Raw genomic sequence first — 55,965 nt, 5'->3', positions numbered from 1 at the left:
GCGCCGGCAGCGTGAAGCCGTTGCGCACGTCGCGCAGGCGCCGGCCGAGCACCGGCACGTCCACGGTGAGCATCACCGCCGCGCAGCCCGCGCCCAGCGCCCGGTCCAGCAGCTCCGCCACCAGTCCCCGGTCGCGCAGCCAGTAGAGCTGGAACCACACCGTTCCGCCGGCCGCGGCGATCTCCTCGATCGGTGTGCTGGACAGGGTGCTGGCCACGTAGGGCACGCCCGCCGCGCCGGCCGCCGCCGCGAGCGCCGGCTCACCGTCGGCGTGCAGCAACCGCTGGTACGCCATCGGCGCGACCGCCACCGGCAGCGCGGCCCGTCCCCCGGGCAGCGTCGCCTCGGTGCTCGGGGTGTCCACACCGGCCAGCATCCGGGGCAGCACGGCCATCCGGTCCAGCGCGGCCCGGTTGGCGGCCAGCGCGGTCTCCGTGCCGCTGCCGCCGTCGACGAAGTCCCACACGTCGGCCGGGAGCACCGCCCGGGCCAGCCCGGCGAAGTCGGCCAGGCTGGCCGGCGGCACGAAGCCCGGGGCGGGGTCAGCCACGGTCGGTCCCGACCGAGGCCCCGGCCGACGCCGGATCGAGGCCGAGGTGTGCCCGCAGGAACGCGGCCACCCGGTCCTGGGCGTCGCGGCCGGCGTCGAACACGCCGGGCATGGCGAAGAAGCCGTGGATCATGCCCGGATAGTCGGCCGTCTCGGTCGGCACGCCGGCCCCGCCCAGCCGCTCGGCGTACCGCTCGCCCTCGGCGCGCAGCGGATCGTGCCCGGCGGTCACCACGAGCGCCGGCGGCAGGCCGGACAGGTCCTCGGCGAGCAGCGGCGAGGCCAGCGGATGGGACGCGTCCGCCGGGTCGGCGAGGTAGTGGCCGCGGTACCAGTCCACCGAGTGCCGGTTGAACAGCAACGGATCCTCGTCGCCGGCCGGGCGACGGCCGGGGCGCTGGTCGGTGTTCGGGTAGACCAGCACCTGGGCGGCGAGCCGGGGCCCGCCGTCGGCACGGGCCAGCAGCGTCACCGCGGCGGCCAGGTTGCCGCCGGCGCTGTCCCCGCCGACCGCCAGCCGGCCCGCGTCGATCCGGAACTCGTCGGGGTGCGTGGCCAGGTGGCGCAGCGCGGCGTGGCAGTCCTGGACCGCGGCCGGGAACGGGTGCTCGGGGGCGAGCCGGTAGCCGACCGTCACGGTCTGACAGCCGGCGAGGTTGACCAGCCGGCGGCAGATCCCGTCGGCGGTGTCCACGCTGCCGAGCGTCCAGCCACCGCCGAAGAACCAGACCAGCGTGGGCAGCGGACCGTCGCCGGCCGGCCGGTGCACCCGCACCGGCAGCGGCCCGGCCGGGCCGGGCACCTGGCTGTCGCGTACCTCGGCGACCGGCTCGACCGCGCCGCCGCCGGCGCGGATCGCGGCGAGGTCGGCGGCGCGGGCCTCGGCGAGGGTCTGGGTGTAGAGCGGCACGGCGCCCGCCGTCGCCCGGGCGGCCCGCCACGCGACCACCTGCGGATCGAGCGTCATCCGGCCTCCCCGGTGGTGACGAAGAGCTTGTCGATGCCGCGCAGGAAGAGGCTGCCGCTGTAGGTGAACGGCTGGGTGACCGCGAGTCGGGGGAAGCGGGCGAACAACCGGGGCAGCGCGATCCGGCCCTCCAGTTTCGACACCGCCGAGCCCAGGCAGAAGTGCAGTCCGACGCCGAAGGCCAACGACGGTGGGCCGTCCCGGTGCGGGTCGAAGCGGTCCGGGTCGGGGAAGCGGGCCGGGTCCCGGTTCGCGGCGGCGATCAGCAGCAGCACGTTGTCGTCGCGGGCCACCGGCACGCCGTCCAGGTCGGCGTCGGCCGGCGCGGAACGGGCCAGGAAGTGCACCGGGCTCTCCATCCGCAGCACCTCGTCCACGCAGCCGCGGGCGAGCGCGTCGTTCCCGGGCAGCGCGGCGGTCACCTCCGGATGGTCGAGCAGCAGCGGCAGGCCGTTGCTGAACATGTAGACGGTGGTGACGAAGCTGGCGTTGAACAGCACGATCAGGTTGCTGATCAGCTCGTCCTCGGTGAGGTCGACACCGCCCGCGTCGAGCACCTCGACCAGCCCGCTGATCAGGTCCTCGCCGGGGGCCCGGCGGCGGTGGGCGATCAGGTCCCGGTAGTAGGCCCGCAGCTCCTCGGCGGCCTGGTTGGCCCGGGTCAGCCGCTCCGGCGTCTTGCCGGCCACGTCCATGTACTCGTCGATCCAGTCGACCCGCTGCCGGTACCAGGCCAGATCGGCGGCGGGCAGGCCGATGAACTCGGCCATCACCAGCGCCGGGACCGGGTACGCGAAGTCGGCGACGAAGTCCACCTCGGTGCCGTCCGCGCCGGCCTCGGCCATCGCGTCCAGGCGTTCGGTGACAATCCGCACCACCACCGGCTCCAGCGCGCCCAGCCGGCGCGGGGTGAACGTCTTGGCGAACACCGCGCGCATCCGGGTGTGGTCCGGCGGGTTGACGAACATCATCGAGGTGAGGAACGTCCGCAGGATCTCCTGCTCCTCCCAGCCGGGCGGGAAGCCCTTGTACCACTCCGGATCGCGCAGGATCCGGTCCACCACGTCGTACCCGCCGGCGACGGCGGTGACGGTGCTGTGCTCGGCGCGGGTGGGAATGGCGTTGATCGGCCCGTGCGCGTGCAGGGCCGCGTAGTAGGGATAGGGGTTCTGCCGGCCCTGCTCGCTGTACAGGCCGGTCAGGATCTCACTGACGTCCACGGCGTTCTTCCTCCCCAGGAAAAGGCGGCGGGGGCGGCCGCCGTGTCGACGCCGCCCCCGCCCGGTGTCACAGCCCGAGCAGCCGCAGCGGGACGGCGTTCGCCATCGCCTGCGCGCCCGCGTCGTTCGGGTGGATGTGGTCCCCGGCGTCGTACGCCGGCAGCAGCCGGCTGGGCTGCGCCGGGTCGCGCAGCACGGCGTCGAAGTCGAGCACGCCGTCGAACTCGGCCCGGCCGGCCCCGCGCAGCCAGGCGTTGACGGCGTTGCGGGTGGCGTCCTTCTCCTCGGTCCACACGCCCGGCCCGCCGTTGCCCTCGTACGGCGTGATGGTGCCGACCAGGCTGGTCAGCCCGCGCGCCTTGACCTGCTGGTTGAGCTGGCGCAGCGAGGCGATGATCGCCTCGGCGCTGTCGCCGTTCATCCAGATGTCGTTGATGCCCAGGTGGGTGATGACGGTCCGGACGCCGGTCTGCGGGAACACGTCCTCGTTCAGTCGGGCCAGCGCGTTCGGGCCCAGCTCGTAGTAGCCGGGGAAGCCGCCCGCGCCGGGCTCCGGGCCCTCGTGGTTGAGGCGGTTGCCGGCCAGGCTGAGGTTGAGCACGCCCGGCGTACGGACCTCCGGGCGGGCCTCGATCAGCCGCGCGGCGAGCAGGTCCGGCCAGCGCTTGTCGGCGTTGACCGTGCTGCCGTTGCCGTCGCCGATGGAGTCGCCGAGCACCACCACCGAGCCCGGCGCGACCTTGCGCTCCACGTCGATGCCGGAGAGGAACATCCAGCAGCAGTTCGGCTTGATGGTGAAGCCGGCGCCGCCGGCCGCGGTGGTCAGGTCCGTGGCGCCGATGAAGTTGGTGACCCGGGACTGGCCGTGGAACGTGACCGGTCCGGTGAGCACCGGGAAGTACAGGGTGACCACCAGGTCCTCCTGCTCGGCCACCGGGTAGGCCAGCGCGTCGCTGAGTAGTTCGGCGCCCTTGTTGATGGTGGCCGACGTGCCGCCGGAGAACGTCAGCTCCCGGACGCTGGCCGGGTCGACGTCGGACAGGTCGTCGGCGGTGGCGGTGTTCGGCCGGGCGACCGTGGCGTGCCCGACCTTGACGGCCTGCTCGCCGTAGAGGTTGGTGAGTCGGACCCGCAGGCGCGGCCCACCCACCGTGGTCTGCACCGTCATCCGGATGCTCTGGTCGTTGAGGCCGGTGTTGGTCAGCCCCACGGTGTTCCCGCGGGTCACCGCGGCGGCCCAACTCCCCGCCCACTCGGCGCGCCCGTGCCCGGCGCGGTCGGTGTCGGTGGGGCCGGCGCTCGCGGTGACCGCCGGGGTGCCGGCGAGCAGCAGCGTTGCGGCGGAAGCTATGACGTGCCATCTCTTCGGGGTCGGCATCGATCCTCCATGTTCGGCAACCCCGGGCGCGGCGCGGTCGGCGCCATCTGCCCGGGCGATGGACCGGAAACTAGCCGCCGCTGGTGACGAGCGTCAATCAACCTGATCGACATGATCAAATGCCCGCGGGATGCCGCGCCCCGACGTTCGGCTCTGTCCGCCGTGGACCGCCGCTGCCTAGGCTCGGAAGCGGCGGCGGTGCGGTCGCCGACCCGGCACCCGCCGTCCGAGTACCGGCCCTGACCTGGGCCGGGCGCCGCTCGCGGACAACGATGGGGGCTGCCCGATGACCGACCGGCCGAACTACGTGCACGAGGCGCTGGAGCTGTTCGCCGGTTTCGGCGACCGGGAGGCGCTGGTCGGCGGTGACCGCCGGCTCACCTACCGGCAGGTCGCCGCCGGGGTGCGCGGCCTGGCCACCGCGCTGCGCCGGCACGGCGTACGCCCCGGCGCGGCGGTGCTGGTGATGCTCGGCAACACGGTCGAGGGCCCGCTGCTGCACCTCGCGTTGCACCTGCTCGGCTGCCGCGCCATGTGGGTCGCCCCGGTCACCTCCCGCCGCGAGATCGACGAGTTCGTCGCGCTGGCCGCGCCGGAGGTGTTCGTGCACGATCCCCGCGATCCGGAGTCCGGGCAGGTCGCGGCCGGCCTGGTCGGCGTACCGGTGCTGTGTCTCGGCCCCGGCGGCGCCGGCCCGGACCTCACCGCGGGCGGCGACGGCGACGACCCGACCGACCTGCCGGCCTCCGGGCCGGCGCCGGAGTCGTTCCTCCAGACCAGCGGCACCACCGGCACGCCGAAGCTGGTGCACCACCGGGAGAGCTTCTACCGGCAGGTGCTGGTGCTCGCCGCCGGCATCCGGTCCGCCGGGATCCCGCTGCTGCGGCACCTGTCGCACTCCCCGATGTGGCTGGCCAGCGGCCAGGTCACCACGCTTGTCAACCTGTTCACCGGCGGGGTGCTGTTCCTGCGCGAGCGGTGGGACCCGGCGGCGTTCGTCGCGACCGTGGACGCCGAGCGGCTGACCTCCACGTTCGTCACCCCGCCGATGCTCTACGAGGTGCTCGACCATCCCGACCTGCCGGGCGCCGACTTCTCCGCGATGGTCATGTTCAACGTGGGCGCCGGGCCCGCCGCGCCGGCCCGGCTACGCCAGGCGATCGCCCGGTTCGGCCCGTGCCTGCGCATCGTCTACGGGCTCAGCGAGGCGGTGGTGATCTGCGCGCTGCCCGGGCTCACCGACGATCCGGAGCACCCGGAGCGGCTGCGCTCCTGCGGCCGGCCGTACGGGGACGTGACCGTCGAGATCCGCGACGCCGACGGGCGGGTGCTGCCGGCCGGCGTCGACGGCGAGGTGTGGGCCCGGACGAAGCTGAGCTTCGCCGGCTACCACGGCCAGCCGGAGCTGACCGCCGAGACGCTCGTCGACGGCTGGGTGCGCACCCGCGACATCGGGCACCTCGACGACGACGGTTTCCTCTACCTGGTCGACCGGTTGCAGGACCGGATCCTCACCCGGCAGCGGAGCTGGCCGATCTACTCCCGCCCGATCGAGGACGTGCTCGCCGGCCACCCCGAGGTCCGGGCCGCCGCGGTGATCGGGGTGCCGGACCCGGTGGCCGGGGAACTGCCGCACGCGTACGTGGTGCCGGCGGCGGGCGCGTCGGTGACCGGCGACGACCTGATCGCGCTGGTCGTCCGGGAACTCAGCGAGACCTGGGCGCCCGGCGCGGTGGAGTTCGTCGACGCGCTGCCGCTGAACCGGTCCGCGAAGGTCGACAAACGGGCGCTGCGGGCCCGGTACGCACAGGAGCACCCGGCCGGCGCGGACCCGATCGGCAGTCCGGCGTGAACCCGCGCCGGGAGTTGTACACCCTGGTCGGCGCCGACCTGCTGTCCAACCTCGGCACCCGGATCTCGGTGGTGGCCATTCCCTGGCTGGTGCTGGAGACCACCGGCAGCCCGACCCGGATGGGCCTGGTGGCCGCCGCGGAGACGCTGCCGTACATGCTCTCCAGCGCGCTGGCCACGCCGTGGGCGGACCGGTTCGGCGTCCGCCGTACCTCGATCGTCGTGGATTCGGCCAGCGCGGTCGCGATGGCGGTGGTGGCGCTCGCGCCCTGGCTCGGCTTCGGCACGCTGCTGGTGCTGGTGGCGATCGCCGGCGGGCTGCGTGGCATCGGCGACCGGGTGAAGCACGTGCTGTTCAAGCCGGCCGCCGAGCGGGCCGGGGTGCCGCTGATCCGGCTCACCTCCGCCTACGACGGGCTGGCGCGGGGCATGACGCTGTTCGGCGCGGTGCTGGGTGGGCTGCTCATCGACTGGGTGGGGCTGACGCCGGCGATCTGGATCGACGCGGCCACGTTCGCGGTCTGCGCGCTGCTGATCGGGGTGCTGGTCCGGCCGCCCGCGCCGACGCAGCCGGCGCCCCGGGAGCCGTACCTGCGGGCGCTGCGCGGCGGCTTCGCCTACCTGCGTACCGACCGGACGCTGCTGGTCATGCTGATCGTGGTCTCCGCGTCCAACATGTTCGCCAACGCCAGCGTCGCGGTCTGGATCCCGCTCTGGGTCAGCCAGGTGCTCGGCGACCCGGCCGGGTTCGGGCTGCTGCTGGGCGTCTTCTCGGCCGGCGCGTTGCTGGGCAACCTGCTGTTCACGCTGGTCGGCACGCGGCTGCCCGGCCAGGCGGTGTTCGCGCTCGGGTTGGCGCTCAGCGGTGCGCCCCGGCTGCTGGCGCTGGCGCTCAGCGAGGACCTGGTGGTGGTGCTGGTGGTGACGTTCCTGTCCGGGATCGGGATCGCGGCGGTGAACCCACTGCTCGGCGCCGCGCTCTACCAACGGGTGCCGGCGGCGTTGCAGACCCGGGTGCTGGGTATCTCCGGCTCGGTGGCGTTCCTCGGCCTGCCGGTGGGCGCGCTGCTCGGCGGCTGGTCGGTGGCGCTGTTCGACCTGGGTCCGGCGTTGCTGGTGATGTCGGTGGCCTGCCTGGTGTTCACCGTGGTGCCGCTGCTGTTCCTCCGCTCCGGCGCCGGCCGGCCGGCGCCGGAGCCGGTCGCCCCGACGCCGGCCTGACTGCCGTGTCGGAGCGACCGCCACGCGGCGGCGAGCACCGCCGCTCCTCGGGACCGCGCAGGCATGCGTGAACCGCTACTCTCTGGCTGCCGCGGGCATCGCCGGCGGACAGTGACACGGGGGAAGTCGAGGTAAAGGAAAGTATGGGCGTCATCCGAAAGCGTCGCACCCGGAAGGTGGCGGCGTTTGTCGCCGTGGCACTGTCGGCAAGCCTGATCGGCGGCGGGGCCGCGCGCGCGGTCAGCGGCGTCAGCCCGGTGCCGGCCGGCAGCTACTCGTTCACCGCGAAGATTCAGAGCGACCTGCGGGCCTGCTCCGCGGTGCTGGTCGCGCCGAGCTGGGTGATGACCACCGCGAGTTGCCTGGCGGAACCGGGCCAGCAGCTCGTCGCCGGCCCGCCCAGCCGACGCACCACCGTCACGGTCGGCCGAACGGATCTGAGCACCACTGCCGGGCACGTCCTCGCCGTCACGGCCGTGCTCCCCCACCCGACCCGCAACGTCGCGCTCGCCCAGGTGGAGAAGCCGGCGGACGGGGTGCCGCCGGTCGCCGTCGGCGCGTCCGCCGCGCCGGGCGAGGAACTGCTGGCCGCGGGCTTCGGCCGGACCGCGACCGAGTGGGCGCCGGACAAGCTGCACGCCGGCACGTTCGCGGTCACCGGCGTCAGCACCGACACGCTCACCGTCGACGGCAGCGCCTCGGCCGCCAGCCTGTGCCGGGGCGACGCCGGTGGGCCGCTGCTGCGCACCGGCGCCGGCCAGCCGCAACTGGTCGCCCTGCACGACACCTCCTGGCAGGGTGGCTGCCTCGGCGAGACCGACACCCGGCGCGCCGCGACCGAGGTGCGGGTGGACGGTCTGGCCCCGTGGATCGCGGCGAGCACCAGCACCAACAACTACGTGGCGCTCTCCCCCGGCGGGCTCCTGCTGGACACCCGCACCGGCACCGGCGCCCCCGCCGGGCTCCGCGGCGCGAACAGCACCACCGACTTCCCGGTCCTCGGCGTCGGCGGGGTCCCCGCGGCGGGCGTCTCCGCGGTCCTGGTCGACGTGACCGCGGTCAGCCCGACCGCCAACACGTTCCTGACGGTGTTCCCGACGGGCTCCACCCGGCCGGCCACGTCGTCGCTCAACGCGTCGGCTGGTGAGATCATCTCGACGACCCAGGTGGTGCGTCCGGGCCCGGACGGCCGCGTCTCGGTCCACAACCCCGCCGGCAACGTCCACGTCGTCGTGGAGGTGCACGGCTACTTCACCGCCGGGGCGGGCGGTGGGTTGGTCGCCGTGCCGCACACCCGCGTGGTCGACACCCGCGACGGCACCGGCACCACCGTCGGCAAGATCCCGACCAACGGATCCCGGACGTTCACGTTCACCGGCGGCGTCGTCCCGAGCGGCGCGACAAGCGTGTTCCTGGACGTGGCCGTGGTCGGTTCGACGAGCGCCAGCTTCCTGCGGGCCCACCCGGAGGGCGGGGCCGACGCGACCAGCGTGCTCGACTACGTCAGCGGGGTCACCTCGCAGGGCGTCGCGGTCAGGCTCTCCTCCGCCGGTCGGGCCACCTTCGTCAACAAGGGCCCGGCGGTCGACCTGGTGATCTCCGTGCAGGGCTACGTGACCGCCGCCGCGTCGGGTGGCGCCGAACTGCGGCCGGTCCCGGCCCTGCAGGTGGTCGACACCCGGGCCAACGGCGGCACGCCGATGACGGCGCGGGGGGACCTGTTCGTCAACCTGACCGACCCGGTGGGCATCTCGCCGGACGCGATGGGCGGCGCCCTGCTCTCGGTGACCACGGTGGGCCCGACCGGCTCGGGTTACCTGACCGTCGAGTCGGGCGCGGGCCCGTTCGCGACCACTCCCGACGGGCCGGTGGTGACCAGCCAGTCGGTGGCGAACTTCGCCGCCGGCCAGATCGCACGCACCACGATGGTGATGGTCAGGGTGAACGACGCCGGCCCGCGCTACGCGACCAGGAACATCCGGATCCTGAACGTCAGCGGTGGCACGACGCATGTCATCGTCACGCTGCACGGCTGGTTCAACCGGCCGTCGACCGCCTGAGCGGCCGCACGACCGGCGTCCGCCGCCCCGACCGTCCGATCGGCTAGCCTCCCGGTCATGTCATCGACGTTGACCGAGGCCACGGATCCCTGGTGTCTGCGCCCCGGCGAGGCCGCCGACCTGCTGCGCGACCATCCGTGGCACCGGTTCGTGGTGCTCGGCGACAGTGTCGCGGAGGGCCTGTGCGAGCCGCTCGACGGCTACCCCGACGTGCAGTGGGCCGACCGGGTCGCGGCCGAACTGCGGGCGGTGCGCCCGGAGCTGGCGTACCTCAACCTGGGGCGGCGCGGGCTGCGGGCGCACGAGGTGCGAGCCACGCAACTGGCCGACGCGCTGGCGTTCGGGCCGGACCTGGCGCTCGTGGTGTGCGGTGGCAACGACGCGTTCCGGCCCGGCTACGACCCCGACGCGGTCGACGGGGAGCTGGTCGCGATCATCACCGCGCTCCGCGACGCCGGGGCGGACGTGATCACGGTGGGCATGTTCGACGTCTCGCACAGCCCGGCGGTGCGGGACACGCTGCGCGCCGGGCTGGGCGCGCGGATGCGCCGGCTGGCCCGGCACACCCGCGCGGTGGCCGAGCGCCTCGGCACGCTGCACGTACACCTCACCGACCATCCGCTGGTCGCCGACCCGTCGCTCTACAGCGGCGACGGCCGGCACGGCAGCGCCCGCAGCGACGCCGTCGCCACCGCGGAAACGCTCCGGGTCCTCGCCACCCACCACACCCGTCGTCGGTAGGCGACGCCCGCCACCGGTGGCGGGCCGGTTCCGCGAACACCGTCGGCCGATCGGCCCGGCCCGGCCCCCGGTGACACCGGCGGGTGCCGTGCGCCGGCCGACCCCGACGCCGGACGGCCCTCGCCGCGGGCGACGGTCGGGCGTACGAGCGCCTTTCGAGCTGATGGCGTAGACGACTCAGCACCCTCGCCAGCCGCCCGCGCCACGCCGGGCCGGCTTCGGTGAGTCGTTTCTGCCATCAGCTCGAAAGGCACCCCGAACGACTTCCTTCCCGCCGCCGCCACCCGTTGACCAAGGAGTCGGCGTCGGGTCCACCGCGCTACGGGACGGGAACCCCTTGAGCACGTCACCGCCCGGCGGGAGCGTCCGGGGGCGGTCCGGGACGGTCGGGGGTCAGGAGGCCGGTGAGCAGGGCACGCAGGGTACGGGCGAACAGGTCGCCGTCGGGCGGGGTGGCGGCGTCGGCGAACGCGGCGGCCAGATGGGGGTACGCCGCCAGGTCGACGTGGTCGAACGTGACCGTGCCGGTGGCCGCCGCGCTGCGGGCGAAGAGCGTGACCACGCCGGTGACCATGGCGACCGCCTCGAACTTGGCGGCGACGCCGGCCGGCACCGGTTGCAGGATGCGCAGGCAGGCGTCGAAGTAGGCGAGCGTGTTCGGCCCGGGCGTCGCGCGCCGGCCGAGCGCGTCGGCCAGCCACGGGTGCCGCCGGTGCAGCGCGAGCTGGCGGCGGGCCAGCCGCAGGAACTGCTCGACCCAGTCGCCGTCGTCGCTCGGGTAGGGCCGCAGCTCCCCCACGCACCTGTCGACCATCAGGTCGAGCAGGTCGTCGCGGGACGACAGATGCCGGTAGAGCGAGCCGGCGGCCATGTCCAGCGCGCCGGCCACCGCCCGCATCGACACGGCGTCCAGCCCGCCGGCGTCGGCGAGCGTGACCGCGGCGGCGGCGATGTCGTCCCGGCCGTGTGTCGGGGTCGGCCCACGGCTGCCGCGTGGCGGCCGGCTCCAGATCGACGGGCCGGGAGATCCGCCGCCGGCCGGACTCGTGGATGCGCCGCTCACCATCCCACTGTAAACTGCAAACGACGTTCGCAGTTTCATGGGGTCGGAGGGAGCGGTCATGCAACGGATCACGGCCACGGACGGCGCGGGCATCGTCCTGCACTCCACGGGCACCGGGCCGGGGCTCGTGGTGGTGCACGGCGGCGGGGTGACGATCGCGGAGTACCGCCGGCTGGCCGCACGGCTCGCCGAGCGGTTCACCGTGCACCTCTACAACCGGCGGGGCCGGGCGGACGCCCCACCCCGCCGCGAGCCGTACACCGTGGAGCAGGAGATCGACGACCTCGGCGCGGTGCTCGCGCACACCGGCGCCCGGTGGGCGGTCGGGCACAGCTACGGCGCGTTCGTGGTGCTGCGGGCCGCGCTGCGGCTGCCGCTGGAGCGGATCGCGGTCTACGACGCCCCGCTGCGGCTGGCCGGGCACGGCATGCCGATGGCGTTCCTCGAACCGGCCGAGGCGGCCGTCCGGGCCGGGCGGACCGCCCGAGCGCTGGCCATCGTGGCCGCCGCCGTCGACCCGCAGAACCCGGCGTCGCGGCTGCCGCTGCCGGTCCGGGCCGCGATCACCCGGCTCTTCCTGCGCACCGAGATCGGGCGCACCATGGGCGCGCTGGTCGGGATGACGCTCGCCGAGTCACGGCAGATCCTGCTGCACGACGGGCCGGCCGAGCAGTACGCCGGCATCACCGCCGACACGCTCCTGATCAGCGGCGCCCGGGCCGCGCCGTTCTTCACCGAGACCAACGAGCTGCTGGCCGGCGTCCTCCCGCACGCCCGCACGCTGCGCGTGCCCGGCAGCCCGCACAACGGCATCGCCGTGGCGCCGCCCGCCCTGATCACCCCCCTGACCGCCTTCTTCACCACCCCGGCCCAGGGCGGGATCAGGCGGTGAGCAGGATGCCGGACATCAGCACGCCCCGGGCCAGGTTGAGGACGCCCTCGCAGCCCGGGTAGCCGACGCGCGCCAACGCGCCGGAGGCGGTGCGGTCGAACAGGTACGGCGCGAGGCTGTACGGGACGTCGGCGGTGACCGTCTCGCCGGTCTCGATCCGCACGAAGTCCATCGCCACCCGGTCCGCCTCGTGGTAGCGCTGGAGGATGTGGCCGCCCGCGTCGATCGCGGCGCGTACGCCGTCCTCCCAGGCCACCGCGCTCAGCTCCGGCCCGATCAGCACGCCGTGCCCGGCCGACCCGCCGGCCGGCTTGGCGACCAGCTCGGCCTGCTCGGCCAGCGCCCGGTCGAGCTGGTCGGCGGTGAGCGCGACGGTGTGCGGCACGTACCGGCGGACCAGCACCCGGTCGGGCTCCGGCAGCAGGTCCAGGTCGGCCCAGAGCCAGGCGTAGTTCAGCTTGTTGCTGAGCAGCCAGGCGGCGCTGCTGACGAACATCGGCAACGTGCCGGCCGCCAGCGCGCCGGCCACCGCGTCCAGGCCGGCGCCGGGCGTGACCCGGTTCGGCACGAACAGCCGGAACAGCGCGTCCACCGGGGCGCCGCCGACCACCAGCCGACGTTCGGCGTCCAGGGTGGCGGTGGCCACCGGCGCGATCACCAGGTCGATGCCGAACGGCCGGGCCTGGTCGACGAGCGGAGAGAGAATCCGGATGAACGTCTCCGGGTCGTCCAGCCCCGGATACTCCGCCTCGAAGTCCATCAGCAGCGCCACCCGTGCGCCGTCGGGCAGGCCGAGCGTGTCCCGGATGGCGACGAACCGCTGGTCCAGCAGGGACGGCGCGGGCCGTACCCGGTCGAGCAGGCCGGCGTCGCGGTACAGCTCCGCGTACCGCTGGATCACGGTGTCGGCGTCGAAGCCTCCGCCGAGGCTGCTGTCGATGTTGTACTCCACGATGCACGGCACGCCGCCGGAGAACAGCACGTCCGGCCGGTACGCGGCCAGCAGCCCGTCGTGCAGCTCCTCGTCCGGGTCGAGCAGCCGGGTCTCCCCGTCCGGCACGTCGAGCAGCAGGCGCAGCTCACCGGCGGTGCGGGCGCGCCGCTGGCACGCCTCCAGGATGAGCTGGGCGATCCGGTCGCAGACCTCGTTCAGCTCACGGAACGCGTCCGCGGTGAGCACCGGCGGGCGGGCCAGCCGCCACCGCGTGTTGTAGGTGGCCCGGCCGTGGAAGATCTTCTCCCAGGCGCCGGCGCCGGCCGTCACCATGGCCGACCGGGTGGACTCGGGCAGGTCGGTCCACGCCGCGCCGAGCGGCGGCCACGGGTAGTTCGGGTCCATCGTTCATCCGTCCTTGAGGGTCAGTTGGATGGCGGCGGTGAGCTGGTCCCGGCCGGGCTGTACGGCCCGGTCCAGGGCCGGCGCGAACGGCAGCACCGCGCCGTCGGGCCGGGTGACCCGCCGCGGCGGGGCGGCCAGCCGGACCCGCTCCACCACTGTCGCGATGATCTCCCCGGCGATGCCGCAGGACCGGTTGCCGTCGTCGACCACGACGAGGCGTCCGGTGCGGCTCACCGAGTCGACGAGTCCGTCCCAGTCGAACGGGTACAGCGTGCGGGGGTCGAAGACCTCCACCGACGCCTGACCGGCCAGCTCCTCGGCGACCGCGAGCGCCTCGTGCACCAGGTGCCCGACCGCGACCACGGTGACGTCGTCGCCGGCCCGGCGGACCACGCCCCGACCCAGCGGCACCGGCGCCGGGTCGGCCACGTCCTCCCGTAGGTCCAGCGCGCCGGCCGGGGCGAAGACCACCACCGGGTCGTCGCAGCGGATCGCGGAGACCAGCAGCCCGTACGCGTCGGCCGGGGTGGCCGGCACCACGGTGGTCACCCCGACGTGGGCGAACAACGCGTACGGGTGGTCGGAGTGCTGCCCGGCCCAGCCGGTACGGGAGCCGGAGCCGGGCACCAGGTAGGTGACCGGCACCGCGCACTGGCCGCCGGTCATCAGCGGGAACTTGTGCGCGTGGTTGACGATCTGCTCGAAGACCAGGAACAGCAGCGACGGGATCTGGAACTCCACCACCGGCCGGGCCCCGGCCAGCGCCGCGCCGGTGGCGAAGCTGGTGAACGCCTGCTCCGACAGCGGCGTGTCGCGCACCCGCTCCGGGCCGAACTTCTTCACCAGCCCGGTGGTGACGTTGGCGGCGGCCACCCGGATGTCCTCGCCGAGCACCACCACGGACTCGTCGCGGGTCATCTCGTCGGCGAGCGCCCGGGTGAGCGCCCTACGGTAGGAGAGCCGGGGCATCAGCCACCTCCGGTCCGGGCGGTCAGCCCGCTGGCGTACAGGTGGTCCAGGGCGGTCGCCGGGTCCGGGTGCGGGCCGGCCAGCGCGAAGTCGACGGCGGCGGCCAGCACCGCCTCGACGGAGCCGTCGATCTCGGCCCGCGTCGCCGGGTCCAGCCGCGCGCCGGCGATCTCGACCGGGTCGCGGGAGCGGCCGTCGGCCACCTCCTGCGGTGGCCGGTAGTCGAGGCGTACCCGGTGTTCGAAGGTGTGGTGGGCGTCGAACCGGTAGGTGTGCGCCTCGATCAGCTCGGGTCCGCCGCCGGCGCGCATCCGCGCGACGGCGGCGGCTGCCGCCGCGCGTACCGTCTCCGGGTCCTGGCCGTCGACGGCGGTCGCCGGCATGCCGAACGCCTCGGCCCGCCCGGCGATCGTGCCGGCCACCGCGCCGGCGACCGGCATGGTGGTGGCGTAGCCGTTGTTCTCGCAGACGAACAACACCGGCACCCGCCAGAGCGCGGCCAGGTTGAACGCCTCCAGCAGCATCCCCTCGTTGACCGCGCCGTCACCGAAGAACGTGGCGCCGACCAGGTCGGCGCCACGCCGCCGGCGCTCCCACACCGCGCCGGTGAGGATCGCGCCGGCGGCCCCGACGATGGCGTTGGCGCCGAGCACGCCGACGCCGAAGTCGGCGGCGTGCATCGACCCGCCGCGGCCCCGGTTGAGCCCGGTGACCCGGCCGCACAGCTCGGCCAGCATCCGGGCCGGGTCGGCGCCCTTGGCCAGCACGTGTCCGTGCCCGCGGTGGGTGCCGGTCACCAGGTCACCGGCGGTCAGCGCCGCGCAGACCCCGGCGGCGATCCCCTCCTGACCCAGGTACGGGTGGATGCCGCCGACGATCTCCCCGGCGTCGACCAGCTCGATCGCGCGCTCCTCGAAGCGGCGGATCAGCCGGACCGTCCGGTAGAGCGCGGCCGGGTCGGGGCCGGTCACGCCGGACGGCCCTCCTTGATCGCCGCGAGGATGTCGTCCCAGAGCCGGGCCCGGGCGGCCAGCGCGTCGTTCACCGTGTCCGCGCACTCCTGCCACTTGGTGTCGTCGTCGCCGCACAGGTCGGCGAGCATCTGCATGGCCATCGGGGTGTGCTGCTCGCCGTCGACCTCGATGTGCCGCTCCAGGTAGTCGACGAACGTGTTCAGCCGGTTGCTGCGCTCGTTGACGGCGACGACCTGGGTGAACATCTCCGGGATGAGGTCCTCCCGGCCGAACGCGAACGCCGCCGCCTGGCAGTGCACCGGGGTGGTCTCGATGATCCGCCAGGTGGTGCCCGCGAAGGCCGCCGACGGCGCCGGCACCCCGGCCTCGCCGAACGACTCGGTCACCGGCCGACCGGCGCGCAGCAGGTCCACCAGCTTGTCGACGGGGGTGGTGTCCGCGCCGGCCTCGGTCATGCCGCGCACGTAGAGCTCGAAGTGGCTGATGTAGCCCTCGCCCAGCTCGTCGCTCTCCTCGACCATGACGATGTCGTTGATCAGGCGGCGGCTGCCGGTCGGGCCGGTCGGGATCCACGGGACCGTGACGCAGGTGAGCTGGCGCTGCAACGACTTCAGCAGGGACATGAAGTCCCAGACCGCGAAGACGTGGTGCTCCATGAACGTCACCAGCGCCTCGTGGGTGTCCAGGTTGGCGTAGAGCGGGTGGTTGACCACCACGTCGCGGCGTTCGGTCACCGCCCGCTCCAGCCGCTCGATGCCCGGGTGCGTCTTCCCCCAGTCGTACCGTGACATTTGTCAGCCTCCCTGCTGGGCGCGATCGCGCCAGATGACCGGGCAGTAATCGGGGTCCGCGTAGTCCGGCCGGCCCTCGTGGGTGCGGCGGACCAGCACGTCGTGGTTGTACGCGGCAAGCGAGCCGTCGGAGAGCGGATACTCCCGCCAGGCGTTCTCGCCGTCCTGCAGGTGCAGCGAGATCGCCCGCCGGGGGCGACCGCTGACGTTCGCGCCGCTGCCGTGGTAGGTACGGCAGTGGTGGAAGCTCATGTGTCCCTTGGGGATCACCATGGGGATCTTGCGGATCTCGGCGTGGTTGTACGCCGCGTTCTCGGCCAGCATCACCTCGAGCTGGTCGCGGTCCCGGTCGGCGAAGTGCCGCACCACCGTGTCGTCCGCGCCGATCTCCCGCCACCGGTGCGAGCCGTCGACCATGGTGATGGTGCCCATCTCCACGCCGCAGTCGTGGAACGGGATGAACGCGGTGAGCATCTCCTCCGACGACGAGGACGCCCAGTAGTGCTTGTCGAAGTGCCAGGGCACGATGTTGGACGGCTCACCGGCGATCGGCGGCTTCCAGATCAGCGTGGACTGGAAGATCCGGATCTCGACGGCCCGGGCCAGCCGGGCCGCGACCGCCCCGATCAGCGGCTTGCGCAGGATGCGGGCGATCCCGTCGTGCTCGTGGTGGACGTAGTCGTTGTGCCGCTGCACGTCGCCGCGCGACGGCTCCCAGTAGGCCAGCTTCGGCGGGCGTACCGGCAGCAGCCGGTCACGTTCCCCGGCGTAGTAGCCGTCGGTCGCCGCCACGAGTTCGTCCACCTCGTCGTCGGTGAACAGCTTCTTCGACAGGTACCAGCCGTGCTCGACGTAGTGCCGGACGTCGTCGTCGGAGGGCAGCAGCGCCTCCTCCTCGGCGGTCAGCCCGGGATCGATGGTGGTCATGCCGAGCCGGCCGGGCATGGCCTCCCGGCCCTCGCTTCGCTCGGTGCGTTCACTCATGCCGTCACCCCTCCGGCCGCGACGACGGGGGTCGCCCCCGCCGCGGCCAGTTCACGTTCCTTCGCCTCGTAGAGCGCCTTGATGTTGCCGCTGCCGAAGGTGCGCGCCCCGCGCCGCTCGATGACCTCCAGGAAGAGCGTGCGACGCACGTGCATCGACTCGGTGAAGATCTGCAGGAGCTGGCCGTCGTGGTCGGAGTCGACCAGGATGCTCAGCTCACGCAGCCGGTCCACCGGCGCGTCCAGCCGGCCGACCCGCTGTTCCAGGTCGTCGTAGTAGGCGCCGGGCGTGCGGGCGAAGCGCACTCCCCGGCCGGCGAGCGCGCCGACGGTGGCGACGATGTCGTCGGTGCGCAGCCCCAGGTGCTGCACGCCGGCGCCGGCGTGCCAGCGCAGGAAGTCCTCGATCTGCCCGGGTCGGGCGCCCGTGTCCGGCTCCAGCAGCACCAGGGTGACCTGCCCGGACGGGCTCTGCACCACCTTGGAGTTCATCGCCTGCCCGCCGACCTCGACGTGCTCGGTGAAGATGTGCGCGAAGCCGAACACCTTCTCGTAGTGGGCCACCGTCTCGTCGAGCTGCCCGGGCGGCACGCAGACCGCCAGGTGGTCCACCTCGGCCAGCAGCGCGTCGCCCTCCGGTGCGGCGACCGGCTCGATCGCGCCGGGCAGGAACACGCTCCGGTCCCCGCGCCGTTCCACGAGCCGGTGCAGCACGTCGCCGAAGCCGCCGACCTCGGCGATCACCACCTCGGCGTCCGCGCCGGTGTAGGCGCGCGGCGGCGTCACCCCGGTCGCGCCGCGGGCCACCAGCTCCGCGTACGCCCCGGCGGCGTCGTCGACCGCGAGCGCGACCACGGCGATGCCGTCGCCGTGCCGGTGCACGTAGGTGGCGGCCGGGTGTTCCGCGGACAGGCCGGTGGTCAGCAGCAGCCGGATGCCGGCCTGGGCCAGCAGCAGGGACCGCTGCCCGGCCAGCCCGGTCTCCGGTCCGCCCTGGCCGTGCAGCCGGAACCCGACCGCGGTGTCGAAGTAGAAGGCCGCCTGCCGGGCGTCCCCCACGTAAAGCTCCAGATGGTCTATGCCGTTGATGTGCATGGGCTTCCCCCTGTTCCCCCCGTGGTGGCGACCCGGGCTCGTCGCCCGGGAATGGAGTCTCCGGTCAGGCCGCGGCCGGGGTGGCGACCCGGCGCAGCAGCAGGCTGACGTTCTGGCCGCCGAACCCGAACGAGTTCGACAGCGCGTGGTCGGTCCGGGTGGGCCGGGGCACGGCGCGGACGTGGTCCGCCTCGCACTCCGGGTCCGGGTCGTCCAGGTGGTAGGTGGGCGGGAGCAGGCCGCGCCGCAGCGCCAGCGCGGTGGCCGCGGCCTCCAGCACGCCGGACGCGCCGAGCAGGTGCCCGGTGAGCGCCTTGGTGGAGCTGACCGGCACGCCGCCGACGCCGAACACGTCGGCCAACGCGGTCGTCTCGGCGATGTCGCCGAGTTTGGTGCCGGTGCCGTGCGCGTTGACGTAGCCGACGTCCGCCGGCCCGATCCCGCCGGCGGCGAGCGCCCGGCGCATGCACGCGGCCGCCCCGGCGCCGTCCGGCCGCGGCGCGGTCGGGTGGTACGCGTCGGTGTTGGTGCCGTAGCCGGCGACCTCGGCGTACCCGGTGACGCCCCGGGCGGCGGCGTGCCCGGCCCGCTCCAGCACCAGCAGCGCCGCGCCCTCGGCGAGCACGAAGCCGTTGCGCCGCTTGTCGAACGGGCGGCTCGCCTCGGTGGGCTCGTCCCAGCCGCGCGCCAGTGCCCGGGCGTTGCCGAACGTGTCGGCGAACGTGCCGAACAGCGGCGCCTCGCTCGCCCCGCAGACCACCACGTCGGCCTCGTCGGCGCGGATCAGGCGTACCCCGTCGGCGACGGCCTGGGCCCCGGAGGCGCAGGCCGTGCCCACCGACGAGCTGTAGCCGCGGATGCCGTGCGCGATGGCGATCCGGGCCGACGGCATGTTCGGCAGGATGCCGGTGAGCAGGTACGGGCTGACCGCCGCGCGGCCGCGTTCGGCCCGGGCCACGACCTGACGTTCCAACGTGGCCATCCCGCCGACGCCGCCGACGATCACCGCGATCCGCTCCGGGTCGACGTCGCGCCCCACCTCGATGCCGGCGTCGGCGAGCGCCTCCGCGGCGGTGAGCAGGGCGAGCAGCACGACCCGGTCGAGCACCTTCGTCTCCGGCCCGGAGGCGACGCTGCGCGGGTCGATGTCGGGCAGCACCCCGGCCACCTCGAGGCTGTCCCGCGCGGGGTGCCCCTCGGGGGGCCGGCGCAGGCCGGAGCGGCCGGTGAGCAGCGCGTCGAACGTCTCCGCGACGCCGCGACCGGCCGGCGTGAACAGCCCCATGCCGGTGATCACGGCGGTCATGACGGCGCCTCGGTCAGGTAGCGCTCGCGCAGCGCCACCTTGCGCACCTTGCCGGTCACGGTGACCGGGATGTCCTCGGCGCGTACCGGCACCACCCGGCGCAGCGTGGCGGCCACGTCGGGGCCGAGCGCCGCGCGGATCGCGGCGGTGCGGTCCTGGGCCGGGTCGGCGCCGGCCGCCAGCTCCAGCAGCACGTCGGTGGTGACCGTCCCGTCGGCCTCCTTGACGATCACCACGGTGCAGTCGGTGACGTCGGCGCAGGAGGCGAGGATCCGCTCCTCGGACAGCGCGGTGAAGAACCGCTTCCCGCCCGCCACCTCGACCGAGTCGACCGCACGGTCCAGGTGGTAGTAGCGGCCGTCGTCGTCGGCGTACACCAGGTCGCCGGTGAGGTACCAGCCGCGCAGCCGGAACCGGTAGGTGGTGACCGAGTCGTTCCAGTAGCCCCGGAACAGCGACGGCGAGTCGATGCCCAGCCAGCCGACCTGCCCGGCCGGCAGCTCGTTGCCGTCGGCGTCGAGCACGGCCACCCGCGCGAACCGGTACGGGCGGCCGACGCAGCGGCCGTAGCGGTCGGTGTCCACGGTGTGCGTGATGTGGAACATCGAGTGGCCCATCTCGCTGGAGCCCAACCCGTCGATGAACACCGAGCCGGGCACCCGGGTCACCCCGGCGCGGGTCACCACGTCCCGCGAGCCGACCGCGACCAGCCGGCGCACGTGCGGCTCGTGCGAGCAGTCACCGGTGTTGAACCACAGCCGCACCGAGTCCAGGTCGTAGCCGGACAGGTCGAAACGGGCCAGCTCGGCCCAGGTCATCGAGAAGCCGAAGACGCCGTCCGGCCGCCACCGCTGGATCGCGTCGAGCACCCGTTCGCCGCCCTGCTCGGAGAGCAGGTACATCTGGGCGCGGTTGCCCAACGCCTGGTTGACCATGAGCACGGTGGCGGTGTGCGGGGCGGGCAGCGCATTGAGGATCCGGGTGGTGCCCTGCGCCTGCGGCATGGACAGCAGGTGCCGGGTGGCGGCGAAGAGGCTGGCGTGCGAGTGCAGCACCGCCTTCGGCACGCCGGTGGTGCCGGACGTGTGCGTGATGACGATCGGGTCGTCGGGGTGGTGCCGGTAGTGCGCGGGCGCGGCGGCCGGATCGCCGGCACCGGCGTGCGCCGGCTCACCGAGCAGCGGGGCGCCCAGGTCGTGCCCGGCCAGCGCGGCGGCGTGGTCGGCGTCGGCGAGCACGCCGGCGGCACGCAGCCGGCGGATGTACTCGGCGGCGATCTCCGGGCGCAGCCGGCCGTTCATCAGCGCCGGGATGGCGCCGAGGCGGGTCAGCGCCAGGAACGACAGCACCATGTCGGCGGCGGTGCCGGCCCAGACCGCGACCGGGTCGCGCGGCTGCACGCCGCGTTCGTGCAGCCAGGCCGCCCGGGCGGTGACCATCCGGTCGAGTTCGCCCAGGGTCAGCGGGGTCTCGGCCGGGTGGCCGTCGACAGCGGTGTCGAAGGTGAGCCCCGGCCCGTCCGGGTCGGCGCCGTGGGCCAGCACCCGGGCGAGCACGTTGCCCGCGCCCAGTTCGGTGTCGGCGGCAAGCGCGCCGCGTAGACCTTTCGTCGTCATTGACGTGTCTCCTCCCCCAGCAGCACCGCGGTCGCCTCGCCCGGCGCTCCGTCCGGTGCCGGTTCGATCAGGATCAGCAACGCCTGTGCGGCGTCGCCGTCGTGGCACAGCAGGTCCACCTCGGCCTCACCCTCGGCCCGCGGGTCCCCGGTCGGGCTCAGGCACACCACCGGCCCGTCCAGTCCCCAGCGCGCCGCCACGTGCCCGGCCACGCTGTTCGGCACCGACTGGAAGAAGAACAAGGGGCCGACCCGCCCCCCGCCGGCCACCGTCTCCCGCACGTGCGCCGCCCCGGCCGCGTCGCCGCCGGCGCTGGTTAGCACCACCGCCGTCCGGTTGTCGGCCGGCAACGGCCCGGCGCCGTACCGTCGGGTGAGGCACCGCTCGGCGACGGCCACCACCAGCGGATGGAACGCCGAGAACACGAACCCCGGCACCCCCGGCGGCACCCCGTCGTCCCCGTCCTCCGGCCAGCGCGCCTCGGCCAGCACCCCCCACCTCGTTGATCTTGCAGTTGGTGCCCCCTGGCCGGGCGTTGTGCCCGTCTTGTCGGGGCGGGAAGTGCAAGATCGCGGGGTGGGGTGGGTCGGGGCGGTCACGGGGCACCCACCAGGAGGGCGGTGTTGGCGCCGCCGAAGGCGGCGTTGAGGGTCAGCGCGTACGGGGTCGGGGCGGGTCGGGGGGCGTCGCGGATGACGTCGAGCGGGCAGTCCGGGTCCGGGGCCAGCCAGCCGGCGGTGGGCGGCAGCTTGCCGCGCCCCAACGCCAGCACGGTGACCACCAGTTCGAGCAGCCCGGACGCCTCCAACGCGTGCCCGTGCACCGACTTGGTGGCGCTGACCGGCAGCCGCCCGGCCAGGTCGCCGAAGACCCGGACCAGCGCCGCCGCCTCCGAGGCGTCGCTGAACGGGGTGCCGGTGGCGTTGGCGTTGACGTAGCCGACCTCGCCCGGGGGCAGCCCGGCACGGCGCAGCGCCGACTCGACCGCCCGGGCCAGCCCGAGCCCGCCCGGGTGCGGCTGGCAGGCGTGGTAAGCGTCCCCGGCGCGGCCCCAACCGGCCACCGTGGCCAGCGTCGACGCGCCCCGTCGGGCGGCGACGTCGGCCGACTCCAGCACCACGGCGGCCACCCCGTCACCGAGCAGCAGTCCTTTCCGGCCGGCGCTGAACGGGCGTACCGCCCCGTCGGCGGCGAGCGCCCGGCCGGCGTCGAAGAGCGCGTACTGGTCGGGTTCGACCAGGTAGCCGGCCGCGACCACGACCCGTTCCAGATCGCCGCGCCGGATCAGCGCGGCGGCGTCGGCGACCGCGGTGCTCGCCGAGACGCAGGCGCTGGTGTAGACCCGGGTGGGTCCGCCGAGGCCGCAGCGGTCGGCCAGGTGACCGGCGAGCGCCGGCACCGGCGGCCCGAGCCGCCCGCCGTCCGCCGCGCCCGGCACGTCCGACGGTTCCGCCGGCCACTCGGGTACGGGCAGCGAGTGCGGCCCGCCGTGGGTGGCCAGGAACAGCGCCGTGCCCGCCCGGTCGGCCCGGTCCAGCCCGGCGGCCCGGCCGGCGCGGTCGATCGCGTCGGCCAGCTCGTCGGCGAGCGTGCCGACCTCCGGCAGCGTGGCCGCCACGGTGACGCGTCGGCCGGTGGTGTCGAAGCGGCGCACCGGGCGGAACGCCGGGGCGCCGGTGAGCACCCCGGACAGCAGCGCGTCGGCGCCCCTGCCGAGGGCGCTGACCGCGTGCATGCCGATGATCCGTACGGGGCCCCGCTCAGCCATCTGCGGGAGCGGTCAGCGAGGCGCGGAACACGGTCAACGCGTCGTCGACGGTGCGGACGCCGGCGACCTGGTCGTCGGTCAGGTCCAGCCGGCGGTCGAACCGCTGCTCGACGAGGTGCACCAGCCAGGCCAGTTCCATCGAGCCGAGCCGGTCCGGGACCTGGTCGGTGGGCTTCGCGGTCAGTTCGGCGAGCATCTGCACCAGGTCAGCTCGCCCCAGGTCGGGCTGACCGGACATCAGGAGTTGTCGCTGTTCGCAGCCGCCCGGTCGGCGACCATGGTGGTGAACTCGCCGACCGTCATCAGGGCCAGCTTCTCCGACTCGTCGTCGGCGAACTTCAACCCGTACCGGTCCTCGACCCGGACGGCGAGGTCGGCCAGCGCCAGCGACTCCAGGTCGACGCCGGAGGGGCCGAGGGTGGTGCCGTCGTCGAGGTCCTCGACGTCGTAGTTCATGTCGGCGAGCTGGTCGATGACGAAGGTGCGGACCTCGTCGCGCATGGGTGGGACCTCATTTCGGGGTAACCAGTTTCCGGTGCCCGGTCGGGACACCGTGTCCGGATGGGCCGGCCGGTCCGCCGGCGTCCAGCGGGAGCTGACGCGGCGGCTGCTCCGGCGCACGGGTGGCGCGCCGGCCGGTCCGGGGCGGGGATCGGGGTGGGCCGGGCGGCCGGCGGACGCCCGGTGGTGCTCGCGCGGCGGGCCGGTCACGGGACCGCGTCCCGCAGCGCCGGGGCGGAGCGGACCAGCTTGCCGGTGGTGGTGCGGGGCAACTGGTCGAGCAGGTGCAGCGTGCGGGGCCGTTTGAAGCCGGCCAGCCGCTCGGCGATCAGGTGGTCCAACGTCTCCTCGGTCGTCGCGCCGTCGGTCTGCACGTAGGCGCTGATCCCGTCGTCCCAGACCACCACCGCGGCGGTCACCCCGGGCAGGCCGGCGACGGTGGCCTCCACCTCGGTCAGGTCGACCTTCAGGCCACCCACCGACACCTGCGAGTCGAGCCGGCCCCGGATCGTCACCAGCCCGGTCTCCGGGTCGACCACGCCGGCGTCGCGGGTGTGCAGCCAGCCGTCGGCCCAGCGGGTCGGGTCGGCGAGCCCGACGTACGGGTTCGCCGGGCAGCTCACCCACAGCTCGCCGTCCTGCTCCCGGACCCGGATGCCCGGGGCCGGCGCGATGGCGGGACGGTTCCGCCCGTACAGGTCGGTGCCGATGACGCCGACCTCGGTCATCCCGTACATGTTGCCCAGCGGGACGCCGTAGCGGTCGGTGAAGGCGCGGGCCACCGCGGCGGGCACCAGCTCACCGCCGGTGGTCATGCGCGCGAACTGGGGCAGCGGGCCGGAGGGCACGGTGGAGGCGAGCAGCCCGATGTGGAACGGCACGCCGAGCACGGTGGCCGGGGTGTCCTGGGCGGCGATCGCGGCGAGCACGGCGTCGCCGCTGAGCCGTTCCGGCGGGCACAGCTCGACGCCGGCGTGCAGGCCGTAGAGCAGGCCACCGACCAGGCCGAGCACGTGCACCATGCTGGGCAGCAGGATGATGCGCTCGCCGGGCCGCGCCACCCCGTCGATCTCGGTGTAGCGACGCACCTCGGCGACCAGGTCGGCGGCGGTGCGGCCGATCACCTTGGACGGGCCGGTGGAGCCGGAGCTGAGCTGGATGACCGCGTGCGGGCTGCCGGCCGGACGGTCGGAGTACGCGGTGACGCCGGCGTCGACGTCGACGAAGACCCGCAGCGCGCCACCACCGGAGCGCACCGGCGCGACCACCACCTGCGGGGTGAGCCGGCGCAGCGCCCGGTCGACCTCGTGGTCGGTGAGCCGGTGGTCGAGCAGCACCGCCTGGGCGCCGGTACGCCAGGTGGCCAGCAGGTGCGCCACGTACGCCAGCGACGGGGGCAGGCGCAGCGCCGCCGCGCCGCCGGCGCGCAGCCCGGCCCCGGTCAGCCGGGCCTGTGCCTCGCCGACCAGCCGGCGCAACGTGCCCCGGTCGACCGGGTCGGGCAGGCGGAGACAGACGTCGCTGTCGCGCCCGGCGAGCAGGATGTCGTCCACCCAGCCCGCCGTCGATACGGCATCTTGCGCCCCGGTCACGACCCGCCACCGCCCAGCCTGAAAATGGGCGGGGATCCCGCCCGAGAAGAATGCCCTTCGCGTTCGCTGCCCGGAACACTACGAGGGCCTTCTCGGCATCACCAGATGCAAATGGCTAGATCCAAAACAGCGGCTGGGTGGATTGCTCAGGCTCGATCGGACAGGCAGGATCGGGCGCACGCCGGCACAGTGGCCCGCCGGCCGCGTCGCCGTGCGCGACCACCGGCGCCCCCGGGGGAGGGCGGGTCAGCGGTCGACGGTGGGTGGCGGCGCGGCGCCGCGCAGCACCAGCGCGCTGTTGAACCCGTCGAAGCCGCGCGCCCCGACCAGCGCGATCCGGCTGCGCGGCCGGCGCGGCTCCCGCAGGTACGTCAGCTCGCACCCGGGCGCGGGCTCGTCCGGCCCGGCCCAGGCGGGCAGCACACCACGGGAGAACGCCAGCAACGCGGTCGCCGCGTCCAACGCCGACCCGCCCTGGTGGGCCCGGCCGGTCAGCGGCTTCTGCGTGGTCACCGGCGGGGTCCGGTCGCCGAACACGGCACGCAGCGCGCTCGCCTCGGCCCGGTCGTACGCCGGCACCCCGAGCGCGTCCGGCCAGATCACGTCCACGTCGTGCGGCCGGACCGCGGCCCGCTCCAGGGCCAGCCGCAGCGCACGGGCGTAGTGGGTCGGGTCGGGGCCGGCCGCCACGTCGGTGGGGGTGGCGTCGTGGGTGGCCGCCCAGCCGGTGATCTCCCCGTAGATCCGGGCGCCCCGGTCCAGCGCGTGCCCCAACTCCTCCACCACGAACACCGCGCCGCCCTCGGCCGGCACGTACCCGCTCGCCGCGGCGTCGAACGGCCGGTACGCGCGTGCCGGGTCGGCGACGTCGCTGAGCAGGCCGGAACGGAGCTGGCAGGCCAGCGCGTACGGGCTCAGCGGGCACTCGGTCGCGCCGGCGATCACCACCGGCGTGCCGCGCCGGACGGTGCGTACCGCGTGCGCCAGGCTGTCCAGCCCACCGGCCGACTCGGAGACGGTGACGCCGGACGGCCCCTTGAACTGGTGACGGATGGACAGTTGCCCCACGCTCGCGGCGTAGAACCAGGCGATCGACTGGTACGCCCCGACGGTGCGGGTCGCCCCGCCCCAGAGCCGTTGCAGCTCCCGCTGCCCGAACAGGTTGCCGCCGGACGAGCTGGCCAGCGTCACCGCCCAGCGGTACGGGTCGGGCGAGACCTCCGGCAGCCCGGCGTCGGCCAGCGCCAGCCCGGTGGCGGCGAACCCGAGGTGCGTCCACCTGTCGGTCTGCACCCGCGCCCGGGTCCCGACGAACCCGGCCGGGTCGAAGTCGGCCACCTCGCCGGCCACCCGGGTCGGATAGCCGGCCGGGTCGAACAGCGTGATCGGGCCGGTGCGCCGGGTGCCGGCGAGCACGGTGGCCCAGTGCGCGTCCGCGCCGACCCCGCTGGGCGCGACCACGCCGATGCCGGTCACCACCGCCCGGGCCGTCACGATTGTATCCTTGTTCGCGACTGCGGGGCTCGCAAACCCGGCTCACTCCTCGCGCTCACGGTGCCGTCACCGCGAGCCGGCGGAACACCATCGCGGACTGGAAGCCGCCGAACCCGCTGCCCACCGAGAGCGCCACGTCCACCGGCACCTCGCGGGCCTCGTTCGGCACGTAGTCCAGGTCGCACTCCGGGTCGCGGGTGGTCCAGTTGGCGGTGGGCGGAACGACGCCGTACTCGATGGCCATGGCGCAGGCGGCCATCTCGATCGAGCCGATCGCGCCGAGCGAGTGCCCCACCATCGACTTGATCGAGCTGATCGGCACCCGGTACGCGGCCGGGCCGAGCGCCCGCTTGAACGCGGCGGTCTCGTGCCTGTCGTTCTGCCGGGTGCCGGAGCCGTGCGCGCTGACGTACGACACGGCCGACGGGGCGAGCCGGGCCTGGCGCAGCGCGTCGGTGATGGCGACCGCCATCTCCGCGCCGTCCGGGCGCAGGCCGGTCATGTGGAAGCCGTTGCTGCGGCTGGCGTAGCCGGCCACCTCGCAGTAGACGTGCGCGCCCCGGCGGCGGGCGTGTCCGGCCTCCTCCAGCACCAGCACGGCCGCGCCCTCGGCCAGCACGAAGCCGTGCCGGTCGGCGTCGAACGGCCGGGACGCGTGCTCCGGGTCGTCGTTGTCCGGGCTGGTCGCGCCGATCGCGTCGAACGAGGCCACGGTGACCGGGGAGATCGGCGAGTCGGCCGCGCCGGCCAGCACGATGTCGGCCTCGCCGTCGGCGACGAGCTGGTGGGCGTACCCGATCGCGTCGATGCCGGAGGTGCACCCGGTGGAGACCACCTGGGCCGGGCCGTGCAGGCCGTGCCGGCAGGCCACGTCCGCGGCCAGGCTGCTGGGCACCAGCGCCTGGTAGAGGTACGGCCCGCCGAGCGCGTGGTCGACCAGCCAGTGCCGGCCGGAGTCGCTGACCCGGACGTACTCCTGCTCCAGCGCCATGGTCCCGCCGACGGCGGTGCCGAGCACCACGCCGGCCCGCTCCCGCTCGGCGTCGGTGAGCGTCAGCCCGCTGTCCGCGAGCGCCTCGGCGGAGCAGGCGAGCGCGAACTGCACGTACCGGTCGGCGCGTTGCCGCTCGGCGAGCGTGATGCCGGCCGCGTCGGGGTCGAAGTCGCACTCGGCGGCGATCTGCGAGCGGAACGGCGACGGGTCGAAGAAGCTGATCCGCCGGGTGGCCGTCCGCCCCTCGGTGATGGTCTTCCAGAACCGGTCCCGGGTGGCGCCGCCGGGGGCCACCACGCCGACGCCGGTGACCACGGTGCGCCGGCCGGTCACGACGGCTCCCGTGGCGGTGGGGCGGCGCTCTCGGTGTCGACGTGCCCGAGTTCCGGGCGGGGCGCGAGCGGACCGAGGTGGAAGACCACCTCGGCCGGCTCGTCGCCGGTGTTGCGCAGCCGGTGCCGGACGTCCTTCGGCACGTACAGCGCCTCCCCGGCGGCCACCGGGACCGGCTGGTCGTCCAGGTCGACGGTGATCGCGCCGCGCGCCACGTAGAGGAACTCCTCGCTGTACGGGTGGTAGTGCTCGGCGATCCGCTCCCCCGGCGCGAGCGCGGCCACCCCCATGAACCCGGAAGTGCTGCCGACGGTCTTCGGGCCGAGCAGCACCCGCAGCTCACCGCCGCGCCGCCGGTCGGCGGGGACGTCGTGGACGGAGACCCGGGCGGTGGTGGTGTCGGTCATCGCGCGCCTCCCGCGTACGCCCGCTCGATCCTGTCCTTGATCACGGCGAGCTGGATCGCGCTGTTGGTGTTGATCCGCGCGGTCATGCCGGCGTTGTCGACCGGCGCGGTGGGCTTCATGGCGAAGTCCTGCGTCCAGGTCATCCGGGTGCCGCCGGGGATCTCCTCGTAGCGCCAGTGGATGCGCATGTACTCGAACGGACCGGTCTCCACCCGCCGGGCGTGCACCTCGCGGGTGGCCGGGTCGGCGGTGCGTTCGCTGACCCAGCTCCACGCCACGCCGTTCTCGTCCGGGTGCATGGTGAGCCGGAAGCGGACCGTGTCGCCGTCGCGGTGCAGGATCTCGGCCACCGCGTACTCGGTGAACAGCTCGGTCCACCGGGCCACGTCGTTGGTGATGTCCCAGACCAGCGGCAGCGGCGCGCGGATGTCCACCGCGTTCGCGGTGTGCCCCGGTGGGTCCGCGCGGCCGGCCACCAGGTCGGCGACGCCGGCGATGCTGAGTTCGCCGGCCTGCTCGGGGATCTTCACCCGCCACCGGTCGGCCACCACCGCGGCGAGTTCGAGCAGCGCCAGCGAGTCCATGCCCAGCTCCTCCAGGCTCGCCGCCGGGGTGGTGGCGGCAACGTCGGGGTCCAGGCCGCAGTGGGTCACCAGGATGTCGGTGATCTCGCTGGCGAGCGGTCGGTCGGGGGCGACGGTCATGGGTTCCTCCAGGTGGTGGTCGGGGCGGTGGCGGGAACGGCGGGAACGGGGGTACGGCCGGTCGGGTCGGTTCCGGCGCGCGGGTCGGGCCCGGCGGCATGGTCGGCGTGGTCGGTGTCGGTGCCGGCGTCGCCCGGGGTGAGCAGGCGCTCGACCAGCGCGGTGGTGTGCCGGGCGGCCCGGAACGCCGGGTCGCGCAGCACCCGCCGGGCGAACGGGATGGTGGTCCGCACGCCGGGTCCGGCCACGTCGAACTCGGCCAGCGCGCGGTCGAGCCGGTCCAGCGCGGCGACCCGGTCCGGCGCCCAGACCACCACCTTGGCCAGCAGCGAGTCGTAGTGCGGGCTGACCAGGTAGCCGGCGTAGCCGTGCGTGTCGACCCGGGTGAACGGGCCGCCGGGCGGGCGGAACCGCTCCAGCCGGCCGGGGGCGGGCGCGAAGTCGCGGTCCGGGTCCTCCACGTTGACCCGGCACTCGATCGCCACCCCGCGCAGCCGCACGTCGGACTGCCGCAGCCGCAGCGGCGTGCCGGCGGCCACGTGCAACTGCTCCTGCACCAGGTCGACGCCGGTGACCATCTCGGTGACCGGGTGCTCCACCTGGATCCGGCAGTTGATCTCCAGGAAGTGCGCGCGTTCCGCGTCGTCCACCAGGAACTCGACGGTGCCGGCGCCGGTGAAGCCGACCGACAGCGCGCCGCGCAGCGCGACCTCGGCGAGCGTGTCCAGGGTGGCCGGCCGCAGCGCGGGCGCCGGCGCCTCCTCGACGAGCTTCTGGTGCCGGCGCTGCACCGAGCAGTCCCGGGTGCCCAGGTGCACGCCGTTGCCGTGGTTGTCGCAGAGCACCTGCACCTCGACGTGGCGGGCGTCGGCGAGGTAGCGCTCGACGTACACCCGGTCGTCGCCGAAGGCGACCTGCGCGGCGGCGCGGGTTCGGGCGTACGCCCGGGGCAGCTCGGCGGCGGAGCGCACCACGGTCATGCCGCGTCCGCCGCCGCCGGCCGCGGCCTTCACGATCACCGGGTAGCCGACCTCGGCGGCCACCGCCTGCGCCTCGGCGACGGTCGGCAGCGTCCGCACGCTGCCCGGCGGCAGCGGCAGGCCGGCCCGGCTCATCAGCGCGCGGGCGGTGGACTTGTCCGCCAGCGCGGCCATCACCTGCGGCGGCGGACCGACGAAGACCAGCCCGTTCTCCGCGCAGATCTCGGCGAAGTCGGCGTCCTCGGAGAGGAAGCCGTAACCGGGGTGGACGGCCTGCGCGCCGGTCTGTCGGGCCGCCTCGACGATCGCCGCGGCGTTGAGGTAGCTGCGACGGCTGGCCGCCGGCCCGATCCGGACCGCCTCGTCGGCCAGCCGCACCGGCAGCGAGTCGGCGTCCGCGCTGGAGTGCGCCACCACCGTGCGGACGCCCAGCTCCCGGCAGGCCCGCAGCACCCGTAGCGCGATCTCGCCGCGGTTGGCGATCAGCACCTTGTCGAACATCAGGCGTCCTGACCGGGGTCGGGGTCGAGGACGATCAGCGGCTGGTCGTACTCGACCGGCTTGCCGTCGGGGACGAGCACCTCGACCACCCGGCCGGCCTGACCGGCGGTCACCTCGTTCATCAGCTTCATCGCCTCCACGATGCCGATCACCTGACCCGGCCGGACCAGGTCGCCGACCGCGACGAACGGCGCCGCGCCGGGCTCGGGGGCGCGGTAGAACGTGCCCACCACGGGCGCCCGCACGGTCGTCCGGTCGGCATCGGGCGTCACCTGCGCGACGGGCCGCGACACCGGCTCACCGGCCGGTTCCCCGCCGGTACGCGGCGTCGGCGGCACGGGGTCGTGCCACTCCACCTCCAGCGCCGCGTCGCCGCTGCGCAGCCGTACCCGGCGGACCGGCCCGGCCAGGTCGTCGACGAGTTTGCGGGCCTGCCGGCGCAGCCCGTCCAGCACCTGCTCGGCCCCGGCGTCCGCCATCACGCCACCTCCGGCCGGTCGTCGACGGCGGCGCGACGCGGCGGCGTCGTGGCGCGGGCCGACGGGGACACGGATCGCGCCGCGCCGAAGCGGCGGAACCGCTGCCGACGGCGGCGTACCAGCGTGGCCGGCGGCACCGTGAGCAGCGGGGCCAGGTTCGCCGCGACCGCCCGGCGCAGCAGGTCGGCGGCGCCCGCCGGGTCGCCGTGCGCGGCCGGGTACGGCTCCGGCACCAGTTCGTCGACCACGCCGAGCCGGCACAGGTCGGCGCCGGTGAGCCGCAGCGCCCGGGCGGCCTGTGGGGCGGCGGCGCTGTCCGGCCAGAGGATCGCGGCGCAGCCCTCGGGGCTGATCACCGAGTAGACGGCGTGCTCCAGCATGAGCACCCGGTCGGCGACGGCGAGGGCCAGCGCGCCGCCGCTGCCACCCTCACCGGTGACCACCGCGACGACCGGGGTGGGCAGCACGCTCAGCGCGAGGATGTTCTCCGCGATCGCCGCGGCCTGACCCTGCTGCTCGGCGGCCACCCCCGGGTCCGCGCCGGGCGTGTCCACGAGCGTCACCACGGGCAGCCGCAGCCGGGCCGCGAGGCGCATCAGCCGCAGCGCCTTGCGGTGCCCGGCCGGACTGGCCATGCCGAAGTTCCGGGCCACCAGCTCGGCGGTGGTGTGTCCCTTCTGGTGGCCGATCACCATCACCGGCCGGCCGTCGAGCCGGGCGACGCCGCCGACGACCGCCGGACAGTCCGCGCCCAGCCGGTCGCCGTGCAGCTCGACGAAGCCGTCGAACGCGGTCTCCAGGTAGTCGAGCGTGGTCGGCCGGCCGGGGTGCCGGGCGGTGCGTACCGTCTCCCAGGGGTCGCGGGCCGGCCGGGCGACGGCGGGCGCCCCGGCGGCGGCCGGTCGCGGTGCCGGCGGGGTGGGCCGGCGGGCGGCCCCGGCGGCGGCGAGCAACGCGGCCAGCCGCCCCCGCAGCGCGTGCCGGGGCACCACCATGTCGACCTGCCCGTGCCGGAGCAGGTACTCCGCGGTCTGGAAACCCTCGGGCAGCACGGCGCCGGTGACCTGGCGGATCACCCGGGGGCCGGCGAAGCCCAGCCGGGCGCCGCTCTCCGCGAGCACCACGTCGGTGTTGGTGGCGAACGACGCGGCCACCCCGCCGTACGTGGGATCGGTGACCACGCTGACGGTCAGCAGGCCCGCCTCGCGCAGCCCGGCGAGGGCCTGGCTGACGGTGGCCATCTGCATCAGCGACAGCGCGCCCTCCTGCATCCGCGCCCCGCCGGACGCGGTGACCAGCACCAGCGGGACGCCGTCGGCGAGCGCCCGCTCGGCGGTCCGGGTGATCAGCTCACCGACCGCGCAGCCGAGGCTGCCGCCGAGGAAGCGGAAGTCCATCACGGCCAGCGCCACCGGATGCCCGCCCAGCCGCGCGGTGCCGCAGAGCACGGCCTCGTCCAGGCCGGTGCCGGCGCGGGCCGCGCCGAGCCGGTGCGGGTACGGCAGCGCGTCGACGAAGTCGATCGGGTCGACCCGGACCGCCCGGTCCGGCAGCGGGACGAACGAGTCCGGGTCGACGAGCTGCGCCACCCGGTCCGGGGCGTCCAGCCGCGTGTGCGTGCCACACTCCGGGCAGACGTCCAGGTTCCGGCGCAGCCGCTTGCGGTAGAGCAGCGAGGCGCAACCGTCGCAGCGGGACCAGAGCTGCTCGTCGCGGGGCGCGGTGGTGGTCACGGCCGCCGCCCGGCGTCGTACCGGTAGAAGCAGTGCGCCATGGCGTCGCGGGGCGAACGCCAGGTCGGCAGGTACGGCGAGATGTACGGCCGCAGCCGCTCGCTGATCCGGACGAACTCGGGATGTCCGCGGGCGTCCTCCACCGCGCTGTGCGCCGGCGTCTCCGTCTCCAGCAGGTGCACGTAGAGGTCGTGCAGCCGGTAGAGGGACCGGTGCCGCACGCCGACCAGGCCGGGCAGGTCGGTCGCGTCGGACTCGGCGAAGATCTCGGCGACCCGGTCCTCGGCGGTGGGCACCACCTTCGCGACGATGAGCGAGCGGTCCATGCGCGGCCTCCCTGCGTGGGTCCGGTGCGCGGCGGACCGGTCACGCCGCACGGATGGCCCACGGTGCCGCCCGGGCCGTCAACCGGGCGTCAACCGGGCTCGATAGGACCGCAAAAATGGTGACGCTGCGTTGACGCAACCTGTGCGTCAGCTATGCGAAGATCACCTGAGGCTCGTCCATTGACGACACTTATTCGCAGATCACGGGGCACTTACGAATACGTTACGGAGGGTCAACGAAGTCATCGGCCGTTGACTCAGAGTAACAGACGTTGATATTCTCGGTTCTGGTCGACCCGGCCACGGCACACGTCCGGCGACCGCGGCGGAGGCGTTCCGACAACGGCGTCGCGGGCGGAAAGATCCGGGCAGACAGGACGGTCGGGACTCAGGTTCCGGTGCTGGGGGGTGCGCCGTGTCCGGTGGATCGAGGATGCCGACGGCGGGGGATCCCGCCCCCCGCGTGGCGCTGCACCTGCTCGGCGGTTTCCAACTGCTGCACGACGGCGTGCCGGTGGTGGTGCCCCGCGGCCTGCAACGGGTCATCGCCCTGATCGGGCTGCGTCCGGCCGCGACCCGTAGCCACCTCGCCGGGCTGCTCTGGCCCGAGACCCCCGAGGAGCGGGCGCTCTCGTCGCTGCGTACCGCGCTGTGGCGGCTCCGCCAGGACCCGTGCTGCCCGCTACGCACCGACGGTGACACGGTCCGCCTCGGCCCCACCGTCCACCTCGACGTGGACGAGCTGGTCAAGGCCGCCGCCCGGGTCCGCGACGGCATGACGCCCCGCGGCGCCGCCGGCACCGGCCGGCACGACCTGCTCCCCGGCTGGTACGACGACTGGGTGCTGCTGGAACGCGAACGGCTGCGCCAGCTACGCCTGCACATGCTGGAGGAACTCGCCGGCAACCACCTCGCCGCCGGCCGGCACGGCGAGGCGCTCGAGGCGGCGCTGGAGGCGCTGGCCGCCGAGCCGCTGCGCGAGACCCCGCACCGCCTGGTCGTCCGCATCCACCTGGCCGAGGGCAACGCGTTCGAGGCCGTGCACGCGTTCTACGTCTACCGGGACCTGCTCCTGCGCGAGCTGCGCCTGGAACCCTCCCCGGCCATGACCGCGCTGCTCGACGACACACTCGCCCCGATCCGCCGGGCCAGCCGGCCGGATCCGCCGCAGCGGCCTGCCGGTCGGCCCGCCAACGCCGCGCCGCGCGGCCCGGCGCCGCACCCGCGCGGCGCGGCGTCGCCACCCCCATCAATGCCGAGGGGTACGCCGTGACGGCGAGGTGACACCCGCCCCGGCATCGTGGGACCCGCGACCGCCGCCGTCCGGCCGGTGGTCGACGCGGCAGCAGCGCGGCGGAAGGGGTCTGCGATGAGTCGACTGTTGGTGGTCAGCCGGATCGTGCCCGGGTCGCAGGGCCGGGTGGCCCAGATCTTCGCCGAGTCCGACGCGACCGAGCTGCCCCGGCTCACCGGGATCCGGCACCGGTCGCTGTACTACCTCCACGACCTGTGCGTCCATCTGATGGAGACCGTCGACGTCGCCCCGGACCCGACCGCCGACCTGCGCGAACACCCGCTCTACCAGCGCGTCAACGAACGGCTGTCCGCGCACACCTCGCCGTACCTGCCGACCTGGCACTCGCCCCGCGACGCCGTGGCAGGTTGTTTCTACAGCTGGGACACCGCCGACGCCCCCATGCCCGACCGGATCCGCTGACCGGACCGGGCCACGGACGAGGCACCCCGGGACCGCGCACGGCACCAGGTCCCGGGGTGCCTCCCGCACCCACGGTCATCCTCCGGCCACCGGCCGGCAGGATCGGTCCCACCGTCGGCACCCAGCGCCGACCTGCCTGTCGTGCCGCGCGCACGTGTGCAAAGCTGCCCCGAGCTTTCTCGCGACCGTCGTGCACGTACATACAAGGAGGTTGGCCATGCCGTCGAGCTTCGGGCAGTGGCTGCTCGTGATCCTGGCCCTGCTCATCGGACTTGGCGTCGGCTGGGTGGTGAGCGGCCGTCGGGCCGGCGCCGGCGCGGCCACGCCCACCGTGGACGGTGCCGCCGGCCCGGCCACGGTGACCGCCACCGTCGACGAGGCGCAGCCGGCCGCCGTGGTCGACGAGACGCCGGTCCCCGCCGCGGTGACCGACCAGCCCGCCCCGGCCGACACGGACGCCCCCGCCACCCACGCCGCCGACGCCTCCGCCGACGGCGCGACCGGCGAGCCCGAGCCGGTCGTGGTCACCGCCGCCGGTTCCGCCGACGAGCCGGTGACCGCCTCGGTCACCTCCGCCTCGGTCACCTCCGACTCGGTCACCTCCGACTCGGTCACCTCCGACTCGGTCACCTCCGGCTCGGTCACCTCCGACTCGGTCACCTCCGACTCGGGGTCCACCGACTCGCTGCGGGCCGACTCGACGGAGCCGGCGACGACGGCCGACGAACCGCTGACGGTGACGCCGTCCGACGCCGCCGAGCCGGCCCGCGGCGAGGCGACCCCGGAACCGGCCGGAACCGCTTCGGCACTCACCGAGCCGACGCCCGCCGCCGCCGAGACCGAGCGCACCGAGGCCGAGACCGGACCGGAGCTGGAGCCCGTAGCCGCTTCTCCCGCGCCCGAGCCCGTCACCGCCACTCCGGCGCCCGTCGGCGCGACCGGGCCCGAGACGGTCGCCACCACGGGCGTGCCCGTGACCGCGCCCGAGACCGAGGCCGCGCCCGTCACCGCCGCGCCCGTCACCGCCTCGCCCGTCACCGCCGCAGCCGAGCCGGAGCCCGCTAACGAGCCGGCGCCCGTGGCCGACGAGCCGGCGGTCGTGCCGGTCGTGCCGATGCCGCGGACCTCGGTCGAGAACGACGCGCCGCCGCAGGCCGACACCGCGGCGCCGGACGACTTCCGCCGCATCCAGGGCATCGGGCCGAAGCTGGCCGCCGCCCTCCAGGACGCCGGCATCCGCACCTACCGTCAGCTGGCCGGGCTGGACGAGGCCGCGCTGCGCGAGACCGTGAAGGCCGCCGGTCTGCGTGGCGCCCCCGGCCTGGCGACCTGGCCCCAGCAGGCGAAGGTGCTGGCCGGTGCCCGCGCCGAGGCCGACAAGGTGCTGCCGGCCAGCGCCGAGTAGTCCGTACCCCGTTCCGGGCCGGTGGTGACCGATCGTCGCCACCGGCCCGACGCGTGTACCCACCGCGGCGCCGGCGCCCGGGGCCCGGGCCGACACCGCCGGCCCAGGGCGACCGCCCCGGACCGGCCCGACCCGCCACCTGCCCGCCGGGTCGACGCGCCCCGTCGGAGTGGGCGCACGGGCTCGACGGAGCGCGCGGGCCCTGCCGGAATGCCGGAAATCTGACGAACGGCGACGCGTCTCGCTACGGTCTGTGCAGGGGCGGGACGGCCGACACCGAGCCCGCCACCGCAGGAGCAACTCGTGCCCACCCGGACGCCGGAGCCCGCCGGCCGGCCACCACCGGTCCGCGATCCCGAGGCGTCCCGCCGGGTGACGCTGCTGGAACTCTTCTTCGATCTGGTCTACGTGGTGGCGCTCGCGCTGATCTCGCGGTACCTGGTCGGCGGCGTCGGCTGGGAGCGGGCCGCCGAGTCGTTGATCATGTTGATGGCGATCTGGTGGACGTGGGCGATCACCAGCCTGGTCACCGACCTCTACGATCCGCAGCGCGGGGAGATCAAGCTGCTGGTGGTGGCCGTGATGTTCGGCGTGCTGCTGATGACCACCGCCATTCCGGAGGCGTTCGGCGCCCGGGGGCTGGTCTTCGCCGGCACGTACGTGGCGATCCATCTCGGACGCGGCCTGTTCCTCATGCCGGCGGTCCGCCGGCACCCGCAGACCCGCCGCCGGGCCATCCGGCTCCTCGTCTGGTTCGGGGTGTCGGCGGTGCCCTGGCTGATCGGCGCGGTCGCGGCGCACGGCACCGCCCGGACGTGGTTCTGGGCCTCGGCCCTGGCTGTCGACTACCTCGGGTTCCGGCTGGCCTATCCGGTGCCCGGTCTGGGCGCCGTGCCGGACGACCAGCGCAACGTGACCGCCGAGCACCTCTCCGAGCGCTACCAGCAGTTCTTCATCATCGCGTTGGGCGACGCGGTGCTGGTCTCCGGCACCGTGTTCAGCCTGCACCACTCCGAGGTGGAGAACATCGCTGCGTTCGCCACCGCGTTCGTCACCACGCTGCTGCTCTGGCGCGTCTACGTGCACCGCTCCGGTGAGCTGCTGCCGGAGGCCATCGCCCGGTCGAGTCAACCGAGCCGGTTCCTCACCACCGCCCCGTACACCCATCTGTTGATGGTGGCCGGGGTGGTGACCACCGCGGCCGGCTTCGACCTGGTGCTCCTGGAGCCGACCGGACGTACGCCGCCGGCCTGGTTGGCGGTCATCCTCGGCGGACCGGCGCTGTTCCTGACCGGTCGGGCCGCCTTCGAGTACGAGGTGTTCAGCCGGGTGTCGCTGTCCCGCCCCGGCGGTGTCCTGACGCTGCTCTGCATCGCGCCGGCACTGCTGTTCCTCGCGCCGGTGTACGCCGCCGTCGGCGCCATGCTGGTGCTGGCCGGGGTGGCCGTGGCCGACCACCGGCGCAGCCGGGGCCGCCCGCCGGAGGAGCCGGTGCCGCCGCACTGAGTTCCCGGCCGGTAATCGGAATCGGCCGTACCGGGGCCGACACGCCGTTTGGCGGATCACCCGCGCGGGGTACATGCCCTCCACCTCGAACTCACCACAACCCCGTGGAGGCAACTGATGCGCGGCACCTCGATAGTCGGCGTCCTGGTCGTCATCTGGCTCATCATCGGCGCGATCGCCGCCGGGCAGCGCGGCTACTACGGCAACGACGACACCAACTGCGCGGAGGCGGGCACGATCCTGGTCACCATCGTCGCCGGCCCGCTGAACTACATCGGCGCCAACCCGAAGATCGACTGCAAGCTTCCGGAGCCGTCCAAGTAGGTCCGCCGCCCGCCGTACCCGCACTCCCCCGGCCCGCGCCCGCCCAGCGAGCGCGGGCCGGTCTGTGCCCCGGGCGGCGTCCCTCACCCCCGCCAAGCCATCCTAGGAGGCTGGGCTTTCGGTGCGGGGCGTGAGAGGGGCTCCCCTCTCGACCGGAGGCGTTAACCGGGGGCCCCTCCTTCAACCTCAACCGCCGACGTGGATGCCGGGGCGGCGGGTGGGGTCGGGCTCGGACTTGCGGATGATCTCGCGCACCACCGGCGGCGTGTCGCCGCGCCCCAGGATCAGGTAGCGCAGCAGGTGGGCGATCGGGTTCCCCTCCGACCACTCGAAGTGGCAGTGCGGGCGGACCCCGGTGGCGTCGCGCAGCGCGAGCAGGATCGCCGCGATCGCGTTCGGCGCGGCCGGGCTGCGGGCCCGCAGGATCCGGTACCCGCCGATCTCCACCCCGTACACCCGCAGCACCTGGCTGAACTGCGACGGGTCGCTGACGTCGATCTCCAGGAAGAGCACGTCGGCGGCGCCCGGAACCGGGTTCATCGACCGCTGCGCCCGCTCCTTGACCCGGTACTCCTTCACCGACCCGCTCTGCCGTTTGTTGGCGATGACGTGCAGCCGCCCGTCCCGGGCGACCGACTCGTCGACGAACCGGCGGGCCGGGCCGTCGAACTCGATCCGCTCGGCGCGCAGCTCGGTGGTCCGGGTGACCCGGGAGATCAACGAGACCGCGACGATCCCGGCGATGAAGAAGCCGGAGATGGTGATGCCGTCCGGCTTCGCCACCACGTTCTCCGCGAGCGCGTACAGCAGCACGGCGGTGAGCAGCGCGAACCCGGCCGCGGCGCGCCGGTGCCGGGCCCGCGCCGCCGAGATGGTCACCGCGATCGCGCCGGAGACCATCATGGCCAGGATGCCGGTGGCGTACGCGCCGGCCTGGGCGTTGACGTCGGCGGAGAAGGCGACCGTGATGGCGACGCTGATCGCGGTGTAGACCAGCACCACCGGGCGGACCGCCCGTCCCCACTCCGGCGCCATCCCGTACGACGGCAGGTAGCGGGGCACGATGTTGATCAACCCGGCCATCGCCGAGGCGCCCGCGAACCAGAGGATGAGCACGCTGCTGATGTCGTAGACGGTGCCGAACGCCTCGCCGAGGCGCTCGTGGGCGAGGAACGCCAGCGCCCGCCCGTTCGCCGCCCCACCGGGGGCGAACGCCTCCGGCGGGATCAGCACCGTGGTGACGAACGTGGTGGCGACCAGGTAGACCGACATGATCAGCGCGGCGGTGGTGAGCAGCCGACGGGTGCTGCGGATCCGGGCGGCGAGCCGGCGCTCCGGGTCGGCGCCGTCGCCGCGGACCAGCGGCATCATGCTCACCCCGGTCTCGAACCCGGAGAGCCCCAGCACCAGCAACGGGAACGCGAGCACGCTGGTGGCCAGCACGTCGCCGGCGCCGCCGACCCGGGTCAGCCGGCCGGTCCAGTCGGTGAGCAGCCCGGGGTCCGCGGCCACCCCGGCGAGCCCGGCGACCACCACCACCGCGTTCAACGCCAGGAAGACCGCCACCAGCGGAATGGCGACCTGCACGGCCTCGCTGAACCCGAGCAGGAAGACACCGCCGAGCACCAGCAGCAGCGCCACCGTCACCAGCACCGCGGCGGTGGTGCCGTGCGGGAACGACGCGGGCAGCACCGGGTTCTCCAGCAGGTGCACGCTGGCGTCGGCGGCGGAGAGCGTGATCGTGATGATCCAGGAGGTGGCCACGAAGCCGAGCAGCACCAGCACGAAGAGCTTGCCGCGCCAGAACGGCAGCAACCGCTCCAGCATGGCCACCGAGCCCTGCCCGTGCGGGCTCTCCCGGGCCACCCGCCGGTACATCGGCAGCATGCCCAGCAGCGTCAGCGCCACGATGAGCAGCGTGGCCAGCGGGCTCAGCGCGCCGGCCGCGACCGCGGCGATGCCGGGCAGGTAGGACAGGGTGGAGAAGTAGTCGACGCCGGTCAGGCACATCACCTGCCACCACGGGTGGGCCCGCGCCTGGTGCTCCCCGACCTCCGGGCCGACCGGCTCGACCCGGTGCTGGAACAGCCAACGGTGCAGCCGGTCGGCCGGGGCCGCCGGACGGGCCGGCGCGGCCACCCGCTCCGGCAGCGTGCCCGGGGCGCGGGTGGCCCGGTCGCCGGGCTCGGCGTACCGGCCGGCCCGGGCCGCGGCGGCGGCGTGCGCCTCGCGGCGGCGGTCCCGCGTACGCCGGGGCTGCTCCCCGTCCCGTGCCTGCGCCATGCCCCGACGGTAGGCGGTACCCGGGTCGCGCCCCGGCGGAATGCCGGATCGGGGGAACGGACGAACCGGACGGCGTCCCCGCGTCCCGCGCCCGGACGGCGGGACGCGGGGACCCCCCGTCCCGGCTACTGCAGGAACGCCCCGAGGGGCGACAGCAGCAGTCGGCCGAGCAGCGCGGCGTTGTCGTCCAGCCGCGTCCGCTCACACTCACGGGCGTCCGGGTCGTGGCGGCAGTGCCAGATCTTCTGCGCGTTGCGCCACGCCACGTTGCGGGTGTACTCCACCAGCTCGCCCTGGTACCAGTCGTCGATGTCGCCGTTCACCATGTCGATCATGAGCTGCCAGTGGTCCAGGTAGCCCCGGCGCAGCTCCGGGATCCGCTCCGCGAAGATCTTGTTGATCTCCAGGTAGTCGCGGTGCTGGTCGCTGCCGTCGACCGGCTCGGACTCCAGGCTCTCCAGCGTCGTCACCAGCGCGAACGGCAGGTCGTAGTTGATGTGCGCGTTGACCCCGGCGGCGGCCGACGGCAGCGGCCGGGCGTCCGGACCACGCATCCGCTGGAACAGGCACGACCAGGCGCGCGGCGTGCTCGGGCTGGAGTCGGTCCAGAACCGCAGCGCCTCGAAGTAGCGGGCGGCGAACTCCACGTCGAGCCGGGCCAGGAACGCCGGATCGACGAACCGGTCCTCGTAGAGACCGTCGAGCACCGTGCTGGTGATGACCAGGTAGAGCCGGTTGAAGTCGGCGAGCGGGCAGCTCGTCTCCAGCGGCGGGAGCCGGACCAGCAGGTCCTGCAACTTGGTGAGGTGGTCGACCACCGCGGGCACGTCGGCGGGGTGGTCGGCGAGCAACCCGACGATGTCCTGGTGCACGGGACCCCAGACCGGTTCGGTCATCTCTCCTCCACGATGGTCGGCGCCCCCCACGACGCCATCCGACTCCAGCGGACAGCCTGCCAGCCGCCGGGCGTGGGTCGGATCAGTAGAACGACGTATTCGGCGTACGTCTATTCCGGACGGTTGCGCAGGAAGATGGCGCTGGCCTGCACCCGGGTCCGGACCTGGAGCTTGTCGAAGATGTGCGACACGTGCACGCCGATGGTCCGCTCGCTGATGAACAGCCGCTGGCCGATCTCCTTGTTCGTCAGCCCCTCGGCGACCGCGGCGAGCACCTCCCGCTCGCGCGCGGTCAGCACCGCCAGCTCGTCCACCGCCGGCACGGCGGGCGCCGCGCGCGGCCGGGGCGCCGGCGCCGGCGCGTCGTCCAGGGTCACCCGGGCCCGACCCGCCAGGGTACGGATCTCCGCGCTGAGCGGCACCGCGCCGAGCGCCTGCGCCGTCGCGTGCGCCTGGCGCAGCAGCTTGCCGGCGGTCGCCATCCGGCTGCGGCGGGACAGCAGCGCCTCGGCCTGCCGCAGGCGGGAGTACGCCGCCGGATAGGGGTGGTGCCGCCGGTCCCACTCGGTGGCCGAGCGGCCCCACAGCTCGGGGTCGCCCCGGCCGTCGTCGAGCCGGCTCAGCTCGGCGTCGCAGAGCGCCAGGAAACCGTCCGCGACGTACCGCACCGGGGCGCCCGCCCGGGCGCTCTTGCGGGTCACCCGGTCGACCACCTCGCGCAGCCGGCGCACCGCGTTCGGGTCCACCTCCACCGTCCGGCTGGCCGCCGCCTCGGCCTCGGCCCGCAGCCCGTGCCAGGCCAGCGTGGCCAGCACGATGACGTCGTCGGAGCGGCTCTCGGTCAGGCCCCGCTGGACGGCCTGCCGGGCCAGGTCGTGCCGGCCCTGCCACATGGCCAGCCCGGCGCGCAGGATGAGCATCGGCAGCACGTGCCGAGCGCCGCCGCCGGCCAGCACCGTGGCGACCGCCTCCAGGTCACGGTCGGAGGCCTCGACGTCACCGTACCCGACGGAGAGCCGGCACCGGGCCAGCAGCAGCTCGACCGCGTCCGCGCCGGACGGCCGGTGCCGCAGCGCGGCGGCGACGACCTTCTCCGCCTCCGCCCACTGCCCGACCCGGAACAACCCGTTCGTCGCCACCGCCAGCAGCCGGGTCTCCCAGGTGCGGCCCAGACCCAGCTCGGCGACGCGCTCGGCGCCGCGGCGGGCCACCACGACACCCTCCTCCAGGATGTTGAGCGGCCCGGTGAGCAGCTCCGCCAGGTGCAGGTACGCGCAGGCCACGTCCTCCGGCCGGCCGGAGGACTCGGCGGTCTCCAGCGCCCGGCGCATCCCCGTCAGCCCGTCCGCCGGGTCGCCCAGGAACGCCTCGCTGAAGCCGAGCGCGGAGCTGGCCAGCACCACCTCGGAGGTGCAGCCGGGCACGCCGGCGGCCAGGTCGAGCGCCTCCCGGGCCTGCTCGCCGGCCTCGGCGTAGCGCCCCAGGTGCAGCAGCAGCTCGGCCCGGCGGGCGGCGGCGGTGCACCGCTCGTGCGGCGAGCAGTCGGCGGCGGAGAGCACCCGCCGGTACTCCTCCTCGGCCGGCGCGGACCGGCCGGCGGCGGCCAGGTAGCGTGCCCGGCGGATGTGCAACGCGCAGGTCGGCGGGCCGGCCGGATCGGCGGACAGCTCCGCCAGCAGGGTCAGCGCCCGGGCGTGCTCGCCGCTGTGGTGCGCGGCCTCCGCGGCGTGGCTGAGCAGCTCGGCGCGGTCCACCTCGACGGGTGCCGGCCGCCCGCCGTCGGGCGGCACCGCGGCCGGCGTGGCGGCCAGCGTCAACGCGGTCGACCAGTGGCGGTGCGCCTCGGCGTACCCGTGCAGCCGTTCCGCCTCGCGGGCGGCGGCCATCGCCGCCGGCAGCGCCCGGGCCGGCTCGCCGGCCTGCCGCCAGTGGTGGGCCAGCCGGGCCTGGTGCAGCTCGGCCGGGGCGGCGGTGAGCGCCTCGGCGTAGCGGCGGTGCAGCGCGGCCCGCTCGGCGGGCAGCAGCGCGTCGGCCAGGATCTCGGCGACCAGCCGGTGCCGGAGCCGGTAGCCGTCGTCGGCGCCGACCAGCAGGCGGTGCGCCACCGCCTCGCGCACCGCGTCGAGCAGCTCGTCCTCGGGCAACCGCACCACCTGCGCCAGCAGCCAGTGCTCGACCGGCTCGACGCCGGCGGCGACCGCCTGGACCACGGCGTGCGCCGGCTGGGGCAGCGCGTCGACCCGGCCCAGGAAGACCTCACGCAGCGTGTCGGAGAGGCCGTCGCGACCGTCCCGCCGGTCGCGGGCCAGCTCCTCCACCACGAACGGGTTGCCGCCGCTGCGCTGCCACAGCTGGTCGGCGGCCTCCGGCGGCAGCGGGGCGCCGACGATCGCGGTGGCCAGCTCGTCCGTGCCGGCCCGGTCCAGCGGGAGCAGGTCGACCACCTGGACGGAACGCAACCGGCGCAGCTCGGCGAGCACCCGGCGCAGCGGGTGCGCGCCCCGCAGCGACTCCGCGCGGATCGCGGCCAGCACGGACAGTTGCAGGTCGCCCAGGCCGGCGAGCAGATAGAGCAGGAGCTGACGGGTGCTCCGGTCGACCCACTGGAGGTCGTCGAGCACCAGCACCAGCGGCCGGCCACCGGCCACCAGGTGCAGCCCCTGGGCGACCCGTTCCAGCAGTGCGCCCGCACCGTCCGGGCCGGGGGTCTCCTCGTCGAACACCTGCAACAGGCCCCGGACCGCCGAGGTGGTGCGCGCCTCGGCCAGATCGGCGTCGAGCCGCCGCAGCGCCTGGCGCACCGGGTGCAGCGGCGAGGCGTCGCCGATGTCGAGGCAGGTGCCGGTGAGGACTAGCGCGCCGGCCTGCCGCACCTGCTCGCCGACCTCGCTCAGCAGCCGGGTCTTGCCCACCCCGCTCTCGCCGGTGAGGAAGACCGCCGCGGTGTGCCCCGGGGCGACGTCGTCGAGCAGCGCCGAGCGCAGCGTCGCCACGGTCCCGGCGCGGCCGACGAGCGGTGCGGAGTCCACGTCGCTGGCCATGGGACGCAGCCTAGTCACAGGTCCCCGCACCGTTCTACGGCGTTGCGGGCCCTGTGGTACCTCCCGCGTCGACAACACGACTAACGGTTGCGCGTGGCCGACATACGTCGTCCTACCGATCCCCCGAGGGCCCGGTGGTGAAAGTGTCCGGAGGTCGTCGGGGACCGGACCAGGGAAAGGGTGGGTGCGATGGTGATCACCACGCCCGTGGCGAGTCGGGAGGCCGCCCGCGCGGCGCTCTGGCCGGTACCGGAGGAACGCCGCACCGTCACGGTGCTCTTCGTCGACATCGTCGGCTCGACCGGCCTGGTGGAACGGCTCGACCCGGAGGACGTGCGGACGCTGCAACGGGTCTACTTCGGCACCGTATCCGGCGTGCTGCGCCGGTGGCGGGGCGTGGTGGAGAAGTACGTCGGCGACGCCGTGATGGCGCTGTTCGGCGCGCCCGGCTGCGACGGCTTCGACGCGTACCGGGCGGTGCGGGCCGGGCTGGAGATCCAGGCGGCGCTGGACCGGCGGTCGCCGGGCGACGCCCGGCTGCGGGTGCGGGTCGGCGTGGCGACGGGCGAGGTGCTGGTGGACCTGACCGGCGCCCGCGACGGCGGCCACGGCGCGGCCAGCGGCGCGGTGATCACCACCGCCGCCCGGCTCCAGGAGTACGCGCCGCCGGGCGGCGTGGTCGTCTGCCCGGTCACCCGGCGGGCGGTCGCCGGCCTCGTGGAGCAGCGTCCACTCGCGACCGCGACGATGGCCGGCAAGACGCTGCCGCTGGACGTCTGGCGGGTGACCGGGGCGTCCCCGTACCAGCCGGCCCGACACCGTGGCCCGCTGGTGGGCCGCCGGCGTGAACTGGCCGGCGCGGCCGACGCGGTGACCCGGGCGCTGCGCGAACGCCGGCCAGGGTGGATCTCCGTGACCGGGCCGCCCGGCAGCGGGCGTAGCCGACTGCTGCACGAGTTGACCCGCGCCGTGACGCGCGTGGACGGCACAGCGGTGCGCTGGTGCGTGGCGCACTGCCCGCCGTACCCGGAGGGGGACCTGGCGCCGCTGGCCGACCTGGTCCGCGCGCTGCTCACCCCGGATGCGACCGACCGACCGGCCACCGTACGCCCGCTGCCCGGCTCGGCCCCGGGCGCGGCCGGATGGGCCGCGACCAGCCCGGCGCTGGCCGCGTTCCTCGCCGCGCCGCGCGACGCCGCGGCGGCGGCCCGGGCCGCGGTGGCCGCCCGCGAGCTGCTGCTCGACCGGGCCGCCGGAAGCCCGGTGGTGGTGGCGGTGGACGACCTGGACCGGGCCGCGCCGGCACTGCACCGGTTCCTGGGCCAGCTGTACGCCGCGGCCGGCGACCGCGGGCTGGCGCTCGCGGTGGTCACCACCCACGGCGCCGGCCACGCCGACCCGCGGCCGGCGCCGGTCGCCCGGCGGCTGCGGATCTGGCTGCCGCCGCTGGGCGCGCGGGACACCGGCCGCCTGCTGCGGCACCTGCTGGACCGGACCGGCCGGCCCGCCGCGCTGGCCGCCGCGCTGCTGCCGCTGGTCGGCGGCAACCCGGCCGTCGCGAGCGCGTACGCGGCGGCCGACGCGGCGGAGGGTGAGCCAGCCGGGGTACCCGCACCGGTCCGCCGACTGGTGGACGCCCGGCTGGACCGGCTGGACGGCGCGCAGCGCGCGGTGCTGATGGCGGGCGCGGTGGTCGGCAGCCCGGTCACCACGGCGACCGTCGAGCGGATGCTCGCCTGGCCGGCCGGCCAGGCCGGGCCGGTGCTGCGCGCCCTGGCCGCGGCCGGCCTGCTCCGCCGCACCGGCGCCGTCCCGGGGGCCGGCGGAAACGCGGGCGCGGACGGGACCGCGCCGGGCGGTGCGCGCGAGTGGGCGGATTCGGACACCGGAGCGGGCGTGGGCGTCCGGCGCACCGGTGTCGGCTCGCGCCGTGCCGCCGCCTCGGGCGGCTCGGGCATCTCGGGTGTCTCGGCTATCCCGGGCAGCTCGGCTATCCCGGGCAGCTCGGGCGGCTCGGGCAGCTCGGGCGGCTCGGGCGGCTCGGGCGGCTCGGGCGGCTCGGGCGGCTCGGGCGGCTCGGGCGGCTCGGGCGGCTCGGGCGGCTGGACGATCGTCGAGCCGGTGGTGGCCCGGGTGGCCGCGCACCGGTTGCCGCGTGCGGTGCGGGCGGACTTCGTCCGCCGGCTGACCAGCGGTGGGCCGGTGCCGGCGATCCGCGCCGACCGCATCGGCGTACCCGTCGCCGTCCGGTCCGGGGCCACCCCTGGGCCGGCGACCGTCGCGCGCTCCGGCGCGGTCGTCGGAGCGCGCGTCGACGCCGGGTCCAGCATCGGGGCGGGAACCGATATCGGGTGGGGAGCCTGGACCCGGACAGGAACCGGCGTCGGGCGGGGGGCCCGTACGGGGACCGGCATCGGCACGGGGGCCGGCATCGGCACGGGGGCCGGCATCGCTGACAGAGGGATCAGCGGCCGTCCGGGTATCGGCACGGGGGTCGGCGTCGCTGACCGGGGGATCAGCGGCCGTCCGGGTGTCGGCGTGGTGCGCCAGGTAGCCGATCGGCCGGGCGAGGCTCCCGCCGCGGGCCTGCCGGCGCCGGTGGGGACCGGCGTCCCCGGGTGGGACGCCGAGGAGCGGGTGACCTGCCCGCTCGGGGCGGGGCGGTCGCGCCGGTCGGGTGGAGGGGCCCGACCGGCGCCCGTCCCGCCGCCCGGACCGGACGGGGCCGACGCACGCCGGTCGGCGACGGAGCGATCGGGGTACGCCGACGCGGCCGGCACCCGGGCCGACCCGTCACGGAGGGAGATCGGGCCGCGGAACCCGTCGGTCGACCTCGGGCAACGGGACACTCCGACCGGCGCCGGGCGACGGAACGGTGCCGTCAGCATCGGGCAACCGGACGCTCCGGCCAGTGGGGACGGGCGGACCCAACCGGGTTCCCCGGCCCCGTACCGGCCGGGCGGGGCGGCGCGGGTCGCACCGGTCGGTCCGGCACGGGTCGCACCTGACAGCCCGGCACGGGTCGACGGTCCGGCACGGGTCGCACCTGACAGCCCGGCACGGGTCGGCGGCCCGGCACGGGTCGCACCGGGCGGCTCGGCACGGGTCGGCTGGGTGACCGGCCCGCCCGAACGAGCGGACCGGGGTCGGCGAACACCGACGCCGCCCGACGCCGCGCTCGGGCTGGCGGCCTGACGGTCGCGTCCGGGTCGGAGCGGGCACGGGGCCACTCCGGCCCGGGCAGCGGCCGGAATCAGTCGCGCCCGGCAATCGGCCGGTGGCGCCACGCGCGCCGTTCATCGATCTTGGAGTAGTGGCACGTCCGATACCAGGAGTAAACCGACACACCTTGGCGCCACTAGTCCAAGATCGGCGAAGTGGCCGGGGCGGACACGTCGCGGGCGACGACCCGGCTGCGTCCCCGGAACTCGGCCACCACCTCGTCGCCGCGTCGCACGGTGACGTCGTAGATGCCGCTGCGGCCGTGCCGGACCCGCTCGGTGGCGTACGCGTCCAGCACGTCGCCCGCGCGCACCGGGCGCAGGAAGGTGATCTCGCCCCCGGCGGCCACGGTGGCCGGACCGTGGCTGTTGCAGGCCAGCGCGAACGCGGTGTCGGCGAGCAGGAACACGAAACCGCCGTGGCCGATCGCATGCCCGTTGAGCATCGCCGGGGTGACCCGCATCCGGGCCACTGCCGCGCCGTCGCCGGCCGAGACGAGCTCGATGCCGAGCCCGGTCGAGGCGACGTCGGCGTCGAACATGTCGTGGGCCGCGGTACGCCCGCCGTCGTCCGTCATCTCAGTGCTCCCGCCGCTGGTCGACGATGCGGCGCATCTTGCCCATCGAGCGTTCCACCCCGTCCGGCTCGATCACCCGGACCGCCACGGAGACGCCGATGGTGTTCTTGACCTGCTCGACCAGGGCCACCCCGGCCCGCTCCGCGTCGGCCTCGGCGGCGCCGGCGCGGCGCTCGACGTGGACGGTGAGGGTGTCCAGCCGTCCCTGCCGGTCGAGTACGCACTGGAAGTGCGGCGACAGCGCGGGCGCCCGCAGGATCAGCTCCTCGATCTGGGTCGGGAAGACGTTCACCCCCCGGACGATCATCATGTCGTCGGTGCGTCCGGCGATCTTCTCGATCCGCCGCATGGGGCGGGCCGTGCCGGGCAGCAGCCGGGTGAGGTCACGGGTGCGGTAGCGGACCACCGGCATCGCCTCCTTGGTCAGCGACGTCAGCACCAGCTCGCCGCGTTCGCCGTCGGGCAGCACCGCGCCGGTGACCGGGTCGATGATCTCGGGGTAGAAGTGGTCCTCCCACAGGTGCAGGCCGTCCTTGGTCTCCACGCACTCGACCGCCACGCCGGGGCCCATCACCTCGGACAGGCCGTAGATGTCCAGCGCGTGCAGGTCCAGCCGCTGCTCCAACTCCCGGCGCATGTCCTCGGTCCACGGCTCGGCCCCGAAGATGCCCACCCGCAGCGAGGTGGCGCGCGGGTCGACGCCCTGGCGTTCCATCTCGTCCACGATGGCAAGCATGTAGCTGGGGGTGACCATGATGACCTCCGGTTCGAGGTCACGGATCAGCATGACCTGCCGCTCGGTCATGCCGCCGGAGACCGGGATGACGGTGCAACCCAACTCCTCGGCGCCGTAGTGCGCCCCCAGGCCGCCGGTGAACAGGCCGTAGCCGTACGCGACGTGCACCCGGTCGCCGCGCCGGCCGCCGGCGGCCCGGATCGAGCGCGCCATCAGGGTGGCCCAGGTGTCCAGGTCGGCGCGGGTGTAGCCGACCACGGTGGGGCGTCCGGTGGTGCCGGAGGAGGCGTGCAGCCGGGCGATCCGCTCCCGGGGCACGGCGAACATGCCGAACGGGTAGTTCTCCCGCAGCTCGGCCTTGGCGGTGAACGGGAAGCGGGCCAGGTCGGCCAGGTCGCGGACGTCGTCGGGGTGGGCGCCGGCGGCGTCGAACGCGCGCCGGTAGTGCGGCACGTGCGCGTACGCGTGCCGCAGCGAGTGGCGCAACCGGTCCAGTTGGAGCGCCCGCAGCTCGTCGACGCCGATCCGCTCGGCGGGATCCAGCTCGTCCGGACGAGGGGTGCGGTCCTGCACGGTTGCCTCCTGCGCGACGGGCCCGACGCCGCCGCGCCGGGCGGGAACCCGCTCACCGTACGCCCGTACGGCCCACCCTGCCAGGTCAACGCCATCTCCTCGCCGATCTTGCGGTTACCGCCCTTCGCCCGGACGGTTCGCGCCCTTCGTCGGGGCCGATACTGCAAGATCGACGAGGAGGCGCGGGGGGCCGGGCGGGGCGGGTTATGCTCGGTGAGCCGGCGGTGGGGCCCGCCGTCCCGGGAGACGGCGGGAGAACCGCGACCACGCCAACGGTCCCTGCCAGTGATGCCCGTCCTGGTGGGAGGCACCGTGAGACGACCGCCCGAGTCCCGCGTCGATCCGGACGTCGATCTCCGCGTACCCGCCGACCGGACGGAGCTGACCGCGCACCCGGCGGCGGTGCTCGGCGTGATCGCCGCCGGCGGCGTGCTCGGCGCACTGGCCCGCGCCGGCGCGCAGGCCGCCGCGCCGCACCCGCCCACCGGTCTCCCCTGGGCCACGTTCGGCGTCAACGTCACCGGGTGCCTGCTGATCGGCGTGCTGATGGCGGTCCTCACCGCCCGGCCGGCCGGGCCGCTGGTCCGGCCGTTCCTCGGCGTCGGCGTGCTCGGCGGGTTCACCACGTTCTCCGCGTACGCGGTCGACGCGCAACGTCTGGTGACCGCCGGCGCGCCGGGCACGGCACTGGGCTACCTGGCCATGACCGTGCTCGCCGCGCTGCTGGCGGTCGCCGTCGGGGACGTGGTGACCGGCCGGCTGCTGGCCGCCCGGCACGGGGAGGCCCGGTGACCGTCCTCTGGATCGCGCTCGGCGCGGCGCTCGGCGCTCCGCTGCGCTACCTCACCGACCGGGCGGTGCAGGCCCGGCACGACTCCGCGTTCCCGTGGGGCACGCTGACCGTCAACGTGGCCGGCTCGCTGCTGCTCGGCGCGGTGCTGGCGGTGCCGGCCGATCCCGCGGTGACCGCGCTGGTCGGCACCGGCTTCTGCGGCGCGCTGACCACCTGGTCCACGCTCAGCTACGAGACGCTGCGGCTGGCCCGCACCGGCGCGCGTCTCCACGCGTACGCGAATGTGCTGGTCAGTGTGGTCGCCGGGCTCGGCGCGGCCTTCGCCGGGTACGCGTCGGCCGCCGCGTTCACCGGCTGACGGGGCAGCCGGCGGGGGCGGGCGGCGATAGCATCCCGCCATGGAGCTGCGCCACCTGGCCGACCGGGTCTGGCTGTTCCCCGGCGACCCCGACCCGGGCGCGGTGCGGCCCACCGTGGCGGTGGTCGCCGACGATCGCGGCAGCGTGCTCGTCGACGCCGGCCACAGTCCCGCGCACGCCCGGGAGATCCGTGCCGGGATCGCCGCCGCCCGGCTGCCGGAGCCGCGCTGGCTGGTCTACACCCACCACCACTGGGACCACGTCTGGGGCGCCTGCGCCTGGCCGGGTGTGGAGATCGTCGGGCACGAGGCCGGAGTCGCGCCGTTGCGCGCCGAGGCGGCCCGCCCGTGGAGCCACCGTCACCTGCGGGAGCGGGTCCGCGCCGAGCCACGGCTCGGGCCCAGCTACCGGGCGCGGGCGCTCGCCGTGGACGACTGGGACGGTTTCGCGGTGCTGCCGCCGACCCGCACGTTCACCGACGAGCTGATGCTGCCCACCGGCGTGGTGCTGCGGCACGTCGGTGGCCGGCACGCCCCCGACTCGACGGTGGTGCTGGTGCCGGACTCCCGGGTGCTGCTGCTCGGCGACTGCTGGTACCCGCCCCCGCTGCACGAACGCGGCCCGACCGACGGGCCGGATCTGGCGCTGGCCCGGAGCCTGCTCTCCGAGCACGTCGAGTGGTACGTCTCCGCGCACGACGAGCCGCTGGGCCGGGACCAGGCCCGGGCCGCGCTCGGCGAGTGAGAGGCCGCCGGCACACCCCGCGACCGCGATGACCCGGCGCGGACCGGCCGGGCCGCAGGTCAGCGTGCGTGGCGTTCCGGGTGCGCCCGGTTCCAGGCCCGCATCCGCTCCGGGTAGCCGGTGCGGGCCGCCTCGTAGAGCGGCACCGCGTGCCGTTGGGCGATCTTGCCGGCGACCCGGGGCGAGCCGGTGCGGCGGCGGATCCACTCCCCGTCGTGGGCGATGGCGACCACCGTGGTGTCGGTGGCGGTGGTCTCCGGTTCCAGATAGAACTCGACCCCGCGCCGGCTGGCCACGAACGCCTCCAGCTGCGCCAGATCCTCCCGGTTCGCCTCGCGGTCGAGCTTCGTCGGCGTTGTCGGCTCGGCGGCCCGTCGGCTGAACCAGCCCATGCCCGCCTCCTCTCCTCGGCGTCGGAGTCCAGTGCAGCACGCGCGGCTGGCAGGGGCCTGGGAGCGTAGTGGGAGTCGGCTGAGCCGCTCAGCGGGCCGGTCGGTCCGCTCCGGCCGGCGCGCGCAGCACCGGCACCAGCGCAAGCGTGGGCAGCAGGAGCAGCGGCACCAGGCCGAGCGCGTTCAGCACGCCGAGGTGGTCGCCGAGGAAGCCGAGCAGCGGCGGCCCGGCGAGGAACGCGGTGTAGCCGATCACCGCGACCACGCTGACCCGGGCCGGGGCCCTCTCCTCGTCGTCGGCGGCGGCGCTCATCCCGACCGGGAAGCCGAGCGACGCGCCGATCCCCCACAACGCCACGCCGACCACTGCCAGCGGACCGGAGCCGGCCAGCACGGCCAGGGCGGCGCCGACGGCGGCGAGCCCGATGGTGCCGAACAGCACCGGCACCCGTCCCCAGCGGTCGATGGCGATCGTGCCGAGGGTCCGGCCCAGCGTCATACCGACCACGAACACGCCGAACACCGCGGCGCCGACCGCCTCGTCGACGCCGTAACCGTCGACGAACGCCACCGCCAGCCAGTCGTTGGCGCTGCCCTCGGTGAACGCCATGACCAGCACCAGCAGGCCGACCAGCAGGGTGCGCGGCTCCCGCCAGGCGGTCAGCAGCGCCCGCCGCCGGGCCGCCGGCTCGCCCGCGCCCGTCGACTCGGCCGGCGCGGACAGGAACGCCCGCGCCCCGAGCAGCGTGCCGGTCAGGATCAGCACCGCCAGGACCGGCAGGTGCACCTCGATCGGCACGTCGAGCCGGGCCGCCCCCGCGCCGAGCCCGGCCCCGGCCACCGAGCCGAGACTCCAGGCGGCGTGGAAGCGGGGCATGATCGTCCGGCCGATCCGCCTCTCCACGACCGCGCCCTCGACGTTCATCGCCACGTCGCACAGGCCGGAGCCGAAGCCGAACGCGGCGATCCCGAGCCCGACGCCTACCGCCCAACCAGCCAGGCCGGTGGCGAGACCGGCCACCGTCATGCCGAGCGCGACCAGCACGGTCGCCACGACCACCGTGCGGGCCGGGCCGATCCGCTGGGTGACCAGACCGGCGGCGGGCATGGCCAGCAGCGCGCCCACCGACATGCAGAGCAGCAGCAGGCCGAGCCGGCTCGGGCTGAGGCCGAGCGCCTCCCGGACCGCCGGCACCCGGGAGAACCAGCTCGCCACCGCGAGCCCGTTGAGGGCGAAGACGACGGCGACGCCGTTGCGGGCGGTCAGCACCGGCCGGAAGGCCGGTGGCCGTGACGCGGCCGGCGCGTCGAGGGCGTTGCTCACGGTGCGGTAGTCCCTTCCCCGGATGGTTCCCGACGACCATCGCACACCTGAGAGCGCTACCACCACAAGCGCTCCCACCCCTTACCATGCCCGGCCCGGACCGGGCATGATGCGCACATGGGTACGCCGACCGCACGACCCGCCACGCTCGACGACGTGGCCCGGGCCGCCGGGGTGTCCCGGGCCACCGCCTCGCGGGTGCTCGGTGGCTACGGGTTCGCCTCGACGCAGGCCCGAGCCCGGGTGGGCGCCGCCGCCGACCAGCTCGGCTACGTGCCGGACGTCACCGCCCGGGCGCTGGTGCGCGGCGCCGGCGTCCGGCTGGTGGTGGCCGTGGTGGGCCGGACCGACGCGGTCTTCGACGACCCGTACGTGCACCGGGTGGTGACCGCCGCGTCGCGGGTGTGCGCGCCGCACGGGATCGGGGTGGCGCTGGAGTGGCTGCCGCTCGACGACCCGTCCGGCCTGGGCCGGCTGGGCGCGGACCGGGGCGTCTGCGGGGTGATCCTGGTCAACACCACGCGGGCGGCGCTGGACGCGGTGCCGACCCGGCTGCGCGGCCGGGTCGTCTCGATCGGTCAGGGCTCGGCGACCGTGCCGTCGTTCGACGTGGACAACGCGGCCGGCGCCGGCGCGGTGCTGCGCCACCTGTACGCCACCGGCCGGCGCCGCATCGCCATGGTCACCGGCCCACGCTGGTTGACCTGCGCGGAGCGGTCGGTGACCGCGTACCGGGAGCTGATGCGGGAGGCGGGGTCGCCGGAGCGGCTGGTGACCGGCGACTTCACCGCGGCGGGGGGCGGCGCGGCGGCGCTGTCGGCGCTGCGCCGGTGGCCGGACCTGGACGCGGTCTTCGCGGCCAGCGACGCCACCGCGTTCGGGGTGATCGCCGCGTTGCGTGGGCACGGGTTGGGGGTGCCGCACGACGTGGCGGTCGGCGGTTTCGACGACCTGCCGTACGCGGCGATGAGCAGTCCGGCGCTGACCACCGCGACCCACCCGGTCGACCGGATCGCCACCGCCGCGGCCACCGCCGTGCTGACCCGGGCGCCGGTCGCGCCGAGCACCGCCTTCGCGTCCACGCTCGTCACCCGGGAGAGCGCCTGAGCGGCGACGGTCAGCGGCCGGTCTCGCCGCTCCGGGCCGCCCGCCGCCGGCGGCACCCTCAGCGCTCCGGCCCGGTGACCGCCGCGTCGACCCGGCTGAGCACCGTCGCGTCGTCGTCCACGCCCACGCCGCGCAGCAGGTCGATGGCGGTGGCCCGGACCGGCCCGATGACCAGCGCGAGCGGCAGCGTCGGACCGACGGCGAAGAGCCGGCCGACCGACCGTACCGCCGCCAGCGCCGCCGCGTCCGCCCGGGCGGCGTGCTCGTCGGCGGTCTCCTCCGCTCCGTTGAGGTCGGCGGCGAGCGCGTCACCGGCCGCGCGGACGGCGGCGGCCAGCGTGCGTACGGCGGTCCCCAGGTCGGTCGGGACGGGCGCGTCGCCGCGGGTGACCGTGACGGCGGCCCGGGCCAGCACGCGCACGTTGCGCACCGCGTAGTCGATCTGCCGGATCGAACCGGTCACGGAGCGTAGCCGGCCGAGGTGCCGGCGACGCCGGACGTTGAGCCGGAGCGCCTCGCCGGCGGCCTGGACCGCGTCCCGCAGTCGTTCCACCCCGGCGTCGGCGTGCCGGGCCCGGTCCAGTGCGGCCAGGGCGGCCTCGTCGTCGGCGTGGTCGAGCGCGTCGGCGATCTCGTCGAGCACGCCGGCCAGCTCCGCGAACGTGTGCCGGAACTCGGCCACCAGCGGGGCGAGCGGCCGGCGGGCGTCGACGAGCTGACTGGCGACCACCGCCACCGCGCCGCCGATCAGCGCGTCGACGAACCGGAACGGGATCAGCGACTCGGTCGGGGGCGAGACCACCACCAGGTAGAGCGCGGAGACCGCGGCCTGCACCACGGTGACCGAGCTGGCGCCGACCGCCACCGCCAGCGCGACGGTGAGCAGGATGACGGTGAACACGGTCCAGGTGGTGCGCGGGCCCAGCGCCTGGACCACCAGGTCGGCCACGAGCACGCCGGCGGCCACGCCGAGCACCACCTCCACCGCCCGGCGGATCCGCTGGCCCCGCGCCTGCCCGAGCACGATCAGCGCCGCGGCGGGCGCGAAGAACGGCTGCGGGTGCCCGACCAGCCGGGTGGCGAGCATCCAGGCGACGGTGGCGGCGAGCGTCGCCTCGACCACCGGCAGCCAGCCCCGCCGCAGCCGCCCGGCCGCCGCCCGTACCGCCGGGCCGACCCGCCGCCGGCCCTCGCGTACCCCGCTCATCCCGCCTCCCGTTCCACCCGGCCCTATCCTGCGGGACCGGCCCGCGCCCCGCCCGCGATCTTGCGTTCCGGCCCGCGCCTCGGGTCGTTCACCCGCTCCGCCGGGGCAGGAACCGCAAGATCGACGCGTCGGGTGCCGATCGGCACTGGTCGTCGCCGTCCGTGGCGGTCCTTTATGGAGATGGACGGAGTGGAAGGGGGCAGCTCACGCGTACGGGACTGTGGCGACGGCACGTGCGGCGGATGTACCGGGGCGGCCGGCCGAACCGGGTCGCCCGGGTGTGGAACCGGCTCGCGGCCCGGCAGCACGGCGCCGGGCTCGGCCCCCGGAACCGGGTGACGCTGGAGGTGCCCGGCCGGCGCACCGCGCTCGCGCCCGGGGCGCGCCCGCACGTGCCGGTGGACCGGCACGCCCCGCTCGCCGACTTCGCGCGGGTGGCCGCCGGCATTCCGGTCTTCCGGATCACGTCGGCGGAGCCGGCGCCGGGAAAGGCCGAGTGACAACCTTTCAGGATATCGATCGCGTACGTGCCCGGGGTCGTCCGAATGGGAGAGGCGGCCGGTAAGATCGGCGACAAAGCGGCGGCTGATCGCTGACTGCCGGCCACGGCGCGACCGCGCACACTGGGACCATGAATACGAGACTCCGCCGCAGCCGGGCATTCCGCCTCGCGGTGTGTCTCGCCCTTGTGGCGACGCTGAGCGGCTGCATGCAGCTCAACCTCGGGCTGACCCTGAACACCGACGACACGGTCTCCGGCCAGCTCCTGCTGACCGCCCAGAAGTCCGTGCTCAAGCAGCGCAACCCGGACGTCGCGGCGGCCTTCGCCGAACTCCGGCAGAACATTCCCACACTCCCCGTCGGCACCGAGAGCCGGTACGAGGACGCCACCTCCTACGGCATTCAGATCGCCTACCGAAAAACACCGCTG

At 75.0% G+C, this 55,965-nt stretch carries 50 protein-coding genes and 1 pseudogene (2 of these 51 only partly in view); 17 read left to right on the top strand and 34 right to left on the bottom strand.

Translation table 11 applies throughout. The features are described 5' to 3' along the window. The 4 genes from ACZ6O5_RS02770 to ACZ6O5_RS02755 all read right to left on the bottom strand — a co-directional run. On the bottom strand, positions 1-550 hold the 5' end (the start) of the coding sequence (locus tag ACZ6O5_RS02770; protein ID WP_465974170.1) for an alpha-hydroxy acid oxidase. 554 nt of this gene lie to the left of the window's left edge; the window shows 550 of its 1,104 coding nt (coding positions 1-550); it begins with the start codon at positions 548-550; the stop codon falls past the left edge of the window. Further along, positions 543-1,517 (bottom strand): alpha/beta hydrolase, encoded by a 975-nt coding sequence (locus ACZ6O5_RS02765; protein WP_465974169.1) that lies wholly within the window; start codon positions 1,515-1,517, stop codon positions 543-545. The genes ACZ6O5_RS02770 and ACZ6O5_RS02765 overlap by 8 nt, the downstream gene beginning before the upstream one ends. Continuing rightward, a complete protein-coding gene (locus tag ACZ6O5_RS02760; protein ID WP_465974168.1) occupies positions 1,514-2,737 on the bottom strand; it encodes a cytochrome P450 in 1,224 nt (407 codons plus the stop codon). Before ACZ6O5_RS02760 ends, ACZ6O5_RS02765 begins: the two co-directional genes overlap by 4 nt. A gap of 67 nt (positions 2,738-2,804) precedes the next feature. Continuing rightward, the gene (locus ACZ6O5_RS02755) at positions 2,805-4,088 is read right to left on the bottom strand and encodes an SGNH/GDSL hydrolase family protein (protein WP_465974327.1); all 1,284 of its coding nucleotides are present in this window, start codon (positions 4,086-4,088) and stop codon (positions 2,805-2,807) included. Positions 4,089-4,401: 313 nt separating this feature from the next. On the opposite strand from ACZ6O5_RS02755, the gene ACZ6O5_RS02750 reads away from it, so the two are divergent. The 4 genes from ACZ6O5_RS02750 to ACZ6O5_RS02735 all read left to right on the top strand — a co-directional run bounded on the left by ACZ6O5_RS02750 (position 4,402) and on the right by ACZ6O5_RS02735 (position 9,988). Further along, a complete protein-coding gene (locus tag ACZ6O5_RS02750; RefSeq protein ID WP_465974167.1) occupies positions 4,402-5,967 on the top strand; it encodes a class I adenylate-forming enzyme family protein in 1,566 nt (521 codons plus the stop codon). Then, complete coding sequence (locus ACZ6O5_RS02745) at positions 5,964-7,187, top strand: MFS transporter (protein WP_465974166.1); 1,224 nt, start codon at positions 5,964-5,966, stop codon at positions 7,185-7,187. The genes ACZ6O5_RS02750 and ACZ6O5_RS02745 overlap by 4 nt, the downstream gene beginning before the upstream one ends. Positions 7,188-7,330: 143 nt before the next feature. Then, positions 7,331-9,247, top strand: a complete 1,917-nt coding sequence (locus ACZ6O5_RS02740; RefSeq protein ID WP_465974165.1) for a trypsin-like serine protease — start codon at positions 7,331-7,333, stop codon at positions 9,245-9,247. A 57-nt stretch (positions 9,248-9,304) separates the two neighbouring features. Then, positions 9,305-9,988, top strand: coding sequence for an SGNH/GDSL hydrolase family protein (locus ACZ6O5_RS02735; RefSeq protein WP_465974164.1), 684 nt, complete (start codon positions 9,305-9,307; stop codon positions 9,986-9,988). 346 nt (positions 9,989-10,334) lie between these two features. Here ACZ6O5_RS02735 and ACZ6O5_RS02730 read toward each other — a convergent pair whose 3' ends face one another. Then, on the bottom strand, positions 10,335-11,051 hold the full coding sequence (locus ACZ6O5_RS02730; RefSeq protein ID WP_465974163.1) for a TetR/AcrR family transcriptional regulator: 717 nt from the start codon (positions 11,049-11,051) through the stop codon (positions 10,335-10,337). 58 nt (positions 11,052-11,109) lie between these two features. On the opposite strand from ACZ6O5_RS02730, the gene ACZ6O5_RS02725 reads away from it, so the two are divergent. Next, positions 11,110-11,943, top strand: coding sequence for an alpha/beta fold hydrolase (locus ACZ6O5_RS02725; protein ID WP_465974162.1), 834 nt, complete (start codon positions 11,110-11,112; stop codon positions 11,941-11,943). Here the strand turns inward: ACZ6O5_RS02725 and ACZ6O5_RS02720 are convergent. The 21 genes from ACZ6O5_RS02720 to ACZ6O5_RS02620 all read right to left on the bottom strand — a co-directional run bounded on the left by ACZ6O5_RS02720 (position 11,933) and on the right by ACZ6O5_RS02620 (position 32,828). After that, positions 11,933-13,282, bottom strand: coding sequence for a hypothetical protein (locus ACZ6O5_RS02720; protein ID WP_465974161.1), 1,350 nt, complete (start codon positions 13,280-13,282; stop codon positions 11,933-11,935). The two genes, ACZ6O5_RS02725 and ACZ6O5_RS02720, sit on opposite strands and share 11 nt — an antisense overlap. Positions 13,283-13,285: 3 nt before the next feature. Then, on the bottom strand, positions 13,286-14,251 hold the full coding sequence (locus ACZ6O5_RS02715; RefSeq protein ID WP_107160317.1) for an alpha-ketoacid dehydrogenase subunit beta: 966 nt from the start codon (positions 14,249-14,251) through the stop codon (positions 13,286-13,288). Continuing rightward, a complete protein-coding gene (locus tag ACZ6O5_RS02710; protein ID WP_465974160.1) occupies positions 14,251-15,222 on the bottom strand; it encodes a thiamine pyrophosphate-dependent dehydrogenase E1 component subunit alpha in 972 nt (323 codons plus the stop codon). The genes ACZ6O5_RS02715 and ACZ6O5_RS02710 overlap by 1 nt, the downstream gene beginning before the upstream one ends. Beyond that, positions 15,219-16,016, bottom strand: coding sequence for a DUF3050 domain-containing protein (locus tag ACZ6O5_RS02705; RefSeq protein WP_281941737.1), 798 nt, complete (start codon positions 16,014-16,016; stop codon positions 15,219-15,221). Before ACZ6O5_RS02705 ends, ACZ6O5_RS02710 begins: the two co-directional genes overlap by 4 nt. A 3-nt stretch (positions 16,017-16,019) precedes the next feature. After that, the gene (locus tag ACZ6O5_RS02700; RefSeq protein ID WP_465974326.1) at positions 16,020-16,943 is read right to left on the bottom strand and encodes a phytanoyl-CoA dioxygenase family protein; all 924 of its coding nucleotides are present in this window, start codon (positions 16,941-16,943) and stop codon (positions 16,020-16,022) included. A gap of 53 nt (positions 16,944-16,996) precedes the next feature. Further along, on the bottom strand, positions 16,997-18,094 hold the full coding sequence (gene hppD, locus ACZ6O5_RS02695) for a 4-hydroxyphenylpyruvate dioxygenase (RefSeq protein WP_465974159.1): 1,098 nt from the start codon (positions 18,092-18,094) through the stop codon (positions 16,997-16,999). Positions 18,095-18,158: 64 nt separating this feature from the next. Next, on the bottom strand, positions 18,159-19,400 hold the full coding sequence (locus ACZ6O5_RS02690; RefSeq protein WP_281941741.1) for a beta-ketoacyl-[acyl-carrier-protein] synthase family protein: 1,242 nt from the start codon (positions 19,398-19,400) through the stop codon (positions 18,159-18,161). Further along, the gene (locus tag ACZ6O5_RS02685) at positions 19,397-21,016 is read right to left on the bottom strand and encodes a class I adenylate-forming enzyme family protein (protein WP_465974158.1); all 1,620 of its coding nucleotides are present in this window, start codon (positions 21,014-21,016) and stop codon (positions 19,397-19,399) included. Before ACZ6O5_RS02685 ends, ACZ6O5_RS02690 begins: the two co-directional genes overlap by 4 nt. Next, positions 21,013-21,507 carry a beta-ketoacyl synthase chain length factor gene (locus ACZ6O5_RS02680; RefSeq protein ID WP_465974157.1) on the bottom strand — a complete coding sequence of 165 codons (495 nt, stop codon included), beginning with the start codon at positions 21,505-21,507 and terminating at the stop codon, positions 21,013-21,015. Before ACZ6O5_RS02680 ends, ACZ6O5_RS02685 begins: the two co-directional genes overlap by 4 nt. Positions 21,508-21,611: 104 nt before the next feature. Further along, positions 21,612-22,784: a beta-ketoacyl-[acyl-carrier-protein] synthase family protein gene (locus ACZ6O5_RS02675; protein ID WP_465974156.1), complete on the bottom strand. Its 1,173-nt coding sequence runs from the start codon at positions 22,782-22,784 to the stop codon at positions 21,612-21,614. Further along, positions 22,777-23,022: a hypothetical protein gene (locus ACZ6O5_RS02670; RefSeq protein WP_107160333.1), complete on the bottom strand. Its 246-nt coding sequence runs from the start codon at positions 23,020-23,022 to the stop codon at positions 22,777-22,779. Before ACZ6O5_RS02670 ends, ACZ6O5_RS02675 begins: the two co-directional genes overlap by 8 nt. Further along, positions 23,022-23,285, bottom strand: a complete 264-nt coding sequence (locus tag ACZ6O5_RS02665) for an acyl carrier protein (RefSeq protein ID WP_107160335.1) — start codon at positions 23,283-23,285, stop codon at positions 23,022-23,024. The genes ACZ6O5_RS02670 and ACZ6O5_RS02665 overlap by 1 nt, the downstream gene beginning before the upstream one ends. 206 nt (positions 23,286-23,491) lie before the next feature. Continuing rightward, positions 23,492-24,877 carry a class I adenylate-forming enzyme family protein gene (locus tag ACZ6O5_RS02660; protein ID WP_465974155.1) on the bottom strand — a complete coding sequence of 462 codons (1,386 nt, stop codon included), beginning with the start codon at positions 24,875-24,877 and terminating at the stop codon, positions 23,492-23,494. Positions 24,878-25,123: 246 nt separating this feature from the next. Then, the gene (locus tag ACZ6O5_RS02655; protein ID WP_465974154.1) at positions 25,124-26,371 is read right to left on the bottom strand and encodes a beta-ketoacyl synthase N-terminal-like domain-containing protein; all 1,248 of its coding nucleotides are present in this window, start codon (positions 26,369-26,371) and stop codon (positions 25,124-25,126) included. A gap of 55 nt (positions 26,372-26,426) precedes the next feature. Further along, on the bottom strand, positions 26,427-27,698 hold the full coding sequence (locus ACZ6O5_RS02650; protein ID WP_465974153.1) for a beta-ketoacyl-[acyl-carrier-protein] synthase family protein: 1,272 nt from the start codon (positions 27,696-27,698) through the stop codon (positions 26,427-26,429). Next, complete coding sequence (locus tag ACZ6O5_RS02645; protein ID WP_107160343.1) at positions 27,695-28,105, bottom strand: cupin domain-containing protein; 411 nt, start codon at positions 28,103-28,105, stop codon at positions 27,695-27,697. The genes ACZ6O5_RS02650 and ACZ6O5_RS02645 overlap by 4 nt, the downstream gene beginning before the upstream one ends. Continuing rightward, positions 28,102-28,809 (bottom strand): SRPBCC family protein, encoded by a 708-nt coding sequence (locus ACZ6O5_RS02640; protein WP_465974152.1) that lies wholly within the window; start codon positions 28,807-28,809, stop codon positions 28,102-28,104. Before ACZ6O5_RS02640 ends, ACZ6O5_RS02645 begins: the two co-directional genes overlap by 4 nt. Next, positions 28,806-30,290 carry an acetyl-CoA carboxylase biotin carboxylase subunit gene (locus ACZ6O5_RS02635; protein ID WP_465974151.1) on the bottom strand — a complete coding sequence of 495 codons (1,485 nt, stop codon included), beginning with the start codon at positions 30,288-30,290 and terminating at the stop codon, positions 28,806-28,808. The genes ACZ6O5_RS02640 and ACZ6O5_RS02635 overlap by 4 nt, the downstream gene beginning before the upstream one ends. Further along, on the bottom strand, positions 30,290-30,844 hold the full coding sequence (gene accB / locus ACZ6O5_RS02630; RefSeq protein WP_465974325.1) for an acetyl-CoA carboxylase biotin carboxyl carrier protein: 555 nt from the start codon (positions 30,842-30,844) through the stop codon (positions 30,290-30,292). Before accB ends, ACZ6O5_RS02635 begins: the two co-directional genes overlap by 1 nt. After that, complete coding sequence (locus ACZ6O5_RS02625) at positions 30,769-32,502, bottom strand: acetyl-CoA carboxylase carboxyltransferase subunit alpha (RefSeq protein ID WP_465974150.1); 1,734 nt, start codon at positions 32,500-32,502, stop codon at positions 30,769-30,771. Before ACZ6O5_RS02625 ends, accB begins: the two co-directional genes overlap by 76 nt. After that, positions 32,499-32,828: a TcmI family type II polyketide cyclase gene (locus tag ACZ6O5_RS02620; RefSeq protein ID WP_425786557.1), complete on the bottom strand. Its 330-nt coding sequence runs from the start codon at positions 32,826-32,828 to the stop codon at positions 32,499-32,501. The genes ACZ6O5_RS02625 and ACZ6O5_RS02620 overlap by 4 nt, the downstream gene beginning before the upstream one ends. Positions 32,829-33,261: 433 nt before the next feature. Between ACZ6O5_RS02620 and ACZ6O5_RS02615 the strand changes: the two genes are divergently transcribed. From ACZ6O5_RS02615 to ACZ6O5_RS02595, 5 genes and pseudogenes are all read left to right on the top strand, one after another. Beyond that, positions 33,262-34,101, top strand: a complete 840-nt coding sequence (locus tag ACZ6O5_RS02615; RefSeq protein WP_465974149.1) for an AfsR/SARP family transcriptional regulator — start codon at positions 33,262-33,264, stop codon at positions 34,099-34,101. 96 nt (positions 34,102-34,197) lie between these two features. After that, a complete protein-coding gene (locus ACZ6O5_RS02610) occupies positions 34,198-34,545 on the top strand; it encodes a TcmI family type II polyketide cyclase (protein ID WP_357297193.1) in 348 nt (115 codons plus the stop codon). A gap of 919 nt (positions 34,546-35,464) precedes the next feature. After that, positions 35,465-35,950: pseudogene (locus tag ACZ6O5_RS02605) on the top strand (helix-hairpin-helix domain-containing protein); the annotation flags it as partial. A gap of 303 nt (positions 35,951-36,253) precedes the next feature. Beyond that, positions 36,254-37,456 (top strand): low temperature requirement protein A, encoded by a 1,203-nt coding sequence (locus ACZ6O5_RS02600; protein ID WP_465974148.1) that lies wholly within the window; start codon positions 36,254-36,256, stop codon positions 37,454-37,456. Between the two features lie 117 nt (positions 37,457-37,573). Beyond that, positions 37,574-37,780 (top strand): hypothetical protein, encoded by a 207-nt coding sequence (locus tag ACZ6O5_RS02595; protein WP_091574126.1) that lies wholly within the window; start codon positions 37,574-37,576, stop codon positions 37,778-37,780. Positions 37,781-37,966: 186 nt separating this feature from the next. On the opposite strand, the gene ACZ6O5_RS02590 is transcribed toward ACZ6O5_RS02595, so the two are convergent. From ACZ6O5_RS02590 to ACZ6O5_RS02580, 3 genes are all read right to left on the bottom strand, one after another. Then, positions 37,967-40,063 carry an APC family permease gene (locus tag ACZ6O5_RS02590; protein ID WP_465974147.1) on the bottom strand — a complete coding sequence of 699 codons (2,097 nt, stop codon included), beginning with the start codon at positions 40,061-40,063 and terminating at the stop codon, positions 37,967-37,969. Positions 40,064-40,188: 125 nt separating this feature from the next. Continuing rightward, positions 40,189-40,959, bottom strand: coding sequence for a DUF5995 family protein (locus tag ACZ6O5_RS02585; protein ID WP_465974146.1), 771 nt, complete (start codon positions 40,957-40,959; stop codon positions 40,189-40,191). A gap of 110 nt (positions 40,960-41,069) precedes the next feature. Beyond that, a complete protein-coding gene (locus ACZ6O5_RS02580; RefSeq protein WP_465974145.1) occupies positions 41,070-44,000 on the bottom strand; it encodes a helix-turn-helix transcriptional regulator in 2,931 nt (976 codons plus the stop codon). A 189-nt stretch (positions 44,001-44,189) separates the two neighbouring features. On the opposite strand from ACZ6O5_RS02580, the gene ACZ6O5_RS02575 reads away from it, so the two are divergent. After that, on the top strand, positions 44,190-47,195 hold the full coding sequence (locus ACZ6O5_RS02575) for an AAA family ATPase (RefSeq protein WP_465974144.1): 3,006 nt from the start codon (positions 44,190-44,192) through the stop codon (positions 47,193-47,195). Positions 47,196-47,358: 163 nt separating this feature from the next. On the opposite strand, the gene paaI is transcribed toward ACZ6O5_RS02575, so the two are convergent. Both paaI and paaK read right to left on the bottom strand, forming a co-directional pair. Next, a complete protein-coding gene (gene paaI / locus ACZ6O5_RS02570; RefSeq protein ID WP_465974143.1) occupies positions 47,359-47,799 on the bottom strand; it encodes a hydroxyphenylacetyl-CoA thioesterase PaaI in 441 nt (146 codons plus the stop codon). Position 47,800: 1 nt separating this feature from the next. After that, the gene (gene paaK, locus ACZ6O5_RS02565) at positions 47,801-49,108 is read right to left on the bottom strand and encodes a phenylacetate--CoA ligase PaaK (protein ID WP_465974142.1); all 1,308 of its coding nucleotides are present in this window, start codon (positions 49,106-49,108) and stop codon (positions 47,801-47,803) included. Positions 49,109-49,396: 288 nt separating this feature from the next. Between paaK and ACZ6O5_RS02560 the strand changes: the two genes are divergently transcribed. From ACZ6O5_RS02560 to ACZ6O5_RS02550, 3 genes are read left to right on the top strand one after another with little or no spacing between them, the layout of a single operon-like run. Then, positions 49,397-49,900 carry a FluC/FEX family fluoride channel gene (locus tag ACZ6O5_RS02560; RefSeq protein ID WP_465974141.1) on the top strand — a complete coding sequence of 168 codons (504 nt, stop codon included), beginning with the start codon at positions 49,397-49,399 and terminating at the stop codon, positions 49,898-49,900. Beyond that, on the top strand, positions 49,897-50,259 hold the full coding sequence (crcB, locus tag ACZ6O5_RS02555; protein ID WP_465974140.1) for a fluoride efflux transporter CrcB: 363 nt from the start codon (positions 49,897-49,899) through the stop codon (positions 50,257-50,259). The genes ACZ6O5_RS02560 and crcB overlap by 4 nt, the downstream gene beginning before the upstream one ends. Positions 50,260-50,299: 40 nt before the next feature. Further along, on the top strand, positions 50,300-51,004 hold the full coding sequence (locus ACZ6O5_RS02550; RefSeq protein ID WP_281941777.1) for an MBL fold metallo-hydrolase: 705 nt from the start codon (positions 50,300-50,302) through the stop codon (positions 51,002-51,004). Between the two features lie 59 nt (positions 51,005-51,063). Here ACZ6O5_RS02550 and ACZ6O5_RS02545 read toward each other — a convergent pair whose 3' ends face one another. Together ACZ6O5_RS02545 and ACZ6O5_RS02540 are read right to left on the bottom strand one after the other, a co-directional pair. After that, positions 51,064-51,396 (bottom strand): hypothetical protein, encoded by a 333-nt coding sequence (locus ACZ6O5_RS02545; protein WP_281941778.1) that lies wholly within the window; start codon positions 51,394-51,396, stop codon positions 51,064-51,066. Between the two features lie 88 nt (positions 51,397-51,484). Continuing rightward, positions 51,485-52,720: an MFS transporter gene (locus ACZ6O5_RS02540; protein ID WP_465974139.1), complete on the bottom strand. Its 1,236-nt coding sequence runs from the start codon at positions 52,718-52,720 to the stop codon at positions 51,485-51,487. Between the two features lie 117 nt (positions 52,721-52,837). On the opposite strand from ACZ6O5_RS02540, the gene ACZ6O5_RS02535 reads away from it, so the two are divergent. Next, complete coding sequence (locus ACZ6O5_RS02535) at positions 52,838-53,827, top strand: LacI family DNA-binding transcriptional regulator (RefSeq protein WP_465974138.1); 990 nt, start codon at positions 52,838-52,840, stop codon at positions 53,825-53,827. Between the two features lie 58 nt (positions 53,828-53,885). Here ACZ6O5_RS02535 and ACZ6O5_RS02530 read toward each other — a convergent pair whose 3' ends face one another. Further along, positions 53,886-55,034 carry an FUSC family protein gene (locus ACZ6O5_RS02530; protein WP_465974137.1) on the bottom strand — a complete coding sequence of 383 codons (1,149 nt, stop codon included), beginning with the start codon at positions 55,032-55,034 and terminating at the stop codon, positions 53,886-53,888. 242 nt (positions 55,035-55,276) lie between these two features. Between ACZ6O5_RS02530 and ACZ6O5_RS02525 the strand changes: the two genes are divergently transcribed. Both ACZ6O5_RS02525 and ACZ6O5_RS02520 read left to right on the top strand, forming a co-directional pair. After that, on the top strand, positions 55,277-55,534 hold the full coding sequence (locus ACZ6O5_RS02525) for a hypothetical protein (RefSeq protein WP_465974324.1): 258 nt from the start codon (positions 55,277-55,279) through the stop codon (positions 55,532-55,534). Positions 55,535-55,665: 131 nt separating this feature from the next. After that, positions 55,666-55,965, top strand: the 5' end (the start) of a protein-coding gene (locus ACZ6O5_RS02520) for an LppM family (lipo)protein (protein ID WP_465974136.1). The gene runs 525 nt beyond the window's last position; the window shows 300 of its 825 coding nt (coding positions 1-300); its start codon is at positions 55,666-55,668; its stop codon lies off the right edge, out of view.

The sequence above is a fragment of the Micromonospora sp. NPDC049201 genome, from assembly GCF_055586805.1.
Note: the sequence above shows the minus strand (reverse complement) of the source record. Positions and strands in the feature narration are given on the sequence as shown.

Excerpts from the sequence above, each read along its gene's own strand:
- ACZ6O5_RS02765 (WP_465974169.1), bottom strand. The coding sequence starts at position 1,517 with ATGACGCTCGATCCGCAGGTGGTCGCGTGGCGGGCCGCCCGGGCGACG.
- ACZ6O5_RS02750 (WP_465974167.1), top strand. The coding sequence starts at position 4,402 with ATGACCGACCGGCCGAACTACGTGCACGAGGCGCTGGAGCTGTTCGCC.
- ACZ6O5_RS02740 (WP_465974165.1), top strand. The coding sequence starts at position 7,331 with ATGGGCGTCATCCGAAAGCGTCGCACCCGGAAGGTGGCGGCGTTTGTC.
- ACZ6O5_RS02735 (WP_465974164.1), top strand. The coding sequence starts at position 9,305 with ATGTCATCGACGTTGACCGAGGCCACGGATCCCTGGTGTCTGCGCCCC.
- ACZ6O5_RS02725 (WP_465974162.1), top strand. The coding sequence starts at position 11,110 with ATGCAACGGATCACGGCCACGGACGGCGCGGGCATCGTCCTGCACTCC.
- ACZ6O5_RS02720 (WP_465974161.1), bottom strand. The coding sequence starts at position 13,282 with ATGGACCCGAACTACCCGTGGCCGCCGCTCGGCGCGGCGTGGACCGAC.
- ACZ6O5_RS02715 (WP_107160317.1), bottom strand. The coding sequence starts at position 14,251 with ATGCCCCGGCTCTCCTACCGTAGGGCGCTCACCCGGGCGCTCGCCGAC.
- ACZ6O5_RS02705 (WP_281941737.1), bottom strand. The coding sequence starts at position 16,016 with ATGTCACGGTACGACTGGGGGAAGACGCACCCGGGCATCGAGCGGCTG.
- ACZ6O5_RS02700 (WP_465974326.1), bottom strand. The coding sequence starts at position 16,943 with ATGACCACCATCGATCCCGGGCTGACCGCCGAGGAGGAGGCGCTGCTG.
- hppD (WP_465974159.1), bottom strand. The coding sequence starts at position 18,094 with ATGCACATCAACGGCATAGACCATCTGGAGCTTTACGTGGGGGACGCC.
- ACZ6O5_RS02690 (WP_281941741.1), bottom strand. The coding sequence starts at position 19,400 with ATGACCGCCGTGATCACCGGCATGGGGCTGTTCACGCCGGCCGGTCGC.
- ACZ6O5_RS02685 (WP_465974158.1), bottom strand. The coding sequence starts at position 21,016 with ATGACGACGAAAGGTCTACGCGGCGCGCTTGCCGCCGACACCGAACTG.
- ACZ6O5_RS02675 (WP_465974156.1), bottom strand. The coding sequence starts at position 22,784 with ATGGCTGAGCGGGGCCCCGTACGGATCATCGGCATGCACGCGGTCAGC.
- ACZ6O5_RS02670 (WP_107160333.1), bottom strand. The coding sequence starts at position 23,022 with ATGTCCGGTCAGCCCGACCTGGGGCGAGCTGACCTGGTGCAGATGCTC.
- ACZ6O5_RS02665 (WP_107160335.1), bottom strand. The coding sequence starts at position 23,285 with ATGCGCGACGAGGTCCGCACCTTCGTCATCGACCAGCTCGCCGACATG.
- ACZ6O5_RS02645 (WP_107160343.1), bottom strand. The coding sequence starts at position 28,105 with ATGACCGACACCACCACCGCCCGGGTCTCCGTCCACGACGTCCCCGCC.
- ACZ6O5_RS02640 (WP_465974152.1), bottom strand. The coding sequence starts at position 28,809 with ATGACCGTCGCCCCCGACCGACCGCTCGCCAGCGAGATCACCGACATC.
- ACZ6O5_RS02635 (WP_465974151.1), bottom strand. The coding sequence starts at position 30,290 with ATGTTCGACAAGGTGCTGATCGCCAACCGCGGCGAGATCGCGCTACGG.
- ACZ6O5_RS02620 (WP_425786557.1), bottom strand. The coding sequence starts at position 32,828 with ATGGACCGCTCGCTCATCGTCGCGAAGGTGGTGCCCACCGCCGAGGAC.
- ACZ6O5_RS02615 (WP_465974149.1), top strand. The coding sequence starts at position 33,262 with ATGCCGACGGCGGGGGATCCCGCCCCCCGCGTGGCGCTGCACCTGCTC.
- ACZ6O5_RS02610 (WP_357297193.1), top strand. The coding sequence starts at position 34,198 with ATGAGTCGACTGTTGGTGGTCAGCCGGATCGTGCCCGGGTCGCAGGGC.
- ACZ6O5_RS02595 (WP_091574126.1), top strand. The coding sequence starts at position 37,574 with ATGCGCGGCACCTCGATAGTCGGCGTCCTGGTCGTCATCTGGCTCATC.
- ACZ6O5_RS02590 (WP_465974147.1), bottom strand. The coding sequence starts at position 40,063 with ATGGCGCAGGCACGGGACGGGGAGCAGCCCCGGCGTACGCGGGACCGC.
- ACZ6O5_RS02585 (WP_465974146.1), bottom strand. The coding sequence starts at position 40,959 with ATGACCGAACCGGTCTGGGGTCCCGTGCACCAGGACATCGTCGGGTTG.
- ACZ6O5_RS02580 (WP_465974145.1), bottom strand. The coding sequence starts at position 44,000 with ATGGCCAGCGACGTGGACTCCGCACCGCTCGTCGGCCGCGCCGGGACC.
- ACZ6O5_RS02575 (WP_465974144.1), top strand. The coding sequence starts at position 44,190 with ATGGTGATCACCACGCCCGTGGCGAGTCGGGAGGCCGCCCGCGCGGCG.
- paaI (WP_465974143.1), bottom strand. The coding sequence starts at position 47,799 with ATGACGGACGACGGCGGGCGTACCGCGGCCCACGACATGTTCGACGCC.
- ACZ6O5_RS02560 (WP_465974141.1), top strand. The coding sequence starts at position 49,397 with ATGCCCGTCCTGGTGGGAGGCACCGTGAGACGACCGCCCGAGTCCCGC.
- ACZ6O5_RS02550 (WP_281941777.1), top strand. The coding sequence starts at position 50,300 with ATGGAGCTGCGCCACCTGGCCGACCGGGTCTGGCTGTTCCCCGGCGAC.
- ACZ6O5_RS02545 (WP_281941778.1), bottom strand. The coding sequence starts at position 51,396 with ATGGGCTGGTTCAGCCGACGGGCCGCCGAGCCGACAACGCCGACGAAG.
- ACZ6O5_RS02535 (WP_465974138.1), top strand. The coding sequence starts at position 52,838 with ATGGGTACGCCGACCGCACGACCCGCCACGCTCGACGACGTGGCCCGG.
- ACZ6O5_RS02530 (WP_465974137.1), bottom strand. The coding sequence starts at position 55,034 with ATGAGCGGGGTACGCGAGGGCCGGCGGCGGGTCGGCCCGGCGGTACGG.
- ACZ6O5_RS02525 (WP_465974324.1), top strand. The coding sequence starts at position 55,277 with ATGTACCGGGGCGGCCGGCCGAACCGGGTCGCCCGGGTGTGGAACCGG.